Source organism: Paenibacillus puldeungensis, assembly GCF_042678945.1.
GTDB classification, from domain to species: Bacteria; Bacillota; Bacilli; order Paenibacillales; family Paenibacillaceae; genus Fontibacillus; species Fontibacillus puldeungensis.
In genome coordinates, this window is record NZ_JBHTLM010000030.1 from 1 (window position 1) to 52955 (window position 52955).

A 52955-nucleotide genomic window follows, 5' to 3' on the forward strand; every position below is an offset into this window, starting at 1 on the left:
GCAAGCACTCTATCAGCTCCGCTCGACTTGCATGTATTAGGCACGCCGCCAGCGTTCGTCCTGAGCCAGGATCAAACTCTCCAATAAAGTTTTGATGCTTTATTTTAGAGCGATTAGCTCATTTCGTACTGACGATTAATAATAATCGTTTGAATCATTGACGTGATCCATTTGTTCAGTTTTCAAAGAACTTGCTTGCTATTGTTCTACCAAAGTCGACTCAAGTCAACTTTTGTCGAACAGTTATTTATATTAGCAGAGCTTTTAAATCGTGTCAACTTCTTTTTTTGTAACTATCTCATCTTTCGACAAGATGTTGTCCGAAGCGACAAGTAATAATTTATCATGCCCGCAACCATTTTGCAATATGAATGTTTTCCCATTTTTGGAGTGGATAATAATACTATAAGCCCACCCGCCATGAGCAAAGCACCCGTGGAAGAGAAATACATAATCCAGCCCAGAAAGTCCCCCGGCCAACCCGTGCACCAAAAGAACGCCTAGCAGCGGACTGGTTCATCCACCATCCGATAAAGCAGCAGAGTACAGTCCAACCGCAAGCCCAACTTGAAATGAAACCGTCCCTAGTCTTTTGGCAAAAAAGGGTTACCCCAAAAAAGTTATATGGGGCAACCCTTTAATAGTATAACGATTATTGCTTAACTGACCGTGATAGTGCCTCGTGAGCCATCCGTATCTTTACCTGCAGCTTTATCCTTGACGGCTTGGTCCAAAGCCGCCTGCCCCTGCTGTTGAATAGCCTTTAACGCATCATCCAGCGACTTCTTCTTATCCAGCACTTGCCCTATTTCCTTATCGAGAATCGTTTCGAATTCGTTATGAAACTTATTAGGGATTTTGTTGTTACTTTTTAAGGTGCCATCTAAAATAGGCTTCAGCTTATAGTATGGTTCTAGACTTGTCCCTTCATACTCTTTGAGGTATCCCATACGCGAGAGTAATCCGTTGCTGCCGATTGACTTCGATTTGATCTTGGCGAACTCATCCCCATTGATAAACTTTAAGAATTCCCAAGCTGCGTCCGTGTTCGGTGAATTCGCCTTAATGGCAAAAATATCACCGGGACTCGCGTCGCGTGTGCTATCCGGTTGAGTTGGATCTACCGGCCCCGCCACAATCCCAACTTGGAACGGCTTATAATTTTTTACTGCGTTTTTTGCATCTTTCAGATTCTCCAATATATAGGGGTCCCCTCTCGTGATCGCCATTCGCCCCATCAGGAACATTTGAGTTTTGTAGTAGTCTTCCATGGAACCGCTGAATCCGTTGTCTTTTGGTGAATATACAGCCTTTGAATTCATCGCGTCGATCGCCGTTTGATAAGCTTTTTTCCAGGAATCCGTATCGACCGTCACTTTCAGGGTGTCTGGATTGACATCCGTTAACCCTTCCGTTCTCCCGATCGCTTGCCCTAAGGCAGATACACCTAAGGAATATTCTGTACCGTAGCCATACACCCGGCTTTTATCATCTCCATCAGTAGGAAAGCGACGAGCCAGATCCAGCAGTTCCTGCCAGCTCATTCCGTCATGAGGAACATCTACCCCGTACTTTTTAAATAGATCGACATTATAAATGATGGCCTCTTGGTAAAAGTATGGGGACATTCCATACAGTTTTCCTCCGCCTAACTCCTTCATCTGTTCAAGCATGCCCGGAAAAAAGGATTCCGTATTGAACTTGTCCCGCTCTATAAGAGTATCTAGCTCAGCAAGCTTTCCTTCAGAGGCATAACTTGCAAAATTATTGTTGGGCAGCAGGATTACATCCGGCTGTTCCTTCTCCACAAATTCATCAAACGCCTTCTTATAGTCCTTGCCACTATTGTCAATCGCTTGTGTAGAGACGACCTGAATATCAATATTCGGGTGTTTCATCGTAAACAAATCCCCGTACTGCTGGAAAAAGTAGCTCTCATCAAAATACATCACCTTTAAGGTAGACGGCTGTTCAGTTTCTTTGGCCGGACCACTGCTGCACCCTGTAAATAACATGGCGCTTATTACTAGTAATAAAGCAGCCTTATGTAGCATTTTGTTCCTCATATTGCCCTCCTGATTAAATGAATAATTTTAATTTCATGGATAGAACGAAACGGACCTCTGAAAAGTTACCTTCTGAAGGAAGTTCTGATAATTTCAAGTTATCGTAAATTTTTGCAACACAAAAGGCCAAGCCTCACGCATCATTATGCGGAGCTTGACCTTTTGCTTAGGATTTGTTCAACTTATGCTACTTTGTCCCAGTCGAGGCTTGATCACTGCTTTCCGACTCTTTACCTTTCTCGGCATCCCGTTCTTTAATCGCTTGATCCAATTCTGCTTGCCCCTCTTCTTGAATCGTCGTCAGCGCCTCATCAATCGATTTCTGCTTGTCCGCGACCAGTCCGATTTCCTTCTCAATTAGAGGATGTAATTTCATATAAAAATCGAATGGGATTGGGTCCCCGGTACTTGATAGGTTGCTTTCCAGATCAGGCTTCAGCTTATAAAATGCTTCCAGACTATGGCCGTCGTATTCTGTGGAGTATCCCATGCGCGTGAGCAGCCCATTGCTTAAGTTTCTCGATTTGATTTTGGCGAACTCGTCCCCATTGACAAATTTGATAAACTCCCAGGCGGCATCTGCATTCTCAGAATTGGCCCGAATACAGAAAATCTCATTGACCGCCATATTGCGAGATTTATCCGGTTGAGACGGATCAACAGGACCGGCCACGATCCCAACACCAAATGGCTTGTAATCTTTTATAGCATTCTTTGCTTCCTTAATATTTTGCAAAATGTTAGTATTGCCTCTTGTCACCGCCATTCGTCCCATAAGGAAGAGCTGGCTTTTGTAATATTCCTCCATGGTGCCACCGTCAAAACCTCCATCTTTAGGGTTATAGATGGCCTTCGATTCTACTGCATCCATCGCCTGCTTGAACACCTTTTTCCATGAGTCCGTATTAATAGTTACCTTTTTGGTGTCGGGATTGATGTATTTCAAACCTTCCGTTGAGGCAATTTGTTGCGCCAAATCGTTAATTCCCATAGCGTATTCGTTTCCGAACCCATAAATTCGGCTTTTATCATCCCCATCGGTTGGAAAACGGCGAGCCAAATCCAGTAGCTCCTGCCAGGTGATCCCGTCCTTCGGGATGTCTACGCCATATTTTTTGAACAAATCGGCATTATAGAAAATCGCATCTCCATAAAATGAAGGAGCCAAACCATAAAGCTTCCCGCCACCCTGTTCTTTAAGCTGATCCAGCAGTGCGGGATAAATAGTGTCCGTGTTATACTTGTCACGCTGAATCAAGGTATCCAGCTCCATCAGCTTGCCATCTGCCGCATACTTGGCATAATTGTCCGTATTAAGCATAATGACATCCGGCTTTTCTTTCTCCACCAATTTGTCAAAGGCTTTGCTGTGATCTTTTTCCGGATCGTACTGGTTCATTCCACTGGTCGAAACAACCTCAACATCAATATTCGGATGCTTCATTGCGAACAAATCTCCATACTGCTTGAAAAAGTAGCTCTCATCCGAATACATGACTTTGAGCGTAGATTGCTTCTCCTGCTCTTTAGTCGGGGCGCTGCTGCAGCCGGCAAGCAGCAAAGTGCTGATGGCGAGCAAAGCGGCCTTATGTAACCATTTGTTTCTCATTTTGTCCTCCCACTTATTTTCTTTACTATCTCCTCCTCCCAAATAACGTCTTGCAAAAAAAATAGTTACGGCTTATTTCGTGCTATCTGATTCTTTCTTGGATGCCTTTTCCTTAATGGCTTTATCCAAGGCAGCCTGTCCTTGCTCTTGAATCGTCTTCAACGCTTCGTCCAGCGATTTCTTCTTGTCCACAACGAGTCCAATCTCTTTTTCAAGGAGCGGTCGATACTGGTCATAAAATTCATTAGGAATTTTCTCGCTACCATACCACTCTGAGCCTTTCATATCAGGTTTCAACTTATAGAAGGCTTCGAGACTATGTCCGTCATATTCCGTGGAATAACCCATTCTCGAAAGCAATCCATTGCTCATCGATCTTGATTTCACCTTTGCGAACTCATCACCATTAATAAACTTGATAAACTCCCATGCTGCGTCCGTATTCGGCGAATTAGCGCGGATCGCGAAAAGCTCACCTACGCCCGTATTTCTGGTTATATCCGGTGCAGCAGGATCGACTGGTCCAGCCACAATCCCGAGTTCAAAAGGTTTATAATCCTTAATTGCTGTTTTCGCATCCTTGTAGTTCTGTAAATCATAAGAACTGCCCATTGTCATCGCCATACGCCCCATTATGAAGGGTTGGCTTTTGTAATACTCTTCCATGGGACCGCCGTTAAAATTATCTTTGGGATTATAAACGGCTTTGGAGTCGATCGCATCAATTGCCATTTGATAAGCCTTTTTCCAGGAATCCGTGTTAATCGTCACTTTCAAGGTGTCCGGATTGATTGCCTTCAGCCCTTCTGTAGAAGCGATCGATTGAGCCAGGTCGTTGATCTGCATGGAATACTGTTCTCCAAAACCGTAAATGCGCGTCTTCTCATCTCCATCGGTAGGAAAGCGACGAGCCGTGTCAAGTAATTCCTGCCAGGTCATTCCGTCATGCGGTATTTCTACTCCATATTTTTTGAATAAATCCACATTGTAAAAAATGGCACTCCCATAAAAAGTTGGAGCCAGGCCATACAATTTGCCCCCGCCCTGCTCCTTAAGCTGCTCCAGCAAAGCGGGATAAATATTCTCCGTATTGTACTTATCACGCTGAATCAACGTATCAAGCTCTGTTAGCTTTCCATTCGAAGCGTATTCCGTGTAGTTTTCTTGATTTAGCATAATAACATCCGGCTGTTCCTTTTCAACAAACTCGTCAAACGCCTTTTTATAATCCTTGACTTCTCCGTTGTACATTGAATTTGTACTGATCACTTGAATTTCGATATTCGGATTTTTCATGGTGAACAAATCCCCGTATTGCTGAAAAAAATAATTTTCATCATGAAACATCACTTTCAAACTAGACGGCTGTTCCGCCTTTTTTGACGGAGTACTGCTGCAACCCGCGAAGAGCAAAGTACACATGCTAACCAATATCGCTTTGCGTAACCATTTCTTACTCATCTTATCCTCCCCATTAAAATTGTTAATATTAGTTCTATTAATAAAACGGTTCTCGAAGATAAATAGTTTCATAATAGTTTATATTTGGGAGTGATAACTTTATTTCACATAGTAAAAGGCCAAGCCTCCTGCACACTTGCAGGGACTTGACCTTCTCTTGTTTCGCTAAATATTAGCTTAAATTGCCTGGGACCGATTTGGACAACCGGCTTGTTTTCACGCTTGCTGCCTTGGCTGCAGGACGGATTACTTTCATCTTGTTCACCTCCTTAACTATTGGAAATGGGGTCATTCATTACTTATAACTCTGCTTCTTCCCGTTGGGCTTGGAGCCAAATAGTTCGCAGCGTCTTTTTGATCTGACGTTTCTCGTAAGAGCATGGACGATTTCCCGTACGCATCCGATACAGCGGGCAATGATTGCCCTGACAGGAAGGCCGGAAGAAGCAGCTTTGGCATTTCTCATTCGTTTCCTCGCCAGAGGTTGTCCAAAGCGCCAGCTTATCCATGTCCAGATCAAGGGTACCATCCTCATGGATTCGGCCAAGGCGGTTGTTGTCCTGCTCGATGGCGACCGAGCATTTGTAGAGCATTCCATCGGAACCTACGATCAGAGAGTTTGGTTTGGCGGCATAACATACCGCACCGGTCGGGAGCAAAATGTCTGAGATAAATGAACTCACTGTAAGCCCCTCGCGAATCGCCTGCTCGTTGAACTCCCATATTTTCGTGTCCTTCGTTTGGTCGTCGCACACCGGCAGATTAAGGTCATTCTCTCCGCCCATGCAGCCAACCGGCCGGAAATATACTTTAAAGCGCGAATCATCCGCAAACAGATCACGAAGGACCGGAATAAACTCTGATACCGCCTCAAGGTTGCTGTTATCGAAGTTCACGCGTAAGTTTATTTCAAATGGACGATCCACTTGCTTCAAGGATAGTAAATTGTCCACGATCGTCTGATAGGTCTCTCCGCCACCATTTAATCCGCGCCGCTTGTTGTGAACCTCGCCTTCTCCGTCGAGCGTCACCATGAAGCGCTCCACATGCAGATCAAGCATTTGCTCAAACCGCTCTCTCGTCAGAAAATAGCCGTTGGTCGACATCTCCGCCGCGTATACGGCACCATTTTGCTCGCAGGCAGCCATAAAAGAACGTGACAGCCGCTCAATGATATGCGGAACGAGCAGCGGTTCTCCGCCATGCCAGCTTATGGTAAGCTGGCTGAGCGTTTTTGCCCGGCCGGTCATATAAGCTTCAAGGCCCCGAATCACTTCCTCGCGCATTGAAGAGCGTGGAAAAGATTCGTAGCAATAATTGCAGCGGAAATTGCACGCCTCCGTTACCAGCAGTACAAGGTGCATCGAATCCTGGGCATGCATCGATTGATGGAGGAACAAAGCCCGCCGCATTTCATCTGTTTCAGCGGGGACTAGAAAACCTTGCTCAGTCAGCCCTGCGAACAGTGGAGGAGCCGGTTCGGGGACAGGGCTGGATGGCTTCAGCCAATCTAATACCTGGTTCCGTTCTGCCGCAGAGATAGAAGCGATCGCCCCAGTATAGCTGTTATACAGCATCAGGCCGCCGTCATCCGTTTCACTCTGCGCATTGAAGCGCGAAGGCTTCCACTGTAACGCGTCATGACTCATTTTCATTTCATCCTTTTGTGTTTAGATTTGTGAGCATTGTGCGCAAAAAAAGCACACTGCCATATCATGGGGGAAAACGGGGCAGAGTTTCAATGACGCGCGTCACTTTTCGAGAATCCGTGGGGGAAAATAAAAATCCTTACAACCAACAAAAAACCCCCGCTGCAGCAACATCATGTTGCCGCGTCGGAGGCGGTAAAATTGTAGCTCAGTCGCAGAATCTGTGCACAAATCACTTCATTAGCTATCCTGCTTCATTCAGCGTTTTCATTTAGCAGACGGATGAATTCATCCTCGTCTTCAATCACTTGAATGCCGAGCTCTTGTGCTTTGGCAAGCTTGCTGCCGGCCTTCTCGCCAGCGATGACCAGGTCGGTCTTCTTGGACACGCTGCCGGTGACCTTGGCACCAAGTGCCTCCATACGTGCGGTCGCCTCGTCACGGCTAAGCTGCTGAAGCGTACCCGTCAGGACAACGGTTTTGCCGGTAAAGAAGGAGTTCACTGCGGCCGCCGATGATTTCTCTGGCGCTTTAGGGCTCACGCCTAACTCGAGCATTTTCTGTATCCCGGCTTGCTGGAACGGATCGGCGAAGAACGACACGATGCTTTCAGCTACGATGCCGCCGATGTCCGGTATTACCGTAAGCTCCTCCACGGTGGCAGACATGACGCTAGACAAATCCCGAAAATGATCAGCGAGGGCCTTAGTCGTCGATTTTCCGGTATTCGGAATGCCGAGCGCAAACAGGAAGGAGGCCAGATCGCGCCCTTTGCTCTCCTCGATCGCTTGTAGCAAATTGTTCGCCTTCTTCTCGCCAAACCGCTCCAGTTTGATAAGGTCATCAAACGTCAGTGTGTAAAGATCCGCCGGCTCATGCAGATGAAGTTCATCGAGCAGCTGCCCAGCCGTCTTTTCGCTGAACGTTTCGATGTCCATCGCATCCCGTGAGGCGAAGTGTGAGATCCGGGCAACGATTTGCGGCTTACACCCCAGCCGGTTGTTACAGAACAGATGCGCTCCGCGCTGCTCAAGCGGCGTGCCGCAGGCCGGGCATACCCCCGGATAAACGATTTCTGCGCCATCCTGGTCATCGGTTACTTTGCCGAGAATTTCCGGGATGACGTCATTAGAACGGCGGATAAACACACGGGTGCCGAGCGCAAACTTCAGGTTTTTCCGCTCGATGTCGCCGACATTGTTCAGTGTGCAGTTTTGCACCGTAACTCCTGCGAGCTCTACAGGTTCAACTTTGGCCAAAGGTGTAATTTTTCCGGTTCTGCCGACATTCCAGGAAACCGACTCCAGGATGGTCGTCGTCTCTTCCGCTTCGAATTTGAACGCAACCGCCCAACGCGGAAACTTGTCGGTGTAGCCAAGTACCTCACGCGTGCGCATATCAGTCAGCTTGATAACCGCTCCATCGATCAGAAAGTCAAGCGAGGAACGCTGTTCCTCGATATGCTTTAACTCACTCATCACGTGGTCGAAGCTATCATGATACGTTACATATGGACTTACCTTAAAGCGATTGTTCTTCAGGAAGTCCACCATTTCGCGATGATCGTGGAATTCCAGATTCTCCAAATACCCGACATTGTAGAAAAAGGCGCTTAGCTTACGCTCCGCTGTCGTCTTCGGATTGAGATTGCGAAGTGCTCCGGCTGCGGCGTTACGGGCATTTTTGAGCGGCTCCGCAGCGGTCTCATTATACTTGGCCAGTACGGACAGGTTCATGATGCCTTCGCCCTGCACTTCGAGGGTGCCTTCGCTAAATGGTATCGTGAGCGGCACGGATTTGATCGTCTTCACCTGCGCCAAAATGCCTTCACCGACAACGCCGTTGCCGCGAGTGGCCGCTTGAACGAGCTTGCCGTCCGTATACGTCAGGTTCAGGGTGAGGCCGTCAAATTTCAGCTCCAACACATACGTTGGAGACGGCAAAGGATTGGCCGGATTTTTGGCGTTGTAATCGGCAATCAGCTTGAGTGCACGGTTGTTCCAGCTTTGCAGCTGCTCCTCGTTCTGCGCTTTGTCGAGGCTCCAGAGTGAAGCTAGATGGCGGTGCGGCTTAAATCCTTGCAGCAATTCCCCGCCCACTCTAACCGTTGGCGAATCCGGTAGGGTAACCCCCGTCTGAGCCTCCAGTGCAGTCAGCTCATCGTACAGCAGATCGTATTCCTTGTCGCTAACGAGCGGCTGGTCCAAGGTATAGTAGTGGTAGTTGTACTGATTTAGCTGCTCGACGAGCTGCTCCATTTTTTGCATAGCATCCATGCAGGGACTTCCCCTCCTTAAATATGTATAGAAACGGAGGGCTGCTCCGTTTCTTTGGGACTTGTATTGGTGTGCGGCTCGGGGCGTCTGGTGCGATGCCCAAGGCCCTGGTGCATGGGCGCGGTACGCCTGATGCTTGGGTCGCCTGATGCAGGGGCGTTTGGTAGCTTGGGCACGGTGCATCTGATGCGTGCGCGGCTAGTGCGTGGGCGAAGCTCCGTGTACCGGTATCGGTTTGCTGGTTGCCCGCTGTGCCCTTAATCCGTGTATGGTGCTCCGTCTGGGCCCAATAAGGGTAAAAAAGGGCCATATTGATCCTAAAATAGTCATTTTCATTGAAATAGGGGTAAAAATAGGTCCTATTTCTTAAGAAATTCAAGTTTATGTGGTAAATCCGCGCAATCATTGCAAAATAGGACCATAAATTACCCCTATTCTCTCCCCGACGCCTTAAAATCCATAAATAGGTCCATAAAATGGACCTATTTCTTCTTATGATTAGTATTCCCCAAAAAGTTTGGGGATTCAATAGCCTGATTTGTTCATTTGTTAGCATCGGCCAAGTAACTAGCTGGCAGGGATATTTGACAATAGAGTTGATAGGCTGCTAAGAGCAGCTTAGTCGGTCACCTTCGTGATCGGCGCGAACCCGGCCAGAAGGCGCTTGACGCCGACTGGCGCTGGAAAAGCGATCTGGAGCTCCGTGTCGTTGCCGGAGCCCTTGATCGCCACGATGGTCCCAATGCCCCATTTGGCATGGGACACCTTGTCCCCGGCGCTGAAATCGCCGGGGTTCGCCGCAGGCTTGGCCGGCTCTGCCCCTGGCGCGCCGGTCGTCACGGTCACGCGGCCGCCGGATGGCGCCACGTGGCGTGCACCCGGGCCTTCGGCCGCCTGACGGTGGCCGAAGTTGCCCCCGCCGCCAGCGAAGCCGCGGCCGCTGTAGGCGCCGCCTGCGCCCGCGCCCCGGCGGTAGCGGTCGCGCGGGATGTTCGTATCTTCCTTGAGTTCCTCAGGAATCTCCTCAAGGAAGCGCGACGGTGGGTTCGCCGTCGTGCGCCCGAACAGCGTGCGCATTTGCGCGCACGAGAGGAACAGCTTCTCCTCGGCCCGCGTAATGCCTACGTAAGCAAGGCGCCGCTCCTCCTCCAGCTCCTCGTTGTCGAGAAAGGCGCGGCTGTGCGGGAACACCCCCTCCTCCATACCGACGATGAATACGACGGGGAACTCCAGGCCCTTGGCGCTGTGCATCGTCATCAGGACAACCGCATCGTCGTTCGGTTTATCCGCGTCGCCGTTATCGTTCATCGAGTCAATATCGGCGATCAGCGCCAGATCTGTAAGGAAGGAGACCAGCGTTTTATCCTCATTGTTTTTCTCAAATTCCATCGTCACCGACAGGAACTCGTCGATATTTTCCAGTCGGGAACGGGATTCCAGCGTATTCTCATTTTGCAGTTCAAGCCGATATTGCGACATTTCCAATATTTTTTCGGTTAACTCCGTGACCGACAGATACTCCACCATTTGATGCAGCCCGGCGATCATATCGTAGAACTCCACCAGCGCATTGCGTGTGCGACCGGCAAGCCCGAGATCGTCCACGTATTGCAGCACCCGGTAAATCGACGTACCGCGCTCAGCCGCTGCATCCGCGAGCTTCGCTACGGTCGTATCGCCGATGCCCCGCTTCGGCACGTTGATGACACGCGTCAAGCTGATATCGTCGTCCGGATTGGACAGCAGCCGCAGGTAAGCGAGCATGTCCTTGATCTCTTTTCGATCATAGAACTTAATGCCGCCAACAATCTGATACGGAATGTCCGACTTGATGAGAATTTCCTCGATCACCCGGGACTGGGCGTTCGTCCGGTACAAAATCGCGTGATCCCGGTAGGTACGCCCTTTTTTCACACTGCTATTAATTTCTGAGGTCACAAAATAACCCTCGTCATGCTCGGAATCGGCACGGTACACCTTGATCTTATCTCCGTCGCCCTTGTCCGTCCAAAGTCGCTTCGGCTTGCGCCCCGTGTTTTGACCGATAACGGCGTTGGCCGCATCCAGAATGGTCGAGGTGGAGCGGTAGTTTTGCTCCAGGAGAATCGTCTTCGCCTCAGGGTAATCCTTTTCAAAGTTCAGAATATTGCTGATATCCGCCCCGCGCCAGCGATAAATCGACTGGTCGCTATCGCCGACGACGCAGATGCGGTGATGCTTGTCCGCCAGCATCCGGCACAGCATATATTGGGCCCGGTTGGTATCCTGATATTCGTCGACGTGAATGTATTGGAATTTTTTCTGATAAAAATCCAGCACTTCCGAATTGTCTTTAAACAGCTCGATCGTCTTCATGATGAGGTCGTCAAAATCGAGCGAGTTATTGCTCCGCAGCCGTCTTTGGTACATCGGGTACACTTTGGCTACAATACCTTCAAAATAGTCCCCGACCTTCTGCTCATACTGCTGGGGCGTAACAAGCTCGTTCTTCGCCGTACTGATCATCGATTGAACCGCCTTCGGCTCGAATTTTTTCGTATCGATGTTCAGCTCCTTCATAATGTTGCGGATCACGGACAACTGGTCGGTCGAATCCAGAATCGAGAAGTTGGAGTTAAACCCGATCCGCTCGATATCCCGCCGCAAAATCCGCACGCACATCGAGTGGAACGTAGACACCCAAATGTCTCTTCCCTCCGCCCCGCCTACAAGCCGGGATACCCGGTCCTGCATTTCGCGAGCGGCTTTATTGGTAAATGTGATCGCAAGAATGGCCCAAGGCGGCGCTTTACGCGTCGCAATGAGGTAAGCGATCCGGTGCGTCAGCACCCGCGTCTTGCCACTACCTGCACCGGCCATGATGAGCAGCGGACCATCGGTCGTTTCCACGGCCTTCCTTTGCTGCGGATTGAGGCGGCTGACCGCCTCTTGTATGTTAACAGGTTGCATCATAAAAAATGCTCCTTCCTTTTACTTCAACTTCTTCAGAAAAACGAACATGAGTGTCCTTAGCCTTACCTTTTCTCCTTCACCGCTTCTACAGTGCTTAGGGCATGCTCCAGGTTACTGTAAATCACATTGCCTACGACAACCGTGTCACACACCGCTGCCGCCCGGCGTGCAGATTCGGCATCCTTAATGCCGCCTCCATAAAACAAGCGGGACGTCTCGAGCGTTCTTCGCACCTGCGCCACCAGTTCCATGTCCCCGAGCCTTCCGCTGTATTCGAGATAAACAATCGGCAGCTGCAGCAGCCTGTCCGCAAACTGGGCATAAGCTGCCGCCGCGGAGGCATCAAGCTCCGTCTGGGCCTTCGTTACCTTGGCCACAGTCGCATCCGGGTTCAGCACAAGGTAGCCTTCCGGAACCAGCATATCCCAGGGGATGAGGTAACCGTATCGTTCAATCGCCCGGGCATGCTGACCGATGAGCCAGTCCGGATGGCCGGCGTTCAGAACGGTCGGGATCAAAAACAGATCGAACCCCGGCACAACCGCCTCCAGGTCCGAAACCTCCAGCACGCATGGAACTTCAAACTGGCGTATGCGCGAGAGCAGGTCTACTGTATTGTCGTACGTCACCCCGCTCGACCCGCCGACCATAATGGCGTCCGTCCCCGAAAGGCAAACAGATTCAAGTGCGGCATCATCCAGGTGGCGATCCGGATCCAGCTTAAAAACATGCCGCCACGATTGTATCATCTGCTTCACGTTGTTTCCTCCAGCGAAATTATACCAGCCTTTTATACGTTGCTAGATCACCATAAAAATCGTTTGCCAAAAACGCCGAAAAGGCCTGCGAAAAAAGGGGCTCTTCACCCCGCCCCTCATCATCCGTCAGCCTTGGTTTTTGGACAATCCTCTGCATCATTTCAATAGTCCATTACTAGTCTATGTTACCACGCATATAGTGTCAATGTTCGTATTTTAGGCGAACACAAAAAAGCACCTTTAATAGCCAGATGATGCTCGTTAGTAAACCTAGTAAATGGATAGGTGTGGTACTAGTGGAATGTATATATAGAAGCGCGTGTAGGCAGTGTGCAGGTAAATACGTATAGGTGGTTCTATAGATATGGAGTGTAAGGTATAGGTGCCGAGTATATGTGTCTTGTGGCTGCTAGCTGTTACGCAAAAGTGAATATAGGTACTGCTGATGTGCTGTTCAACGGAAGAAGCTAACAAGTGATAAATGCAAAATGTACATCTAAATCTACGCATTTTCCTACTTTATCAGTTTTGTTATACAACCTACAGTTAAAGAGGCCAATTTGGCCTCTTATCACTATAATCGTCCAGAAGTTCTTTATAGAACTTTCTTTTTTACTTTAGATCAATACGCGTTTCTATTTACAAATCCGTTTACGACCGTTTTGAGTATGATCTTGATATCCAGCAAAATCGACCAGTTTTCGATATAAAATATATCGTGTTTAATCCGTTCCTCGATCGACGTATCGCCGCGGAGGCCGTGCGTTTGCGCCCAACCGGTAATCCCCGGACGCACATGGTGCTTGACCATGTATTTGGGAACTTCCTCCTTGAATTGCTCCACATAGTACGGTCGCTCCGGCCGCGGGCCGACAACGCTCATATCCCCGGCAAGCACATTGAAAAATTGCGGCAGCTCGTCGAGACTCGTTTTGCGGATAAAGGCACCGAACTTCGTACGCCGAGGATCATTTTCAGTAGTCCATCCCGTATCCTCTACTCCCTCAGGTAACACCTTCATAGAGCGAAACTTGTACATTTGAAAATGACGCCGGTTCAAACCGACCCGCTCCTGCTTAAAGATAATCGGCCCCCGGGAAGTTAACGCCACTCCCAGAGCAACAAAGAGCATGATCGGCATAGTTATAATAATCGCTGCCAAGGAAAAGACAATGTCAAAAAGCCGTTTAGCAAGCCGATTCCCAGCTAAATCTAGCGGAATGTCGCGAACGTTAATCATAGGCATACCCGCAAAGTTATCAAAATACGGCCGAGCCGGTAAAAAGTCAAAATAGTCCGGGATGATGAGCGTTCGTACCCCTGCTTTTTCACAAATTGCGATAATTCGGGCATATCTAGCATGGGCATCTAGCGGAAGTGCCAAAACGACTTCGTCGATCAGTTTCGTTTGCAGTATATCCTCAAGTTGGTTAACTGCACCAAGAACCGGCTTATAACGAGCGGCTTCCATCTCACTCCAAACCTGATGGTCATCAAGAAAACCGACGATTTCGTACCCCAGTTCCGGGTATTGTTTCAAATTGTCATGGAAACGCCGGCCCAATGTACCTCCTCCAATGATAAGGACAAACTGCTTATTGTAGCCTTTTTTGCGCAGGTGCTTAAGCGATTGTTTCAGAAAGTAACGGTAAAGCATGATGAGCATGAGATTGAACGCCATGAAGAGGGCCAAATAATCACGGGAAATATCGATCTGCTTGACGAAAAACATCATACTGAGCAGAACAACCAAGCTCGTAAAATGCACCTGGATGATTTTCAACACTTCGTCTGCAAACCGCTTTTTGCGTTTGGGTGAATACAAGGAGATCAGAATACCGATAAATACGGCAACTGCCCCATAAACCAGACTCCAGAAGGCGTAAATTTCTACCGGCAATGGCGATTCAAAATCAATCCACCCGCTCTCAAACTTCAACCACCAGGCTAAAAGAAACGCCATCTGAACAATAATAAAATCTGTTGCTATATATAGTTGCGATAAAAACCGCTGGTTCTTCCGAATCATCGTTTTACCTCCATGTTGGCTCCAGCTTGCTCGGGTCGAGGCGTAACAGGGCGTCCGGCTCCGGACGGGAGCAGTCTATTTTTCAACAGAGATAATGTAAATTTTAGTCCAATTCCGCAAAATACGGCTGTATTCGTCAACCAGGAATAATTCTTCTTGAAGTGCTTCCTATGAAATACCCACATCGCGCGATGAAACTCATAGATAATCTTGAACGGCTTGCGCCTGCTGCTTGCACCCTTATAGTGAACAATGTATGTTTCAGGGTAATATTGGATGCCCCATCCGGCCTGTTTAATCCGGTAACACCAATCGATGTCCTCCCCATACATAAAGAAGGTTTCGTCCAAGCCGCCGATTTGAGCGATCGTCTCCTGACGTACCAGCATAAAAGCACCCACCAGACAATCTACCGGATAAGTATCATTGGGATCTAAGTATCCAAGCTGATACTGATTAAACCGAGGGTTATCTGGAAACAGCTTGGAGAACCCAAAGGCATAGTAAAAAGACGCAGAAGGCGTCGGAAAGCCCCTTTTGCATGCTTTATCCAAAGACCCGTCCGGCAGGATCACCTTGCACCCTGTGGCTCCCAGGTCCAGATGCTCATCCATATAGCTGATCATCGTCTGGAAAGTATCCGGCTGAACGATCGTATCTGAATTAAGTAAAAGCACGTACCGCCCCTTGGCAATAGCCATAGCTTGGTTGTTAGCTTTTGCAAACCCTGTATTGGTTGAGTTTTTCACCAGTGTTACCTGAGGGTAGTCCCTTGCGATCACCTCTACGGAGTCGTCCGAAGATGCATTGTCAACCACAATCACCTCATACGTATACACCGTCCTGGAATCATACACCGACTGTAAACAGTCCAGCGTTAAACGGCAAGTATTGTAGCTGACAATCAAGATGCTCAAATCCATAATAACGCGCTCCGCCCCTTACAAATATAGTAATCTATCGACATTATAGCACAGGTATGACTGCCAATAGTCGTGTAAGTATTTTTCAGTTGATTTTTCGTGATTATATCGCCTTGTTTAGGCAAAATGTCACTTCTGGAATAGCAATATTTTCCTAGTTCTGATAGACTAGGACTTTGTAACGCCATTATCCATTTTGGAGGGAGTAAAAGTAATGAAATTGAAGTTGGGAATTTTGTTTTTTTCTGCAGTTCTTTTGTTATCAGCATGTGGAGAAGCCCAAATTGAAAAGGTGGAGCCAGCGGCAGCAAAAAATTCAGCAGCTACTACGAATAAGGCTGCAAATAACTCGGAGAAACCTGCTAAGGAAAATACTAAGGCACCTGAAGTATTTAAAATTGGGGACTCTGTGACATTTAACGATCTTGTGGTCACAGTTAATTCTATTAAAGATAGTAAAGGTGACGATTTTATTAAGCCTGAAGAGGGCAAGATTTATAAAATAGTAGATATTACTGTTGAAAATAAGGGGAAGGAAGAGGCGGTAGTCTCATCTGTCATGAACACTAGCATGGCAGATGGCGATGGTTATACATACGATATCACTATTACATCAGTCGTAAAAAATCAACTGGATGGATCTGTAGGCGCTGGACGTAAATTAAGAGGCCAAGTGGCCTTTGAAGTACCGAAAACCGCTAAAGGTCTTGAGTTTATTTTCTCCGATCCATTCACAAAGGGACAGGCTATCTGGAAATTGAACTAGGAATTGCAAAAAAAATATTAACCCCGGAGCACTCCGGGGTTAATTTTATAAAAGTCCCAAATCAAGCAAAAAAGCTCACTTCAAGCTCGTTTAGTACGAGTTAAAGCAAGCTTATTTGTAAATGATTAACTCCTCCAGGAAACCTGCCGGAAGAACTCACATTTCCCTCTTGGAACAGTCTATTATTGTTTCAGAGCGATTTTCTCCCTAATCTCCCGCCGTTTCTCTCTTAATTTCGGCCATTGTCTCCTAAAGTCTCTCCACGCCCCAAGCACTCTTGGTTCCCTTAGCAACATATAACCGTGGCTTGCCACCTCATACGCCATAAGCTTAGGCAAAGCCTTTAGCCAGCAATTTCCTGACAAGTTTTTATAAATCATCTTATAGCGATTAATATATGAATACTTGCGTACAAAAATAGGCTGCGAGCTTCTGTTTCCTTTTTTCCAGCCGCGTTCGTGCGTTGCTATGGCATCCGCACAATAATAGGCTTTCCAACCAAGTAGTCCCGCCCGCCATGCGACATCTACATCTTCTTTATAGGCAAAAAAATCTTCGTCAAAAAATTCCCCTTTGATCGAAACGTCCTCGATCATTGCCCGCCGATACATAGCTGCGGCACCAGAAACGCCAAAGACTTCGCCCGAGTCTCTCCATTGCCGGGCCGGTTCACCGGCTCCGCGATCGAAGGCGCGCCAGATGGCATTCATCGCCAGCCCTGTACTGTCCACAGTTTCCGGGGAAGATTTCAATAGCAGCAGACCCGTTGCGCAGCCTATCTCCGGCTCATGTTCCATTTGCCCGATCAATCGCTCCACATAATCGACTCCAAGCTCTACATCTGGGTTTAGGACAAGTACATAATCACTCTGCGTCATACGTATCGCCTGATTGTGAGCCGGGGCAAATCCGGTGTTCACCCGGTTTTGAACGAACTCTAATTGAGAGTTGTCCATGCGCTTCATATATTCCTGCAGATGATTTGCTGTCCCGTCCGTTGAGGCATTATCAATAACGACGATTTTTTCTATTACATAAGTCTGCCGCAACACCGCATCCAAACATGCTTCAATGTCTTCTTCGCTGTTGTAGGTAACGATGTGTACGGTAACGGTTGGTGTCGATGGCATCGGCTTGCTTCCTTTACAAAAATATAGTCTCCAGCATCATTGCGTTGTGCGTGTTCATTATATCAAACCGAGCCCAAATACGTACACTTCACGGTTGACGAAACAAAGCTTTCTCATTAAGGTAAGTCTATTACACACAAGTCATCATGGGGGAATTGTTTTGAAAAAAGCTAGATTGGAAGAAGTCGAAATCCTGCGGGGGATTGCATTTTTGGCGGTTGTTCTCCAGCATGTTATTGCCGGGGTTTTTGGACAGCCGGATGTAGGCGACTCATCGATTATTATCGGTACTACGTTACTTGGGATCAGCCGCTTTGCGGTGCCGCTATTCGTTTTTATCACCGGTGTGGTGTTGTTTTATAATTATGACGGCAAACTAAACTATTTAAACTTTATGCGAAAAAGATTCAAGCAAATCATTCTTCCTTATCTGGGCTGGACCATTTTTTATCATGTCTGGGTCTGCTTTCTAAGCGGCGTCTCAGCCACAACAACCTGGAATGAACTGCTTAACATGGTAAAACTCACTCTGACGGGAAAAGCATCCTATCATCTGTGGTTCATGGTGATGATCATTCCGTTTTACTTTTTGTATCCCGTGTTTCGATCTCTGCTATCCCGAAAAAGAAAAGCATCGACCAACCTGATCGTCGTCGCGGTAATCTTTGCGCTGAACCTCATCCTGATCTACGCCTTGCGCCAAGGTGTAATTTCCTCGGACAACCCGCGGCTCGGGTTTATTTTCGACTATTTGGACCGAAATTTCCTGTTTTGGATATTTTATTTTATGCTGGGTGGCTTGGTGGGGTTGTATTACGATCAGTGGAGGAAGTTTGTCGATAAAACCAAGTATATCTGCATGGCATTACTCGCAGTTTGCCTGTACATCATTTATGAGAATATCGTCCGCGCCGTTGCGATTTACCCCGACGCCCCTTATCTTTGGAGTGCGAACGTCACCGTACCGCTGAAGCCTTTGATGATGGCAACGATCACCCTGCTGATTGTGGTGGTGTTCGCCGGCACTATGAAGCTGGTTAGCAAACCGTCTAGACTCTCGAATCTCATCGGGTTGTTTGGCAAATATTCCTTTGGCACTTATCTCATGCACGCTTTCATCCTGCGTTTTACCAAATACTTTTCCGTCGAAGTATTAAGCATGCTAGATGTGTACTCGCAAACAATCATTTCCTTCATATTGTGCTCAGCTATAAGTTTATTCCTTACCATTCGGCTTAGCAGAATCAAGATTTCTGTGGGGGATATGATGGTGGGGCGAGTTTAGAAAAATATTATATTTTAAAAAGCAAAAAGCGTGTATGTTTCGTTCGCCTGATGACGGTCGAAACATAACACGCTTTATTTCTTTTGATACTCCTGCAAAAATGCCTTAAGCCCTTCTCGCCAAGGACGCAAATCCCGAAGTCCATTCGTGCGGATCGACAGGTGATCCATTACCGAATTCCGGGGTCGCGGAGCTGGCCGAGGAAATTCCTTGGTCGTGCAGGGTTCAACGTTAACCGGTAAAGCTTGCACCCAAACCTTTTCAGCTTCTTCAAAGATGGCCCGAGCAAACTCAAACCACGTGCATGCCCCGGCATTTGAAGCGTGGTAGATGCCGTATTTCTCCGTCTGTACGAGCTCCAGCAGAAATGCAGCTAAATCAACAGTATAGGTTGGTGATCCTTTCTGGTCATTCACCACACGAATCACCTGTTTTTCCCGGCCTAACTTCAGCATCGTTTTCACAAAATTATTGCCGTGCAAACCGTACACCCATGATGTTCGAACAATAAAAAAAGCAGAGGATAGGCTCTGAACCAGGCTCTCACCAGCACGCTTACTTTTTCCATAAACGCTTTGCGGGTTGGTGTTATCATACTCCTGGTAAGGAACATCGGAATTACCATCAAACACATAGTCCGTACTAATGTAGCAAAACTTAGCTTTGACCTGCTCCGCGGCCACCACTAAATTTCTCGTACCAACAGCATTAACTCCGTAAGCCTTGTCCACATCACTCTCCGCTTGATCGACTGCCGTGTATGCCGCACAGTGGACAACCGCATCAGGTTTGTATTCCAGTACCCGGTTGAGGCACATCGCATTATCAGTTATATCCAAGCTCTTATGATCACATGGCATCACCCCGTGACCAGCCGCCCCGAAAAGACGGACTACGTCCTGCCCCAACTGTCCCCCGGCACCTGTAACGAGAACTCTCATGACGGGTCTCCCAGGCGGTCGCCATACTGCTTGCTGTAGTACTCCTGGTACGCACCCGATTGAATCCGGGTCCACCAGTCCTTATTGTCCAGATACCAACGGATCGTTTCCTCAATCCCCGTCTCAAAAGAATGCTTCGGCTTCCAGCCTAACTCCGTCATGGTCTTTGTCGGATCAATGCCATACCTGCGATCATGTCCGGGACGATCCTCCACATGCTTGATCAGCGACTCCGGCTTGCCAAGCTCCGCCAAAATCGTGCGCACGATATGCAGATTAGTCCGCTCGTTGTTTCCACCGATATTATATACTTCGCCGTTTCGTCCCTGGTGAATGACAAGGTCAATCGCACTGCAGTGATCTTCAACGTACAACCAGTCACGGATATTCAGCCCATCGCCATATACAGGAAGGGGTTCATCCGTCAAAGCCTTTGAAATCATCAAAGGAATCAGCTTTTCCGGAAACTGATACGGACCATAGTTGTTCGAACACCGCGTAATATTTACCGGCAAACCAAATGTTTCGTGGTACGCTCGCACAAGTAGATCCCCGCCGGCCTTGCTGGCGGAATAAGGGCTATTTGGCGCAAGGGGCGTCGTTTCGCTAAACAGCCCGGTCTCCCCAAGCGTCCCATAGACTTCATCCGTGGATACTTGAACGTATTTGTTCACCCCGTGTTTTTTGGCAGCATCCAGCAGCACCTGAGTTCCCAGCACATTCGTCTTCACAAAAATATTCGGCTCCAGAATACTCCGGTCCACATGCGATTCCGCCGCAAAGTTCACGACTACATCAACGCCTTGGCCCATCAGTTCATCCATCGCTTTGTCATCCGTAATATCCGCCTTCACGAAAATATGGTTCGGATTACCTTCCACCGACTTCAGGTTCTCAAGGTTCCCCGCATAAGTCAACGCATCCACATTCACGATTTGGTAATTCGGATGCTGCCCTAGAATAAATAATATAAAATTGCTGCCGATAAACCCGGCCCCGCCGGTGACGAGCAGTTTCATGAAAAAAATCCTCCTAGTCGAAATTCATTTCCGCTTCCGCGAATGTCGGATGCCGTCTGTCCTTATCCGAAAGCAATGGTTCACTTACCGGCCAGTCGATCTGTAAAGCCGGATCATTCCATAATATGCCGCGGTCATTTTCCGGAGAATAATATTCGTCCACTTTATAAAGAACTTGGGTATTCGGCACGAGTGTACAAAATCCGTGGGCAAATCCCTTAGGAACCAACAACTGACGCTTATTATATTCACTAAGAATAACGCCGACCCACTGTCCAAAAGTAGGTGAACTACGCCGGATGTCTAAAATCACATCATAAATAGCCCCAGTTAGGACCCGAATAAGCTTCGTTTGAGCCTTGGGATTGAGTTGATAATGAAGCCCCCGCAATACCCCCGGTTCAGCGGATAAGGATTGATTATCCTGAATAAAATCATACTTCACACCTAGCTGCTGCATAACTGTTTCATTATAACTCTCCATAAAAAAACCCCGGTGATCCCCATGCACCACCGGTTCAAGCAAAGCCGCACCTTCCAACTTAAGTGAGGTTAATTTCATGTATAATATCCTCCCTAACTACAGCTTAAGCTTACCAAATTCTTCACCAAACACAATGTCTTTGGCTAACTCATTAGCACGGGCCAGCGATGAATGCGTCCCTGCATCCGTCCACCAGCCCTGTAAGACGTCAAAAGTAAGTTCCCCACGTTCAATATATGCATTATTGACATCCGTGATCTCCAGTTCGCCTCGAGCAGAAGGTTTGAGCGTTTTAATAATCTCAAAAACATGATGATCAAACATATAAATCCCGGTTACGGCATAATCCGATTTCGGCTGCTGCGGCTTCTCCTCAATAGAAACAATGCGGTCACCTTGCAGTTCCGGAACTCCAAAACGAGTCGGATCGGGCACCTTCTGGATCAGAATTTTCGCACCAGATTGCTGCCGCTTAAAATTCGCAACATATGGAGTAATATCGTCTGCAAACACATTGTCACCGAGAATAACAACCATCTGATCATCACCTACAAACTGTTCAGCCAAGCCAAGCGCCTGGGCAATACCGCCAGCTTCATCCTGGACCTTGTAAGTGAAGGACACACCCATTTCACGGCCACTGCCTAAGAGATTAACAACATCCCCCATATATTCCTTGCCTGTGACGACAAGAATATCTGTTAGATTTGCTTGCTTTAGTTTGAAGACAGAGTGGAAAATCATCGGGTACCTGCCTACGGGGAGTAGGTGTTTGTTAGTTACTTTTGTTAAGGGAAAAAGGCGGGACCCTGTCCCGCCTGCTAGAATGATGGCTTTCATGAAATGTTACCCCTTCAGTTGAACTGGTATAATCTATATTATTAATAAGTTAGATACAATTAAACTGTCAAAAATCCAGCCATACCCGTAAAACAATGCCCTCTTGTTATTTTATCGTGGAATTCATTGATGCTTGATATACTGAATCCAGGATTTCTGTACTACCCTTATCACAAGTGTTACTCTTCATGTTCTCATCAGTAAGGGGACTAAAGTTAAGTCGCTTCTCCTCGATAACCAAAGGCCGATTTGTTACTCTTGTATTGATATTAAGGATGTATTCACCTAGCAATCCAATAAAAAATAATTGTAGTGACCCAATCACAAATACCCCAATTATTAATGGCGCAATACCAGTAGAAAAATTATTCCAATTAACTAGCTTGTAAATGAAATAGACTAAACCAACAATAAGACTTAGTACAGCGAACGTAAACCCAACCATAGTTGCCAACCTCATACCGATTTTTGTGTACGAGGTAAAACTCAACATAGCTGCATCATACAACTTATAGAAATTATTGCTGGTTTTCCCCGCCCTACGTTTGGCTTGTTCATATGGAATGTCTTTACGGCTTGGTCCTAATTCAGCCACAATACCACGCAAAAATGGGGACGGATCGTTTAAGTTTCTTAGTACATCAATAAAACTTTTGTCATAAAGACCGAATCCAGTAAAATGCTCAATTTGTTCTACATCGGATAGCTTTTTAATCAATTTGTAATAGCAAGAGCGCAAAAAATACATCATCGAGTTTTCTTTGCTGCTGGTTTTAATGCCACAAACAATCTTGTACCCTTTTTCCCATTCATGTACAAACTCGGGGATCATATCAACTGGATCTTGAAAATCGGCACACATCAAAATAGTGCAGTCTCCCTCAGTTTGGCAAAGGCCGTAATAGGGAGAATTAAATTGCCCGAAATTTTTAGCATTAAATATCGCCTTTATATTAGCATTTTGATTGCACAAGCGGCTGATATTTTCTCGGGTACCGTCTACAGAACAATTATCAATAAAGACAATTTCATAATTATAATTGGGCAACTGTTCTTCAAACACTCTAATAATTTCATTACTTAATGGTATTACGTTCTCTTCTTCATTAAACGTAGGTATTAATATGGAAATAATCATTTCAGCATGTTCTCCTTATACCAGTTGATTGTTTCCACAATTCCTTCGTCAAATGAAATCTCAGGTTGGAAGCCAGTATCCTTGACTAAGTTGGAAATATCGGCACATAAACTCATGACTTGTTGTGGGGCATACTCTTTCTCTCCAATCCCCAACTCTAGACTTGGATCGATGGCATCTCTTATTTTATACACAAATTGTGAGAGAGAATGCGCTTGTCCGCTTCCAATATTATATACAGCCTGATCATGTCCCTTTTGACCCACCAAATAAAAAGCTTTAGCTGCATCTCTACAATTTAAATAATCCCATACTTGCTCACACTTTGTTAACATCGGCTTTCGTTTATCCAATAAACTATCAATTGTATACATAATCATTGTCGATGGCATGTCATTAATTCCGTAGGTACTGAAAATTCTTGTCCATATGAAATCCATTCCTAATTGTTTACATAGAATAGCAGATAGCCTTCCGGCAGCATATTTTGCGATTCCATATGCACTGTCCGGAAATACCCGCATATCTTGTGAAATACGCCCTGTCACTCTGCCATACTCGGCTTGTGAGCCAGCACCTATAAATTTCTTGCAACCAAGCCGTGCTGCAAGATTTACTGCATCAAGTGTATATTGTATGTTACTGTTTTGATCCTCGACTAAGTTCCTACTCTTATTGTCTGTAGAAAACCAAGCAAAATGATAGAAAGCATCCAAGCCTTCATCTAAACCTAAAGTCAATGCTTTCAAATTATGCAGATTGCTTTGAACAACAGTAATTAAAGGATTATCAGGGATAAGTCCTCCCTTTCTAGAATCCTCCCTGATGACTGCCACAACTTTTGTCTGTTTTTTTAAGCACTCATTTATTAGAGCAAGTCCAAGCATGCTTGTAGCACCTGTTATCAATATTTTTTTCAAGGTGGTCCCTCACTTTACTTCTATTGCTTTATTAAAAGAATCTCCTCTAAACGTCGATCGAAGGATAAAGCATTTGAGTGAAAAGTATTATTTTGGTAGGATAAAAAGCACTTTAAAATAGTAACAAAGATCATCAATGCCTTTAATCTGTCTGCATCAATATTAGTGACCGAGAGTAAACTTTGATTATAGTAAACTCGCTGATCAAAAAATGTTAACCAATAACATAAGTCATAATCCTTTACTCCAATAATACAATCTTCCCAGTCAATAATAATAGGCTTATTGCCTAAGCGCATGATATTTTTATTACTTAGGTCTCCATGACTAAGAACTAACTCATCACTTCTTTTCATTATTTCGTTGACATAATCCAAGTGACGTGAGCATTCTTGATAAATTTTGTTTTCTATCAATCCCTTATCATATAATAAGAGCAATGCATTTACTGCTGTATCGTATAATTCTGTTATTGAATATACCCCATCAAGTGTAGGGTGCTTGCCTATGGAACTTAGTTTATGGGAGTAGTCTTCAATTATGGATTGTACTTCTTCTAGTGTTAGCGGTTCCTCGAACGATTCAAGGAAATCCATAATTAGAAAAGTTTGCTTACCTCCACCAATAATAATATCCTCTTGAGCTATATCCAGATAATCGCCATACAATGCTTTTAATATATTTATTTCTTTTAATAAATTGTTTCGGTATTCATTTCCCTTCATGTGTGTTTTTATAAATCTATTTTTTCCGTCAATTACAGCGCGCGAGAATACACCAAGAGTTCCTCCTGGTCGAATTTCATTAATAGCAACAAGATCATGTTTTCCAGAAAGTGAAAATTTCAATTCTTCAAAATACAAATTATAACAATCCTGAACTAAAAGTCCAGGATTGTTATAATGATGAATTTTACTTAGCATAATATTCTCTCAGATACTCAATATTTTGATAATCAAAATGTCGAGCAAGTGCAGTTGTACCTGCAACAATTTTATTCTTTTCCTCAACTGTCAACTCACCGATGATTTCTTTATTATAGTCTTCTGTACTTTTCAACACGGTTCCCCATGGTGCGATCATGTCCTTAATCTCTTGTGAGTTCCAACTTGGATATAATAGACTTTCATTAAAATCTACACCGATAAACTCAGAGACAGCTCTCATAAACTTCTCTTTGTCAGCAACCAAATCTTCATATCTGAAAATTTTTACATTTTGAGGATACATTTTGGCGTACATCTCAGCAGTAGAATGATAGATATTCCAAGTGATTAGATAACGATTGAGCGGTAACGGGAATGGACGTCTTTTCGTATCACGATAAGCAGAGAAGGGATTGCGAACAATATGCATAATCTTAATATTTGGAAAATCCCGAACCATACGGTCAGCATCGATACCAATGGCAGGAGAATATCCCACATAAGTCATATCTTCCTTAGGCTCGGTATAATAATTTTCCCATGCGTAGAATGTGGATCTAAAGAAAGCCTCTATCACTGTTTTGCGGGAGGTGCCATTGTCCTTCAAGAATTTAACAAAATAATCGATTCGTTTCTGTTCATCCAAAACCAGGTCGGCTTCTTTAAATTTCGAACCATTTCTCTTTCTTAAAAAAGTCTTCATTTCTTCATCGATCATTTGCTCATATAACTCTTCAGGTGACAAACCCTCCGGAAATTCAGGGTATCTATACTGCACTCTCTCCACCGATGCCAAGAAATCGTTAAAATTTCTGTTACCCAACTGTGATTCAAAAGGATAAACCAGCAAGTTTGGATGTCCATCCAAATGCCTATGTGTCACATTTCCCCCATGCTCAAATCCAGCAGATATCATCACAAAATTAAAATTATTCATTTTATAAACCCTCCATGTTATTATTTACAATCCACTTAAAACTTTAACTTGTTTAGTATCCTTTTTGAAATGCTTTCACCATCTAAGCCGTAATACTCTCTAAGATAACTCTGCGATCCCACCATACTAGTATACTCGTCATTTAAACCCATACGAACGACAACAGCTCTGGTTCGCTGCTCTGCGATCACCTCAGAAACAGCCCCTCCAAATCCCCCGATAATATTATGTTCCTCCAAGGTAAAGATGTAATCCATCTTGTCGGCAAGCTCAAGAATGGTAGCTTTATCAAGAGGCTTGACACTTGGAAAAGAATAAACAGCACAATCGATACCAGCCATCGCCAATATCTCGGCCGCAACGATTGCTTGATCTGCAATTGCGCCTGCCACTAATATGGCTGTGTCCTTTCCGGATCTCAATAAATTTGCCTCATAATAAGAAACTAACGCTCCATCTTTATATAATTGCTTTTCCCCTCCCTTGCCTAGCCGAATATAACATGGGCCATCCTGACTTGCAGCTGCCCTTGTCACCGCCTCTGTCTCTAGCGGATCCGCTGGCGTATATATAGTCATTTCAGGTAGAGCTCTCATGAAGGCAATATCTTCAGTAGCATGATGGCTCATACCCAATGCACCATAGGAGAATCCGCCACCAACAGCTACGATTTTTACATTAGCCCTGTGGTAAGCAACATCATTCCTGATCTGTTCGTAACACCTTGCTGTTGCAAAGTTTGCAATTGAGTAGGTGAATATCAGCTTTCCTTCCAATGCCATTCCAGCTGCCACTGAAGTCATGTTTTGTTCACTAATTCCTGCATTAATAAACCTATCCGGGAAATTTTGCTGGAACTGAGTTAGAACTCCAAAGCCTAAATCTCCAGTAAGCAAAAACAAATTTGAGTTATCTCTGGCTAACTCCGATACTGTTTGAACAAATCTATTCCTCATCTCGGCTAGCCTCCAATTCCATAATAGCGTTATCGTAATTATCACCCTGGGGATCTCGGTAATGCCACAGGACTTGATTTTCCATAAACGAAATACCTTTCCCCTTAACGGTATGCGCTATTATGCATTTAGGCTTTTCACCCTTGTTTTGTGATAGAGCGTTACGTAACTGTTCATGATCATGACCATCCACTTCAATTACGTCCCATCCGAACGCTCTCCACTTTGTCCCCAAGTCAATTAGCTCAATGGTATTTTCACATAGATCCAGACTCTGCAATTTGTTGTGATCGATAATGACAAAAAAGTTTGATAGTCGATAGTGATTTGCAAACAAGGCTGCTTCCCACACGGAGCCTTCATCACACTCACCATCTCCAATAATCACATAAACCTTATGCTCTTTATGATCACGTTTTGCTGCAATAGCCATACCTGCACCAACAGAAATACCATGTCCCAGCGACCCAGTTGATAATTCTACTCCTGGAACCCCTTTATGTGCCACATGTCCGGAAAGCTTGCTTCCGTTAGAATAATGAGTGGATAGTTCCTTTACATCAAAAAAGCCTTTCTCGGCTAAAGCTGCATATATAGCCGCACCTGCATGCCCTTTACTGAGTATGAATCGATCACGAAGATCATTCTTTGGGTCATGCGGGAAGATAGACATAACATCATTGTAGAGAACGGCAACAATATCCGCAATAGATAACACTGCACCAATATGAGAACCTCTTGAAAGATGTGTCATTTCGATACCATGCCTTCTGATTCTCCACGCGAGCTGCTTACTATTCATAGCTAGACTCCTTCCGTGATGATCTAAAAGCCCAGTACTTATTTAATAAAAAATTCAAAGGCACTGTAATAAACAATATTAAAATCGGTGCTATTGTGGTGGGCATATGAATGTACTGAACTAAAATAAATAATAGAACTGTGCTTAACAAAAATGTTACTCCGTAAGATGAGAATACTTTTATAAATGTCTTGGTTATTCCAGCTTCGTTTTTCTCAAACACATATTTCTTGTTCCAATAAAACGCATTTATCACTCCTGCTATAAAGCCAATAACATGAGCAAGCAAGTAATGTACACCCGCAAAGACCAATAAGAAATAAATTATATAACTGATAAGAGTATTAAAAACGCCAACAATTCCAAACTTCAGAAACTGTATTACCCATTTATAAACTGAAGAATTCATTGATCTGCTTATCCATAATTTCTGATAGTTCTCCATTTACCAAATAGGTTTTATACCATTCTATTGTTTTTTCAACCGCAATATCTACGCTCCACTTTGGCTCCCAGTAAAATTTGGATTTAAGCTTGGAGCAATCAAGTTTGAGGAAATTAGCTTCGTGAGGACCCTCTACAGGCCTACTAACCCATGATACCCCGTCTCCCCACTTTTCACAGAACAGTTCTACTAATTTCCCGGTTGATATACAGTCTCTATCGTCTGGCCCTACATTATAGCAACCTGAAAATTCAATATTTTCGTATTGCTTCTCTACGATTAGTAAGTAGACAAATAACGGCTCAAGAACGTGCTGATAGGGTCGAATCGAATGTGGATTTCGCACCGTGATTGGTGTTTGACTCTCAATTGAACGAACACAATCTGGAATTATCCGATCAGTTGCAAAGTCTCCTCCACCAATTACATTTCCAGCTCTCGCTGTTGAAACTGCAACATTCTTCTCATTAAAAAATGAGTTCTTATAGCTTTCTGTTACTAATTCTGAACAAGATTTACTATTTGAATAAGGGTCGAATCCATCCAGTGGATCATTTTCTCGGTAACCCCATTCCCACTCCTTATTTTTGTATACCTTATCCGTTGTAACATTCAAAAATGACCGGACACCACCAAATAGTCGAATACATTCCAGAATGTTAGCCGTTCCAATTACATTTGTTTCATAAGTATACACTGGATTTTTATATCCTTCTCTTACAATGGGCTGGGCAGCTAAATGGAAGACAATTTCTGGTCTTGACTCCTCAAAGACCTCCTGTAGTCGTTTTAAGTCACGAATGTCCCCAAAATTACTTTTGACCTTATCTTGAATACCACTAATGGCAAATAGATTAGGATCTGTCGCTGGTTCAAGCGAGTAACCCGTTACCTCCGCATCTAGATTAACGAGGATTTTGCTAAGCCAGGAGCCCTTAAAACCTGTATGCCCGGTAACCAAAACTCTTTTATTTCTGAAGAAGCTCGTATTCATTACCATGTCCTCCAAGGCGCTTGATTGCTTAACCAGAGTTCCTCAAGCTTCTTTTTATCTCTTTGAGTATCCATACATTGCCAAAAACCTTCATGTTTGTATGCCATTATTTGTCCGCTCTTCGACAAGTTCTCTAAAGGTTCTTGTTCAAACACGGTTGTGTCATCTTTAATGTAATCGAAGACTTCAGGATTCAATACCATAAATCCTGCATTGATCATACTTCCATCAGCATCCGATTTTTCTCTAAATGCCTGTATGGTGTTATCTTCGCCAATATCAAGGACCCCAAACCTCTGACCAACATTGATCGTCGTTAACGTGGCCAATTTGCCATGAGATCTATGGAAATCTTCAAGTGCTGCAATGTTTACGTTAGAAACGCCATCTCCATAGGTTAACATAAACGGTTCATTACCAACATACTTCTGAATTCGCTTAATACGGCCTCCTGTCATCGTATGAAGTCCTGTATCAACTAAAGTAATTCGCCACGGTTCAGTAGTATTATCGTGAATTTCCATACTGTTTTTCGCTAAATCTAGTGTAATATCAGAAGTGTGTAAAAAATAGCTCGAAAAAAATTCTTTTATAGAATAAGCTTTATAGCCCAGGCAGATTATAAAATCATTATATCCATAAGTCGAGTAACCCTTCATGATATGCCACAGTATTGGACGATCACCGATCTCAATCATTGGTTTGGGCTTCAAGTGACTCTCTTCTGAGATTCTTGTTCCAAACCCCCCTGCCAAAATAACGACTTTCATATTAGCTCCTCTTTTCTTAACTATTATAAATAGTATCAATATTCGGCACATGAATCGGAGTGTTGTATTTATAAATTAAATAATTCCCAGAAATCAACTTTTCCGAGGGAGTACCGAATTTTTTTATTATTGTTTCTTCATTTAGAGGGTTCGTCGCTTTGTCAATTAGGATAAAGTCAAAAGAATCCTCAAACCATTCTCTTTTTGAAATATATTTGAAAGGGTAAATATTCCCACCCGCTTCATATATGGATCTAACCTTCACTTTATCATTACTATAAACTGTTACGATATTTCCAGACCAATAATCAGCTAATCCTTTGTGCAAGTTATTTTGAACTAAAAAACTTGCAACCTGCCTTTGAGGGGTGTCTATAATTTTCAAGTTAAAATTCGTCATCCCAGCAAAATAAGTTGCGCTGTAAATAATGCAAAGGTACATTATGAACATCTTTGAAAAAATAATTGACTTTTCCTTAACACCTCTGCTTAAAAGAAACTTGCGTAAAGAATCTAAAGGCATCCATCGAGCCAACAAAATGGAACCATAAAACACCACAAGCGACATATATCGAGAACTCCCCTTGTACTCACCGAAAGGAGTAAGAATCAATATAAGCACTATAAAGACAATAGAAATAAAGAGGGTTAAATTAATAATATCCAGATCTTTATATTTTTTAGCAACCTTAAGCATCGCATATCCAACAGCGAATACACCAATCAAATGAAGGAGGGCTACAAATGTATCTACTTTAAAAAAGTATTGATCAAGAAAATTGGCACCGAACAACTCTAATAGACTAATAATCGTTCTCCCTACATTTCCAATTAAAGCATCTGGGGCCACAAACTTATTGCCTATACGAAGACTTCCATCCACGATAACACCCATACTTTCAATTAAAAACAATAAAATTCTCGACATTAAGTAGGATACGCTAGTCAAAATTACAACCTTCCGAAAATATTTGTCTTTCCATTTGAAAATGCACGCCAGTAGAAGCGGGATTCCTGCAACATAGAACGAAAAATCATCTCCAACAAAGGTAATTATCATTAATACAGTTGCCCACCATAATTTCCTGTTTTGAACAAGAATAAATACAATTATCATATATGCTAGCCCACCTAAATGAGCTGTAACATTCAATGTGTTATGTATCTGTATAACAGAAGGAATACCACATAAAGAGAACACAAGAAAAGCACGTACAAATGAAAAACCAGTATCATTCTTTCCTGCAACATACATAGATATTGTCACTATAACAGCGTATAATAAGCCAAACCCTAAATACGTTCCCAGAGCCATATCATGTACAAATAGACTTATTATCGCATTCCAAGGTACCTCTGTTGTGTAAAGAAAACCCGTATTGAATGCCCAATCTCTTAACAAAATATTTCCCTTTGCAAAATCTAACCCTGATATATATCCCGAAACAGCATCTGAATGAAGAGGAATATTTATTGCTATAAGTGTATATAGTGTCCACATTGTGCAAAAGAAAAGACTAAAACATATCACCTTACCAAGACGAGTTTTTATCATTCTTTCTAAACAGGATTTAACCCTATTAAATTTTCTTAAAAAAAGAATTGCTGCGAGTCCCACTAATGAAATTGCTAGTAATAATATCTTCTTATTCAGATCAATTACTTTCAATATATGAAAACCAAATTTAGGAGAGTTTCCTGTCCTATACTCAATATAATCGGAAGATATACTAACTTTTGGATTCCTCGAAAACCAAAATGCATTTTTCTCATCAATTAGATCAAAAGATACCTTCAGATGGTTCTTGTTTACACTAATATTGCCTAAATTCACATTCATTTCGGCATAGTACAAATTATTATCAATATTCTTTAAAGGCACTCTCTCGCCCTCAAACAGAAGCATGTTGTTTTCATCGTCAATGACATGGTACGAAAGATAAACTTGGTCATTATATAAACTTTCATTTATGAATAAAGCTTGTACAGTGGTCGTGAATGAAGGTAGGGATTGTTCTTCTTTGTTTATTACAGCAATTCTCACATCAGGTGAAGCATCAACTGATGCAAAACTCATGCTATTGTCAAACACTCCAAGTATGATAAGCAGAACTAATATAATGAAAGATAACTTTCGCAAATCTATTCACCCTTCGTAATGAACTGTATTTTAATAAAACACAATACTCTATAAAAAAATATTCAAATTGTTACAGTACTGAATAAGACTAAGAGTAAAGATTTAATGTTATAAGCCAAGGGACAAGTCTTTATCAGGTTCGCAGGGGTATAAAATTCAACCTTTTCCTTTATAACATTTTCCTTTCTATTCTCGAAAGTGGAATTAGCTAACTTCTTTTAAAATAAAATGCAATAAATTCTTTTTTTGTGAAATCATTCACTATTTATAAATTAAAAATATCCCAATGTTTATTTTCCTTGCCTGATAAGAATGTCAGTGAGTCTGCCTGTTTCAGGGGAAAGACATTGGGAAATTAACATTAACCTACGGGGAGGAGAAAGCTTAGTTGGTTACTTTGGTCCCTCCTAGCAAGAATAAGGCTTCCATGAATCTCGCCTAACTACTATATCCATTAGACTGTTTTATTTTTATAACGCCCAAAAACCCCAATAAACTAATTATAGAGAACGATTTAAAGTATTACCATTATACATAATAGTATCAATTTTTGGGGCTCCAATGAAACCAGCAAGCTATTTTCATTTACAAAGCCAGATTTTATTTGTATTAGACAAATATTCGTGAGGTCGACCTTAAAGTTTAAGTCACTCTCACCTTGTTCATGTAAAAAGAAATCTATCTCACCTCCCCAAAAACCCCCTAAAGTTGATGAGAAAGGTTTTTCGTTATAGTCTCTTTTTGAGGCTAATTTTAACATCAAATTATTTAAATAAACTTCCTTATTAGAATTTAATGTAGCGCTAAAACAAATTGTTTCAACTAGTGAATTTCATGGAAAACATGATTGTATTCTTGAGCAACTTTTCTCCAATCTCGATGACTGAATTTTTCATACAATTGTTTTTGAGATTGGTACAATGTCTCATAATTGTCAATAGCCCATACGATTTTCTTGGCTATTGAGTAGGGATTATATGGATCAAATAGCATACTATCTTTTAGTTCTGTATTATCGATTTCATGCCTAACGACAGGTATATCACTCATTATAGAAGGTGTTCCAACGGAATAAGCTTCAGAGAAGGTAAAGGGAAAACCACCTTCAAACAAAGTAGGGTTAACAGCACACTTAGCCATATTATTAAATGCTGCTAAAACCTCAGAAGGCAAACCATGCATTACAAAAATATCATTATACAAATGATATGACTCTATATACTTTTTCATATAATTTACATCTATAATATTGCCTGTTAAAATTAGCTTTATATTCCTATGAAATTCATAGTTGCATATTTTTATAGCTTTTATTAAATTGAATATATTTTTATGTGGTCTATACTGAGAGGAATAAATTATAAACTCAAAAGAGCTAAGATCCGAATTGAAAAAGTGTTTTTGATGCTTATTTTGAATGTATTTACTTACTATATATTTTGCATTTTGTTGCAAAGAGTAATGTTTTTCCAATATGCTAGAATCCTTTAAATAACTACTCATATCCACATTAGCATGTTTTATTACAGTAATTTTCTTTGGCTCTATTCCACATTTATCAACAAGATGTTCTTGTTTTACAAATTCACTATAACAAATAAGTTTATCTGCCGCATTAATGCTTTGTCTAATACGTTTATGGATCTCACCTACACCTATAAACTGTGTAGGAAAGTCATAAAAAACAATATCAGGAGCAGCCAAAATCTTTTTGCATTTTAAATCTTTTATTTGTGGCCAACCCATTGAAGGAATAAAGCAAGCATCAATATCATTACGATAATTTATCAGTCTTACTAATTTATTTAACTCATTATCGATTACAATTTGATAAATAATTCCTTTAGTTTTATTAGCAACAGTCAAAAACTTGTTTTTAATCACATTAAAAATATTCAATTTGAATATATGCATTAGTTTACGAACAAATGTAAATAATCCCACAAATAAAGCCATAAAGATAAGAAGCGGAGATAAAATTAAGAAAATTAATGAGTAGCTAATCAATTTAAAACATAAAAACAACAAAGATGATGTGCTAAATAAATCTACGATAAAATGTTTCAATAAGTTTACCGTACTACTTTTGATTTTTTTTAATACTTGATAAATGCGATTAGGTTTGTTTTTCTTTTCTTTTCTCTTTTCAATAAATTTTGTTTTTAGCTTTACACCAAAGGGAATACTATTTGTCGTACAAATTTCGAATCCATCAATTTTTATCATATTGTCTTCAAGTAATTCTTTTAAAGGTTCCCTTAACCACTCTGGACAAAAAAGTATCATTTTTGTATTTTGTTTTGAATTTTCCTTTAGAATAAAGGCGAGAAGTCTGCTAATTCCTTCTGTTGTTAAATTTACTCCTGGTTGAAAACCCAAGAAAAATCCAATCTTCATAAAAAATTCTCCAATACCTTAGAAATTTTACTCACTACATCAATTTCGTCATCTTTTTTGTAATTATGTTTAATTTCTAATTCACTATCATTCTTAGCTAATTCCTCTACAAGTTGATTTTGGGAGTTGAAAAAGTTCTGATAGTAAAACTCATAATTAATTTGCCGCTCAAACTCCTGGTAAAACGGAAAATCATTCACAACAATTTTTTTAGAAAAATACGCCGCTCTAGAAAGCTTGTAATATATATTTTTAATATTATAAGTAAATACTACTTTGTTCGCAAACGCATATAATGCATTATATTCATTTTCATTAATATTCACATGTAATGAAACTTTAGTTTTTATAAATTCATCTTTTTGAAGATAATCATTGATTTGGTCAAGGAATATGCTATCTTCTTCATAATTATTGCAAATTACTTTGATTTTTAGATTACTTCTATATAATCTATAAAAATCTGATATATTTTTCAGAATGTTTCTAACTATATCTTTCTGATTTAAATCTATTTCTAATAATGTATATTCTGACTTAATAGGTAAATCAGTTACAAGTTTAGGTTCTTTAAATACAAAAGGCACCACATAAACATTAGCTTCACTAACTCCATAAAAATTAACAATGTCTTTTTTGCTTTGATTCGATAAGGTTAAAATAAACGCTGCGTTCCTAATATTGTATAATCTAGGGGTTGAGATAAGTTGGTAGTATTTGTCACCAATATTTTCAATATATATACCGTAAGGTTTTAAAGGTGGTATTACATTATCTAATTGGTCATCCAGGAATAACCAATAATCAGCTTCCACAAAGTTTTTAGCGTGATCAACAGGCAGTAAATAGTCTATTTTTAATTCCGGTTCTTTTTCAAACATAAGCTCAAGAGTATCTTGAATATTTAAATACGGGGTATCTTCGAAACTATACTCTCTAACCGAAATACTATTACTGATCAAATCACTAAAATCGTTTTCTATGCTATAACGACTTGATAATACGTTTAAAAAAACACTGTTCTTGCCATTGATACTTTTCACTGCTTTGTTCAGTGTAAGCATAAAATTATTATAATCACTTAAATGAAACCTAGCCGTTTTTTCAGGTAGAAAAACAGCTATTTTTTTATCTGTGTTTTGGGTTATTGGAGTATTCTCAAGGATGGGAATGAAGTTTCTTCTCCAAGTCTCGAAAACATACTCATAGGAAAATTTATATAGAATTTCTTTCTGATCTTGCTGAATCTTCTCTATTAAGTCGGCGTCTCCTTCTAATATTTTTTTTATCTTTTTCTTTGCTTCTTTAACATCCTTACAGCATCCTGATTGCCGATTTCCTCCCAAAATATTAAGAAGTCCACCTTCCAAATAAACCACTGGCATTCCAGCAATCATTGCTTCAATTGGATTATAGGGCAAATATCTAGGATCAGAAGAGTGATAATACATAACTCTACATTCTTTATAAAGTCCAAATATTTCTTCTCTTTCTATATATCCAACTACTCTTTCATCATCAATAGGAACTGGTTGATTTCCAGCAATTACATAGTCAAATCCCTTAAAATCCTGGGTAAAATTATTATAAATCTCTTTCGACTCAAGATTGCAATTGATTTCTTTACAAAAGAAAAGCAACTTAGATTGATACCCCGTCCATTGATTTTTAATTTCATAAGATTCTATTGGGATACCAAATGGCATATAAACTGCCTTATCTTTGAAAATATTTTCTTCAATTCCCGAAAGATTTGAATAACATTCAGAAAACCACAATCTTTTCTTTATTTGCTGTAGTTTATTCAAATCATTATTGCTAAAATTATATTTAATTAATTTTGAATAGCTAGCAGTACTTGAAAGACCTACCCCAAAAGTTCTGAAGAAAATATTCCCCTCAAAATTTCTTAGCAATGTTTTAAACGTACAAAATGAATTGTCTGGATATGTTAAAGCGGTGCTAAAATATTTATTGATGATTTTTTTTATTTTTAGCGGCATATTAGAATCAGAATAAAAATTATAACTATTTAATAATCTCAATTCATCTTCTGGAATAGTCAAAGTTTTATCATATTCATAAGTAACTGATCCATTTGCCTGTAAAATTTCCTTCAGCACAACTTTTGGGGTAAATATCTCAAATCCCAAGTCTCTAATTAAAGGGAGTTCAAGTTCACTTATGATGCCATTGTTAAATAGCCATAAAATTCTTTTTTCTTTCATTATATTTCCTCACAGTCGAAATAAGTTGAATATAGGTTACCCCATCGAATTTTTATAATACTCAATAACCTCCTGTGCTTTCCCATCCATTACGATGTTCCCACCTTTAACCAAAATTACGCGATTACAAACTTCCTCAATTGTTTTTAGATCATGGGAAACCAGAATCAGTATTTTGGCCTTTCCCATCAATCCCATCATTCTCGCCTTAGCTTTTACAGCAAACGATGCGTCTCCCGCACCAATTACTTCATCAAGGAGCAGTATCTCCCCGTCAATGGATGTTGAAATCGCAAATGCAAGACGGATAAGCATCCCGGATGAATAAGAACGAATGGGGTAATCGATAAATTCGCCTAATTCTGCAAAATCTATGATCTTTTGCTCTTGCTCTTTTATTCTCTTTGGGGTTTCTCCAAGAAGCAGACCACGGTACATAATATTTTCTCTGCCGGTGGATTCCAAGTCAAAACCAAGTGCTAAATCGAATAATGAGCGTATCTCCCCCTTCACCTCAAGTAGTCCAGATTTAATGGGGTAGATCCCTGCAATCGTTTTAAGCAATGTACTTTTACCTGCACCGTTATGGCCAATTACACCAACCTTTTCGCCTTCTCGAATATACAAATTGAAGTCTTTTAAAGCGTGCACATCTTCCAATTTTTCTTTTTTCTTTTGAAGCTTTAATAAAGAAAACACTTCTTGCTTCAAGGTGGTTGCATTATAAATATGCGATGGGTAGTATAAATTCACGTTTTCCATTCGAACATAGTATTTATCCATTGTTTTCTTCCTTATATATTTTATATATAGAAAATAACTTTATTGCTATTTTTCTTGTATACTCTCCCGGCCCACAGTGAAAAAACAAGTATGGTTCCCAAAGTGTACAAATAATCTGTTACTGTAGGCATAACACCATACAAGAAAGGATCTCTTATTAGGTTAAGTATATGAGTGATTGGATTTAAATTAAAAAAATTTACTAGTGCAGGATTAGAGGTAAACATCTCCTTTTTTAAAAACACAGGAGATACATACCATACAGCCTGAATAACTAATGCCATCACTTGGGGGTAGTCACGATATTTTGCATTGGTAAAACCTGCAATAGTTGTAATAGCCCATGAAAGACAGAAATATAATAAAGTAGTTAATGGAAGGGTGATTATCCCAAAAAAAACATTCACAGGACTAACAATCAACATCCAGATTCCGAGAGAAAACATCGCAATAATAAATGTTATTGTAAATACAAGAGCCGACTTTAAGGTATAGATAATTATAGGGTGGTTAAACTGGCGAATGTATTGTTCGCTAGTCATAATCGAATATCCACCACCGATAAAGGAGCTACTAATAAGCTCCCATACAATTAATCCGGAGAGAATATAAGGTGCGTAGTCTTCAATTGGCGTGTTGAATACTGTACCAAAAACCGTAGACATCAGAGCTGTAAGCAACAATGGATTCATAAACGTCCATAGAATGCCCAGTTTAGAGCGTCTAAACTTATTTTTTAATTCGGCGCGAACGAGATGAGACCAAAAGAATCTGGTCTGATAGATCTTCTGTATTAACACTTTCAAAATGACTCCTCCAAACCCTTCGTTTACAGGTTATTCCTACAGTGAAATACAAGTCTGCTACAAATATACTCTATTTCCTCATCAGTCAACGTAGCATTCGTAGGTATATTAAAACCACGGGATGATACTCTGTCCGCAACCGGATAGTTGGCATCTTCCTCAAAATAAGGTGGCATCTGATGCATTGGATAAAATAATGGCCGTGTTTCAATTCCATCTGCGTCTAATAATGACATGATCTCATCTCGACTAGCCTTTATTTTATCACTCAGTAATATTGAGATCATCCAATACGTATGTTTTGCCCAAGGCATTTCAGGTTGTAGTGTAAATAAATCGTTGTACTGCGCAAGCGAATCTATATATTGAGCAGCTACTCTTCTTCTTTGTCCTAAATGCCACTCTATATTTTCAAGTTGCCCCAATCCTAAAGCCGCCTGTATATTGGTCATTCTATAATTATACCCGACTTCATTGAACCAATATCTTTTATGTGGATCCATGGCTTGTCCTCTGAGAAGCTTCATTCTTTCAGCAAGCTCACTGTTATTAGTTGTGACCATTCCACCTTCACCCGTAGAAATCACTTTATTGCCAAAAAAGCTAAAAGTCGCTACATCACCAATAGAACCTATGACTTGTCCTTTATACTCTGCTCCATGCGCCTCGGCAGCATCCTCAATAACGAAAAGGTTGTGTTTTTTTGCAATCTCCATAATTGGCCCCATATCAGCTGGATGACCATAGAGATGAACAACAATAATACCTTTAGTCTTCGACGTAATTTTCTCCTCGATCTTTTTGGGGTCCATATTCCATGAATCCTTCTCACAATCGACCAAGACGGGAGTCGCACCACAATATTTCACTGCATTTGCTGTAGCTATATAAGTGAAAGTAGGGATTATAATTTCATCACCTTGGCCAATTCCATAAGCTAATAATGGCAAGTGTAGAGCTACCGTACCATTCGCACATGTGAGAGCATGCTTTGTACCGCAGAACTCAGCAAATTGCTTTTCAAATTCAGTGACATATTTCCCATTAGCAGAAATCCACCCAGTATCAATACAATCAAGAACATATTTTCTCTCATTGCCATTTAGCACAGGACTTGCAAGTGTGATTCTTTGAACAGCTTTCATTACTTCATCCCCTATTAGCAATTTTATTAGCAGGTACACCTACAACTGTGACATTAGGAGGGACATTTGAGAGGACAACTGATCCTGCTCCTATAATCGACCACTCTCCAACTTCAATACCCGGTATTACTTTGCTACCAGCACCAAGAAACGCACCTTCTCCTACAGTGACATTACCCGTAAGTGATGCACCTGGTGCAATATGAGCATGAGAATAAATGATACAGTCGTGGTCCACGCCTGATAATGTATTTATAATGACATTGTCTTCGATAGTCGCACATGAGTTTACTACTGCCCCAGGCAAAATAACAACACCGCGCCCTATTTTTGCATGATGAGATACGTAAGCAAACGGACTGATAGCACTTGCAGGTTTAAAACCACTAGTAACTAAATTGTGAAACAACTTTTTTCTTAGTCTATTGTCTCCAATTGCAACGCAAAACTTTGTTATTCCTTTCTCAAGAAGGGCTGGAAGAATCGCGTCATTCCCCAGATAAGGTATGCCACATAAAGAAAGGTGCTGATCATCGTTGTCTGTAAAACCTACAATATCATAGGTTTCCATACTTTGAAGAATATCTATCACAACCTTGGCATGGCCTCCTCCTCCGATAATTATAATCTTCTCCAATGTTTACCCTTCCTTACCTGCATGATGTCCTCTCCAATACTCAAGTAAATCAACCATCGTTTGTTCAAGATCTCGAACAGGCTTCCACCCTATCTTCTCTCTAATTTTTGAGCTATCGCCAACTTTAACTAAAGTTTCATTTGCTCTAAATTTTTCTTCGTCAACTTTAATCTCAAGTGATTTTGCTTTTGACTTCCTGGAGAGTATATCCAACAGTTCAGAAACAGAGACTGCATACTGGGAAGAAACGTTGTATACTTCTCCACTCACTCCATTTTTCATTAATAAATAATAAGCTTCAACCACATCTCTTACATCTAAAAAATCTCTTTTTACGTTAATATTGCCTACGTGTATAGCATCAATAGCTCCAATTTCTATTTCAGCTATCTGCCTAGCAAAACTTGAACATACAAATTCTGGGGATTGACCTGGTCCAGTATGATTAAAAGGTCTTACCCTGACAATGTTCATTTTATAAGTTCTAGCGTATTGATCACTTAACAAATCTGCGCAAGCCTTAGCTCCAGCATAAGGATTGTTAGGCTGCATAAGATCCGTTTCCTTGAATGGGGCGCCTACTCCCTCACCATAAACTGCTGCAGAGCCTACATAAAGAACTTTAGACGATAAATCTAAACTTCTTAAAGCCTCATACAAAGAAAGCGTTCCATTTACAATAGTGTTGTAAGTTTGCTTTGGTTCTTTATAAGTTAATGGTACAAATGCAGATCCTGCCAAATGAAATATTTCACTAGGTTTTTCAGTTTTCAACACTTGCCGCAATGTTATTTCATCTGTTATTTCACACGGAATAAACCTGATTTTGTTACTCATATGTTTTTTGGTTCGTGCCAACCCAACTACTTCATAACCAACATCAAGTAGTTTTTGACTTAAGTAGCTACCCGCAAATCCAGTAACTCCAGTTACAAGAGCTTTCAATTGATCACATCCTACGGATATAATTAGTAACTAACCCGTTTTGCTTTCTCCATATCTGAATCCACCATGAGATGTACCAATTGTTTGAATGTTGTTTTCTGAGGGTTCCAACCTAAATTATTAATAGCCTTAGCTGGATCACCAAGAAGAAGATCTACTTCAGCTGCTCTAAAAAACTTGGGATCAGTAACCACATAATTTGTATAGTCCAAACCCACATGACTAAAAGCTATTTCACAAAATTCTCTGACTGAATGGGTTTCACCCGTTGCAATAACATAATCATCTGGCCGATCCTGCTGCAACATCAGCCACATGCATTCAACATAATCCTTTGCATAGCCCCAGTCCCGTAAAGCATCTAGGTTTCCTAATCTAAGTTCATGCTGAAGACCACACTTTATTTTGACAACCGCATCGGTTATTTTACGTGTAACAAATTCAATTCCTCTTCTAGGTGACTCATGATTAAACAGTATGCCTGAGCAAGCAAACATATTATAACTTTCGCGGTAATTCACAGTCATCCAATGCCCATAAACTTTGGCAACACCATAGGGACTTCTTGGATAGAAGGGAGTTGTCTCTTTTTGAGGTGTTTCAACTACCTTTCCAAACATTTCACTACTTGAGGCTTGGTAGTATCGAGCAGTTGGTTTGACTATTCTTAAAGCTTCAAGCATATTAGTAACGCTTAATGCTGTGACTTGCCCAGTCAATATCGGTTGATCCCAAGAGGTTCCTACAAAAGATTGAGCCGCTAAATTATAAACCTCATCAGGATTTGCCACTTTTACTGCATGAATAAGGGAGCTGAGATCTGTCAGGTCTCCGTCAATAAATTCAACTTCATTTACAATATGCTGAATATTCTCCATGATAGGTACACTAGTTCTTCTTCGCAAACCAAATACCTTATACCCTTTTTCTAGCAACAAATCTGCTAAATATGATCCATCCTGTCCAGTAATTCCGGTAATTAAAGCCCTCTTAGTCATGTTCAAACTCCTTCGATAATGTTATTTTTGCATTTATTACAAGTATTGTTCTAATTTTTGAACTTTCAACTCTTTTATCAGAGATTTTACTTCCTGAGCCTTATCTTTTTTACAAATTAGAGTAACATCGTCAGTTTCTACAATAATAAGATCTTCGACGCCTAACGTAGCAATTAACTTCCCGTTACTTTCTATAATGCAACGTTTAGTATCTATACTAAGAATATTTCCATTTATAGCATTTCCATGTTCATCAAGATCATTAATACGCTCTAATGCAGTCCAACTTCCAGCATCGTCCCAACCTAAGACACATGGAATAACATATATGTCCTTAACTTTCTCCATAATACCATAGTCAATAGATTGATCCGGCATCTTAGGAAATTCAGATTTAATTACCTCATTTTTAAAAGCATTTTCAAAAGACAATTTCATAGTTTCAAGTAAGTCATGCATCTGAGGCATAAGTTCCCGGATATAGTTACGGATCACCGACACCCTCCATACAAAAATACCACTGTTCCAATAGAAATTTCCAGCTTCAACATAAGATTTTGCTGTTATTTCATCGGGCTTTTCCACAAATTTATTTACTTTATAAGCAGCGTGATTTCCTACTTCAATCTGTTGATTAGTGCTTTCAATATATCCGTACCCCGTCTCTGGATAAGTAGGAGTAATACCAAGTGTCACCAGACTATCACCACGATAACTTATTTCAACAGCGGCCTTTAAAATGCTAATAAACTCATCCTTATTTTTAATTATGTGATCAGAAGGTAAAACGATCATTGAACTATCAGGATACCTTTCTTCAATAATAATAGAAGCTAGCCCTACACATGGAGCCGTGTTTCGCCCAACGGGTTCAATAATAATATTATCATTTGATAAATCAGGGATTTGAGCCTTAATTAGCTCTGCATATGATTCATTTGTGATAATGAATATTTGTTCTATCGGGATAAATTTCTGTAGTCGATCCACAGTTTGTTGGATCATAGACTTATTTCCCGATATATTTAGAAACTGCTTCGGCAAATTTGTCCGGCTCTTGGGCCAAAATCTCTCCCCTTTTCCTCCGGCAAGAATTAAGCAAGTAGTTACCATATTAACCTCCATACTTAAACTTATTAATGTAATCAAGTCTTTTTCTTATTAACTTACCTATTCTTTCTGGAGAATGATATTGCTTAATAAATTGTTCTCCTCTACTAGAAAGTTGATTATAATACTCACGGTCATTCACTAATTTCGCCATGTATTCACTCGCATGCCGAATATCTGGATCTGCCCATACCTGATAGGATTTATAGGGTCCATAATCGCTCGACAGATGGATTAAACCATAATCAACCAAACAGGAGTTGTTTGCATTCATAAAGTCAGTGTTTGAAGACCAGTTTGTTCCTATAACTGGTTTTCCTAAATACATAGCCTCCGCTAATACTAAACCGAACCCCTCACTCCGGTGTAGTGAGACAAAGCAGTCAGTAACATTGATTAAAGCATTCACATCATTCCGTGTGATAGTTTTGTCAATAATATATATGTTTTTGTAGCTATATGTGATTTCCCTTATTTCCTTTATTTCATCACTATCACCAGAGGGATTATTTACTTTAATGACTAAACCGACGCTCGTGTCATCTGGTCCAAAGGCACTTTTAAAAGCTTCTATTGCAGCCTTAGGATTTTTCCTTTCCTGAAAACTCTTAATATCATACATAGATAAGAATAAAAAACTATGTTTCGGCAATTGAAAGTATTCACGTGTGCGTCGCACATCAATATTAACTTCAATAGAATGGGGAATTTTAACAACTGGAATTGGGCTCTTCATCGATATTGAGTCTCTCACAAAATTCGAGGGCACCCAAACCTCATCTAAGAAGTCAAAATTATCTACCCACTCCTCAGGAAAGTCAGACAATTCCCAGTGCCAGAATCCTATATTATAGTTGTCCTTAAATAGAGCAGGTCCGAAGTATGTAAAAACATCTTTCATTTCTTCTGCGTTGATATGAAAAATGTTAATACTATATTGGGGCTTTTTTATTTCTTTATGAACCCAGGATAAGTCCTCCATTCTAGCACTACTTGTTCCTCTAAAATTTAATATTCCAAAAGGAATATTTGCTGCTTGGACACTTCTTGCAGCAGCTCGACAGGATTCACCTACCCCCATTTCTGCCCTAGAGTATCCTATTAAGTTTATTCCATCTTTAAATGGCTTCTGAACCTTTGAAACATTGCTTGCTACAGTAGTATTATTTATTAATCGTTCTCTGATTTTTTTTCTAACCGATTGAGAAATAAAATGTGAAGCTATCGGCTTACAGAGAATAGCAAACTTATATATGAGCCTATTAAAAAATCTATTAATCTAAACCACCGCCATCAATCTACATGAATTATTTATAAATGGAAATCTGGCTCCAACCCTGTCGTTATGCTAAAATAATACCCGTATCTACATGCAAAGGAGATAAATACGTGTCGAATCCAGTATACGGGAAAAAAGCCGCAACGTCGAGAAATGGGGAAAAGTTACCTGCGGCATTTATGTTGTTGATCATCGGGCTGATTTTATTTTTGGTTTGGGCTCCGTTCCAGGCTGGGCTGTTTAACGGTCTTGTGATAGATTTTGAGAAACCGATCTATTGGGCCGTTCTGGTAGGCAGCGTACTGCTGCTGGTGTGGGTTGCCGCTTATTTCAAGAACATCAAGCTGGAAAACCAACGCGACTGGACCGCAATTTTTGTTCTATTAATACCCATAACTTACATTATTACACTGATTTCTGCAGCAAGCCAGTACTTTGCTTCCAATATGGTGCTTATTCAATGCCTTTACGCATTCATGTTCATCATGGGGCTTTATCTACTGCAAAATAAAAAGGCCAACCGAGTGGTCGAAACTACGATTATTGCGGTGGGTTACATCATCGTCCTCTTCGGTTTGTTCAACTGGCTTGGACAAGGCCGGACGGTCTCGGCGCTGGTTGGATGGTTCTCGGGTACAGTGGTAAAGGGGCAATACACCCAAGCGATCTGGATCGATGCCAACGGTCCGCGGCTCGCATCCGTATTCCAATATCCGAATACATACGCCGCTTTTCTGATGGCGTTCTTCTTCGTAGCTGTATTCGCGATTACCCGGTCGAAAAAATGGTATGAGCAAGCCATTCACGCTTTTATGCTCGTTCCTATGGTATTGTCGCTCTTGCTTACATTGTCACGGGGCGGTTTGGTCTTCTTACCGGTCGTTTTCATTGTGCTTCTGCTGTTTCTTAAACCTGCCAAACAAATTCTGTGGATTGTTTACTGCCTCTTGGCAGGCGTCGGGACACTTGCCATTGCTAAGCCGGTTACTGATCTGGGACAGCAATTTCACCTTGGCAAAATAGGCGACCCAGCCAAAGGATGGCTCTATATCCTGGCTGTATCACTTTTATTATCTCTTCTCGCTTGGCTGATCCAGCGCTTTGTTGCTCCTCGGTTGGAAAAAGCTACAAGCAAATGGACAGCAAAAAAACTGGCCAATCTGTGGCTTCCCGTCGTTTCCGTTGCTGCCGTCGGTGTGTTGGTGGCGCTTTTCCTCGGGACGAATCTCAAACATGTCCTGCCCGGCAATATCGGGGAGCGGTTAGAGAACATCAACATGCAGCAGCACAGCTTTCTGGAACGGATGACATTTTATAAAGATGCGGTAAAAGTTATTAAGGATTACCCGGTCATCGGAGCAGGGGGCGGCGCTTGGGCATCCATCTATGAGAAATACCAAAACAACCCTTATACTAGCCGTCAAGCTCACAGTTTTGTGATGCAGTACTTGGTGGAGGTCGGACTTTTAGGTTTTATCATCTTCATGGCATTTCTTCTGTTTATTTTCTATAAATACGTTCGTGGATATATGAAAGCTGGAGAGCAAGATCGGGAATCCTATTTTGTTTATTTTATTATTGTATTTTCGATTCTGATTCACAGCTTGATGGACTTTAATATGAGCTATGTTTTTATTGGTATGATCGTGTTCCTGGGGCTCGCTGGTATGGCTGCTGCCATGGATAATCGACCTGTAACTAAATTCACCTTAAAATCCGGTACGATCCGTGGCTTGTATACCTCATTGATGGTACTCGCATCCCTGGTACTAATCTTTATGTCCATTCGATTTATTCAGGCTAGCCAAGATATTCTAAAAGGTCGGACATTAATGGCAACAAGCAGTAACTTCCAGGAGATCAAGGCTCCGCTTGATAAAGCTCTCAAGATTCGGAGTGGCCACCCTGATGGCGTATTGAATATGAGTGTACTTTTAAAAGCCGGGTTTGACCAAACGAAAGAGGATGGATTTTATAACGAGGAATACAACCTTTTAACGAATGCCTTAAAAAAAGAACCTTTCAACAAAAATATGTATAACCAGCTCATTAAGCTCTATGAAGCCAAGGGAGAATTCGACAAAGCCTACGCAGTGCTCCGGGACAACGCGGACCGTTTTGCCTGGGATATGAGCTGGTACGAGAAGCTGATTGTGCAATCCTATGAGCTTGGTTACCAAAAACTAGGGCAACAGGATGTCGCTCAAAAAGAGAAATATTTCAAAACAGGTCTTGACGCGTATCAGCATGTCGTAGATGGTGTTGCTCATTTGAAGACACTCCCGAAGGGACAATTGCAAGGGAATCCATTTGAGTTGACCCAGCTGATGATTTTAAATGCCGGGAAAATGCAGTATATGCTGAATGAACCGGCTAAGGCGTCTGAGATTTTGAAGCTGGGGATTAAAGACGATTTGACGGATGCTACGAACAAGGAGATCGCACGCTGGTATTTGGGGGCACTACAAAAGGCCGGAGGAAGCGATCAAGCGGTGTATGACAAGTTAATCAAAGTGGATCCTAGTGAGAAGGATAGCATCAGCCAATTGGCCGGATTGTCCTTCTAATAGAGTCGGACAAGAATAAAAAAGCGGCCTCTCTAATGAGAGTCCGCTTTTTTGCCGCTATTTTGGACGATTTCAGTCATGTATTTAACTAGCTCATCACGGAGCTCAAGATTTTCAAGCGCATAATGAATCGTGGTTTTGATGAAGCCTATTTTTTCACCAACATCGTGTCTTATCCCCTCAAAATTGTATGCGAGTACCTTTTCAGTTTCACCCAAGCGAGAAATGGCATCAGTTAGTTGAATTTCCCCATTCACGCCTACTTGCTGCTCTTCAAGAATATTGAAAATCGCCGGAGTAAGAATATATCTTCCCATGATCGCAAGGTTGGAGGGTGCCTTATCCGCCGGTGGTTTCTCCACGAGTTTATTAGCTAAATACACACGCTCTTGAAGTACGGTAGGATCTACGATCCCGTAACGAGATATGTCGTTCCAATCAACAGGTTGAACACCTACTACAGAGGCTTTATGCTCCTCAAATACATCAATCATTTGCTTGAGGCACGGAACATCCGATTCCACAATATCGTCGCCCAGCAATACGGCGAACGGTTCGTCGCCAATAAACTTGCGGGCACACCAGATAGCGTGTCCGAGCCCCTTAGGTTCCTTCTGGCGAATATAGTGAATATCGGCCATTTCAGAAGATTTGCGCACCTCATGAAGCTGTGCCCATTTCCCCTTTTCGACTAAATAGTGATCTAACTCAAATGAATAATCGAAATGATCCTCAATCGCCCGCTTCCCTTTACCTGTGACAATAATGATATCCTCTATCCCGGAAGCAACTGCCTCCTCCACAATATATTGAATCGTTGGTTTATCGACAATCGGCAGCATTTCTTTTGGCATTGCCTTAGTAGCAGGCAAGAAGCGAGTACCTAGACCGGCAGCGGGAATAATTGCCTTGCGTATTTTCATGATTTCAATTTCCCCTTATGTTCCACATAAAGTTTAGATGACGTCATTATATCATAACCAGGCCACGATAAAAGGTAAAAGGACCCGGAGAATTTCTCCAGATCCTGAAATTTGTCTGATGGCCCGACCTTCACTATTTTATTAATTCAATGAGCACGGAGTGACCGGACCACACATGGAGATTATAACGCCCTGGAGATAGTCCTTCCGTCAAAATGGTTATCATTTTCCCTACTTCAGCAGCGCTAACTTCGATCTTTTTCCCCCAACCTTCGGTCACTTTCTTATCAAAACTGTCCTTTGATCCCTGTATATACTCAGGCATGAGATACACGGTAGCTTCGTCCTCTACCGAAAATTGGATGCTCTCGCCAATCTTGACGGTCGCATAAGATTTTCCACCGTGAGAAATCATAGCAATTCCAATAAATGAATTAATAGCCCCTGTTACAAACTCCGTATTACTTTGTCCATCCCCCGTAATAACCGCGCCTTTCTTTAGACGAAATCTGAAGTTTTTCCCTAACTTAGACTGAATTGGGCGGATCATTACCTTATTGCCTACGATTTGAACTGTCCCTAAAGATGAATTAAACGGAACGAAACTATCGCTGCCATTTAGAGCCAGTTCTACGATCTCTTCGGCCGATCTTCCGGGTGTTAACTGCACTAATCGATTATAGTTAATAGAAAAATATTCAGGGTCTGTCCCGTGATGTGTCAACACTGGTGAAGGATCGAGATGTTCTGTCTCATTCAGAACGATCACTTCTTCAGCATTATGGTTACCTACCGAATTATAAACGACGACATAAAATTCATAATTACTCGGATATCTGACATTGTTCAGATTATCCGTGTCAAAATAACTTCTCACGCCTGCCTTCACGGGCATTTGCAGCGCCTCACCGCTATCTACCGCAAGCTGAAGCGTCGCTGGATTAAAATATGCGATTCTGTCCGATACGAGATAAGCCGTTCCATCTTGTGAGCTGGTAAAGTAGACCGCTTCCCCTACAGATACCGCCTTTTTCTCTAAATTAACTTGAATCCAGTGAGAACCATTTGAGGGATTTCCAGTATCTCCGCCGCTGTTCCCCCCGCCGGAGCTGCTGCTTCCACCGGAGGACCCGCTTGTTGAGCCTGTAGAAGCCGGGGTTGACGTTGCTGCAGGAGTTGCTGCTGCCGCTTCACCCGCATTGACCTCCTTGCCGCCAATGGACAATTTGGCATCTCTTGACACTTGATCTCCAACTTTTATCTTGGTCGGAGCTTGATCAAAGGAGCTGCCTGATGTGTTAATGATGGCATTTTTAATTTCACCGAGCCCGGTCACCTTCGCAGCTGCGTTAAGTACCAAGGACAGGATGGACGCTTCTTTCCCCGTCTCCATTGTCGTGCCGCCCGCTTCCGGCGAAACATTGAGCTCACCGATGGACCCTTCAGGGATGTCCAGGGCCACACTGTAGGCTTCAACGTTGACCGTATTAAAATACCCGGCCAACCGTACCTTGGAGTCCGCAGGAAGTTCATTCGTCAGTGAAACCTTGCTGACCTGTACACCTTTTGCCGCTTCCAGATTAGCGCCGGTCTGAACGACGACTTCTTGGATGGCGGTTTTCCCCTTCGCCACAATTCTGACTGTACCGTCATTTTTATTTACAATGATATTGACAAGCACAGAGTTGTCGACGTGAATACTGTTCTCTCCACCGCCATAAACATAGGTGCTGCCATGTACCGTAACGTTGGAAAGATTTACATCGCCCTCGCCTACGCCTTTACCGATAATGAGATTCCCGGTAATTTCCGTATTTTGCAGCGTAATGTCCGGTGCATTAATGATGACGCTGCCATCAATCTTCTGTGGGGACGACGCAGATTTGGTGTTGCTGTCAACTGATCCAGCAGCTATGCTTGATGAATCAGCTTGGCCCGCACCTTTAGCCGCATCTGTAGCTTCCGGACCATATACGCCAGCTTCGCCGTACCAGGCGCCATATGCTTCCGTAGCCCGATCCAGCAGCGTAACCGCCTCAGCCCGCGTCAGCGGAAGTGATGGACGGAATGTCTGATCCTTGTACCCTCGCAGCAAGCCCTTGTCCACAGCCGCATAAACGCTGGAAGTACTCCATTTTGCTAAAGAGGACGCGTCTTTAAAGGACTTGGTGACCGTATTTTCTGTGTTTTGCAGCTTTAGCAGCTTGTCCAAAGTTACAGCAGCCTGTTCCCTAGTCAGGGGCGCATTCGGGTTAAAATTACCATCCTGATCCCCTTTTATATAACCGGCAGCTGCTGCCGATTGCACATCCTTCGCAAACCAATCCTGTGCTTGCACATCACGGAATGATCTATCTGTCTTGTCATTCAGTTGGAAAATCCGGTTTACCAGTGCTACCCACTCACTGCGGGTCAAACTGCGATTTGGATCAAATTTACCCAAGACGTCTCCTTGAACGATGCCCCGGTGCTGCCACTTTTCAATAACAGCTTTAGCCCAATGTCCGGAAAGATCCGTAAAAGCAGAAGCGGTCTGTAAGGTCGCCTTACCCGTTGGTACTGCACCTTTGTCCTCCAAGGTTGTTGAACCATTTGCCGCCGATACCCCGCCTGTAAAAAGCGTACTTCCCAAAATTACTGTGGATAGAAATAAACTTAACCATTTCTTCTTCATACCTGCTCCCCTTCCGCTGCTCTCTCAGGTGCTGGACATAAGTCATAGTTCCTGAAGCTTAATTTGTCGAATAGGACAAATTATGTTAATACTATACCCCCATAACTAACTCCCATGGAAGTTAGTTATTTCCAATTTTCTAGTGAGGAGCAAAATAATTAACTTTTGTTTACTTAATTCGACTAAAAAAACAACTTTAAGTGCTATAGACCTATATAAACTAGCCTTTTCCATGCGATCTTAAAATTGTTCAACTCGACTGAAAACTCAGTCTAACATAAAAAACCGCCTCTCACGGAATCTGTCCATGAGAGGCGGACGTTTATGTTTAAGTTATGAATATTGAGGTTGATTATTGTACCCACCATTTCCGTAACGTGAAGCGCTTGGGTTCTTCCTCGTCACGGAGCCGACTACCCGGTTCAGGGGTGTGCAGGAAACGTTCGGTGCCGTATTCGATTTTGCGGTATTCCATATCTCCGTCAATTTCCAGCCGTCCTTGCACCTGAGTGATCATCGATTGCATTTCGAGGAATCCTTCAAACATCACATTCACCCTCCTAAAAAATGAGCTATTTGGTTAGTCTAGAAAGGACTTTTGAGTCACTGCTCACTTCCTTTGTTTACGCTTTCATTATAACACATTAGAATTTTTTTCATAACTGATAACCAGTCTTTATCAGCTCATTTTCAGTCGAGTTCACAAAGTATCCAAAATATGTATTTTACTGAAGAACGAGTGTCCACCGTGGGTGGAATGATTAAGAAACGAGACTTAAGCCATTCGTGGTGACGGCTGCTGGCGAGCACTAGAGTCGTATTTTCTACTATCTCCTGCAGCTATTTAGTGCGTCTTTTCTGTTGGAAAGTCTTTTTGTAAACCTTAGGGTGTTGGATTAATTTTCAGGGGGGATTTAACTGGAAAACCTCCCGTTATTTTTGGTGATAAAGGTAGAATGGACTGAATTAGCAGGAAAACCTCTTGTTAATTTAGCTAATATTGCCTGTATTAAGGAAATACATCATATTAACAGGATGATTTCCATCTAATTACTTTCTAACCGGTGATCCGCGGCCAATTAGCGTGAGGATTTCCCTCTAATTTCTCTTCAACCGCGATCCGTTCAATTAGCGGGGGGTGGCCTTTCAAAAGGCCCCCCCTATTCTTAACCAAAAAAATGTCTTTCTAGGCAGCCTGAAAACCTGCAGTTAATAGCTTCTTCATTAGGGTGTAGCAACGAAGGTGCAGCGCAGATGCCTGCCACGGCGGTGGTTGAGAAGATGGTGGGTAAAAAAAGGAGGCCGCTGCGGTCAACCGCAGCGTGCCTCATAGTGGTTTCAAGAGCGTTTTGCACATTGGGACGCCAGCAAGACGCCACAGTACAAAATATTATTTGATCAGCTGTCCGCGTGTAACGCCGAGCTGGTTGGTCGCTTTTAGCGTTTTCCATACTTGGGTGCCGCTGATTTCACCACGAAGGGCGCGCGAGTAAAGGTCGATGACCTCGTGCACCTGGTCCGGCGTTTCTTCCAGGAACTCGACCCGGTAGCTTGGCACGCCCAGCTCCAGGAAGTGGCTCAGGTACTCCGCCCCGGACTGTTCAATGGCATTGTACACCGTGTTGCGGCAGCCTTCGTCGACGCGGACAGGATGGGACATGCCGATTCGGTCCCGCAGGGAAGCACGTTGCTCTTCACATGGACGGCCGCAGTTGGTGTAGTCCGTCCCTTCGCTGAGGAAGGTGCAGTACACGCAGTGCTCCGTATGGAACATCGGCAAATGCTGATGGATGACAATCTCCATTTCAGCAGTAGGGCTGACACTGAGCAGATCAACCATCTGCTGAATGTTAAGATCATACGATGGTGTAATCACATCGCAGCCCGCTTCCAGGAACAGCTCCGCTGTCTTGTGGTTGGCGATGTTCAGCGAGAAATCGCCGATCAGCCGCGGATGGGCGGCTGACGGGTTTTCCTGCCGGTGGCGCAGGTAATAATAAAGCGCCCCGGTGTTGCGCACCAGCACCGCGTCGGGCTGAAGACGCAGGATGTTGTTGTGGTAGCCGTTCTCGCCCGGCATATGGATGCGCGGCGTTGCCAGCGCGATTTGCTTCCCGGCGGCCCGAACGGCTTCAATCGCTGCCGGGAACTGCTTGATAAACTCGAAGTCGGCGTAGATCATCCCTACGCCGGCTTCGAGCGCAGCCTGCACCTGGGGCAGGCTGCGGCACAGCGCGGTGAGCTTCG

General features: G+C 42.4%; 41 protein-coding genes and 1 rRNA gene. 3 read left to right on the plus strand and 39 right to left on the minus strand.

The genetic code is table 11. From position 1 onward, the window contains the following. From ACFQ3W_RS24205 to ACFQ3W_RS24250, 10 genes are all read right to left on the minus strand, one after another. Window positions 1-87, minus strand: a 16S ribosomal RNA gene (locus ACFQ3W_RS24205); the annotation flags it as partial. Between the two features lie 572 nt (window positions 88-659). Beyond that, window positions 660-2066: an ABC transporter substrate-binding protein gene (locus tag ACFQ3W_RS24210; protein WP_379321803.1), complete on the minus strand. Its 1407-nt coding sequence runs from the start codon at window positions 2064-2066 to the stop codon at window positions 660-662. 187 nt (window positions 2067-2253) lie between these two features. Next, window positions 2254-3675: an ABC transporter substrate-binding protein gene (locus ACFQ3W_RS24215; protein WP_379321804.1), complete on the minus strand. Its 1422-nt coding sequence runs from the start codon at window positions 3673-3675 to the stop codon at window positions 2254-2256. Window positions 3676-3747: 72 nt separating this feature from the next. Beyond that, the gene (locus tag ACFQ3W_RS24220; protein ID WP_379321805.1) at window positions 3748-5136 is read right to left on the minus strand and encodes an ABC transporter substrate-binding protein; all 1389 of its coding nucleotides are present in this window, start codon (window positions 5134-5136) and stop codon (window positions 3748-3750) included. 299 nt (window positions 5137-5435) lie between these two features. Further along, entirely contained in the window at window positions 5436-6785 is a 1350-nt protein-coding gene (locus ACFQ3W_RS24225) for a radical SAM protein (RefSeq protein ID WP_379321806.1), read from the minus strand. Between the two features lie 254 nt (window positions 6786-7039). After that, window positions 7040-9061, minus strand: a complete 2022-nt coding sequence (gene ligA / locus ACFQ3W_RS24230) for an NAD-dependent DNA ligase LigA (RefSeq protein ID WP_379321807.1) — start codon at window positions 9059-9061, stop codon at window positions 7040-7042. A gap of 618 nt (window positions 9062-9679) precedes the next feature. Continuing rightward, window positions 9680-12010 (minus strand): DNA helicase PcrA, encoded by a 2331-nt coding sequence (gene pcrA, locus ACFQ3W_RS24235; RefSeq protein WP_379321840.1) that lies wholly within the window; start codon window positions 12008-12010, stop codon window positions 9680-9682. 65 nt (window positions 12011-12075) lie between these two features. After that, complete coding sequence (locus ACFQ3W_RS24240; protein ID WP_379321841.1) at window positions 12076-12762, minus strand: heptaprenylglyceryl phosphate synthase; 687 nt, start codon at window positions 12760-12762, stop codon at window positions 12076-12078. A 631-nt stretch (window positions 12763-13393) separates the two neighbouring features. Next, window positions 13394-14800 (minus strand): undecaprenyl-phosphate glucose phosphotransferase, encoded by a 1407-nt coding sequence (locus ACFQ3W_RS24245; RefSeq protein ID WP_379321808.1) that lies wholly within the window; start codon window positions 14798-14800, stop codon window positions 13394-13396. After that, on the minus strand, window positions 14797-15723 hold the full coding sequence (locus tag ACFQ3W_RS24250; RefSeq protein ID WP_379321809.1) for a glycosyltransferase family 2 protein: 927 nt from the start codon (window positions 15721-15723) through the stop codon (window positions 14797-14799). Before ACFQ3W_RS24250 ends, ACFQ3W_RS24245 begins: the two co-directional genes overlap by 4 nt. 214 nt (window positions 15724-15937) lie before the next feature. On the opposite strand from ACFQ3W_RS24250, the gene ACFQ3W_RS24255 reads away from it, so the two are divergent. Further along, complete coding sequence (locus ACFQ3W_RS24255) at window positions 15938-16489, plus strand: DUF4352 domain-containing protein (protein ID WP_379321810.1); 552 nt, start codon at window positions 15938-15940, stop codon at window positions 16487-16489. A 182-nt stretch (window positions 16490-16671) separates the two neighbouring features. Here the strand turns inward: ACFQ3W_RS24255 and ACFQ3W_RS24260 are convergent, their stop codons facing one another. Further along, a complete protein-coding gene (locus ACFQ3W_RS24260) occupies window positions 16672-17619 on the minus strand; it encodes a glycosyltransferase family 2 protein (RefSeq protein WP_379321811.1) in 948 nt (315 codons plus the stop codon). A 160-nt stretch (window positions 17620-17779) separates the two neighbouring features. On the opposite strand from ACFQ3W_RS24260, the gene ACFQ3W_RS24265 reads away from it, so the two are divergent. Further along, window positions 17780-18904: an acyltransferase gene (locus ACFQ3W_RS24265; RefSeq protein ID WP_379321812.1), complete on the plus strand. Its 1125-nt coding sequence runs from the start codon at window positions 17780-17782 to the stop codon at window positions 18902-18904. Between the two features lie 74 nt (window positions 18905-18978). On the opposite strand, the gene rfbD is transcribed toward ACFQ3W_RS24265, so the two are convergent. From rfbD to ACFQ3W_RS24385, 24 genes are all read right to left on the minus strand, one after another. Then, complete coding sequence (gene rfbD, locus ACFQ3W_RS24270; protein ID WP_379321813.1) at window positions 18979-19845, minus strand: dTDP-4-dehydrorhamnose reductase; 867 nt, start codon at window positions 19843-19845, stop codon at window positions 18979-18981. Continuing rightward, window positions 19842-20864 (minus strand): dTDP-glucose 4,6-dehydratase, encoded by a 1023-nt coding sequence (rfbB, locus tag ACFQ3W_RS24275; protein WP_379321814.1) that lies wholly within the window; start codon window positions 20862-20864, stop codon window positions 19842-19844. The genes rfbD and rfbB overlap by 4 nt, the downstream gene beginning before the upstream one ends. 13 nt (window positions 20865-20877) lie before the next feature. Next, complete coding sequence (rfbC, locus tag ACFQ3W_RS24280) at window positions 20878-21426, minus strand: dTDP-4-dehydrorhamnose 3,5-epimerase (RefSeq protein ID WP_379321815.1); 549 nt, start codon at window positions 21424-21426, stop codon at window positions 20878-20880. Between the two features lie 18 nt (window positions 21427-21444). Beyond that, a complete protein-coding gene (locus tag ACFQ3W_RS24285; protein WP_379321816.1) occupies window positions 21445-22188 on the minus strand; it encodes a sugar phosphate nucleotidyltransferase in 744 nt (247 codons plus the stop codon). Window positions 22189-22294: 106 nt separating this feature from the next. Continuing rightward, a complete protein-coding gene (locus tag ACFQ3W_RS24290) occupies window positions 22295-23326 on the minus strand; it encodes a glycosyltransferase family 2 protein (RefSeq protein ID WP_379321817.1) in 1032 nt (343 codons plus the stop codon). After that, window positions 23323-24246: an NAD-dependent epimerase/dehydratase family protein gene (locus ACFQ3W_RS24295; RefSeq protein WP_379321818.1), complete on the minus strand. Its 924-nt coding sequence runs from the start codon at window positions 24244-24246 to the stop codon at window positions 23323-23325. The genes ACFQ3W_RS24290 and ACFQ3W_RS24295 overlap by 4 nt, the downstream gene beginning before the upstream one ends. A gap of 20 nt (window positions 24247-24266) precedes the next feature. Next, complete coding sequence (locus ACFQ3W_RS24300; protein ID WP_379321819.1) at window positions 24267-25169, minus strand: phosphotransferase; 903 nt, start codon at window positions 25167-25169, stop codon at window positions 24267-24269. Further along, entirely contained in the window at window positions 25159-26109 is a 951-nt protein-coding gene (locus ACFQ3W_RS24305) for a sulfotransferase family protein (RefSeq protein WP_379321820.1), read from the minus strand. Before ACFQ3W_RS24305 ends, ACFQ3W_RS24300 begins: the two co-directional genes overlap by 11 nt. 35 nt (window positions 26110-26144) lie before the next feature. Beyond that, a complete protein-coding gene (locus ACFQ3W_RS24310; protein WP_379321821.1) occupies window positions 26145-27065 on the minus strand; it encodes a transketolase family protein in 921 nt (306 codons plus the stop codon). Continuing rightward, a complete protein-coding gene (locus ACFQ3W_RS24315; protein WP_379321822.1) occupies window positions 27055-27867 on the minus strand; it encodes a transketolase in 813 nt (270 codons plus the stop codon). Before ACFQ3W_RS24315 ends, ACFQ3W_RS24310 begins: the two co-directional genes overlap by 11 nt. Then, window positions 27860-28276 carry a GtrA family protein gene (locus ACFQ3W_RS24320; protein ID WP_379321823.1) on the minus strand — a complete coding sequence of 139 codons (417 nt, stop codon included), beginning with the start codon at window positions 28274-28276 and terminating at the stop codon, window positions 27860-27862. Before ACFQ3W_RS24320 ends, ACFQ3W_RS24315 begins: the two co-directional genes overlap by 8 nt. After that, a complete protein-coding gene (rfbG, locus tag ACFQ3W_RS24325) occupies window positions 28257-29306 on the minus strand; it encodes a CDP-glucose 4,6-dehydratase (RefSeq protein WP_379321824.1) in 1050 nt (349 codons plus the stop codon). Before rfbG ends, ACFQ3W_RS24320 begins: the two co-directional genes overlap by 20 nt. Continuing rightward, on the minus strand, window positions 29306-30076 hold the full coding sequence (gene rfbF / locus ACFQ3W_RS24330; protein WP_379321825.1) for a glucose-1-phosphate cytidylyltransferase: 771 nt from the start codon (window positions 30074-30076) through the stop codon (window positions 29306-29308). The genes rfbG and rfbF overlap by 1 nt, the downstream gene beginning before the upstream one ends. A 16-nt stretch (window positions 30077-30092) precedes the next feature. Then, entirely contained in the window at window positions 30093-32153 is a 2061-nt protein-coding gene (locus tag ACFQ3W_RS24335) for a hypothetical protein (RefSeq protein WP_379321826.1), read from the minus strand. A gap of 885 nt (window positions 32154-33038) precedes the next feature. After that, window positions 33039-34613: a glycosyltransferase gene (locus ACFQ3W_RS24340; RefSeq protein ID WP_379321827.1), complete on the minus strand. Its 1575-nt coding sequence runs from the start codon at window positions 34611-34613 to the stop codon at window positions 33039-33041. Next, window positions 34610-36841 (minus strand): hypothetical protein, encoded by a 2232-nt coding sequence (locus ACFQ3W_RS24345; RefSeq protein ID WP_379321828.1) that lies wholly within the window; start codon window positions 36839-36841, stop codon window positions 34610-34612. Before ACFQ3W_RS24345 ends, ACFQ3W_RS24340 begins: the two co-directional genes overlap by 4 nt. A 36-nt stretch (window positions 36842-36877) precedes the next feature. Continuing rightward, window positions 36878-37603 carry an ABC transporter ATP-binding protein gene (locus ACFQ3W_RS24350; protein WP_379321829.1) on the minus strand — a complete coding sequence of 242 codons (726 nt, stop codon included), beginning with the start codon at window positions 37601-37603 and terminating at the stop codon, window positions 36878-36880. A 41-nt stretch (window positions 37604-37644) separates the two neighbouring features. Beyond that, on the minus strand, window positions 37645-38424 hold the full coding sequence (locus ACFQ3W_RS24355; RefSeq protein WP_379321842.1) for an ABC transporter permease: 780 nt from the start codon (window positions 38422-38424) through the stop codon (window positions 37645-37647). 29 nt (window positions 38425-38453) lie between these two features. Further along, window positions 38454-39575, minus strand: coding sequence for a DegT/DnrJ/EryC1/StrS family aminotransferase (locus ACFQ3W_RS24360; RefSeq protein ID WP_379321830.1), 1122 nt, complete (start codon window positions 39573-39575; stop codon window positions 38454-38456). 4 nt (window positions 39576-39579) lie between these two features. Continuing rightward, entirely contained in the window at window positions 39580-40212 is a 633-nt protein-coding gene (locus ACFQ3W_RS24365; RefSeq protein ID WP_379321831.1) for an acetyltransferase, read from the minus strand. Between the two features lie 3 nt (window positions 40213-40215). Further along, window positions 40216-41157, minus strand: coding sequence for a GDP-mannose 4,6-dehydratase (locus ACFQ3W_RS24370; protein ID WP_379321832.1), 942 nt, complete (start codon window positions 41155-41157; stop codon window positions 40216-40218). A gap of 23 nt (window positions 41158-41180) precedes the next feature. Then, a complete protein-coding gene (gene gmd, locus ACFQ3W_RS24375; RefSeq protein WP_379321833.1) occupies window positions 41181-42155 on the minus strand; it encodes a GDP-mannose 4,6-dehydratase in 975 nt (324 codons plus the stop codon). 36 nt (window positions 42156-42191) lie between these two features. After that, window positions 42192-43268 (minus strand): mannose-1-phosphate guanylyltransferase, encoded by a 1077-nt coding sequence (locus tag ACFQ3W_RS24380; protein ID WP_379321843.1) that lies wholly within the window; start codon window positions 43266-43268, stop codon window positions 42192-42194. Window position 43269: 1 nt separating this feature from the next. Then, a complete protein-coding gene (locus tag ACFQ3W_RS24385; protein ID WP_379321834.1) occupies window positions 43270-44346 on the minus strand; it encodes a glycosyltransferase family 4 protein in 1077 nt (358 codons plus the stop codon). Between the two features lie 308 nt (window positions 44347-44654). On the opposite strand from ACFQ3W_RS24385, the gene ACFQ3W_RS24390 reads away from it, so the two are divergent. Further along, entirely contained in the window at window positions 44655-47111 is a 2457-nt protein-coding gene (locus ACFQ3W_RS24390) for an O-antigen ligase family protein (RefSeq protein ID WP_379321835.1), read from the plus strand. Window positions 47112-47143: 32 nt separating this feature from the next. Here the strand turns inward: ACFQ3W_RS24390 and galU are convergent, their stop codons facing one another. The 4 genes from galU to ACFQ3W_RS24410 all read right to left on the minus strand — a co-directional run. Continuing rightward, on the minus strand, window positions 47144-48034 hold the full coding sequence (galU, locus tag ACFQ3W_RS24395; RefSeq protein ID WP_379321836.1) for a UTP--glucose-1-phosphate uridylyltransferase GalU: 891 nt from the start codon (window positions 48032-48034) through the stop codon (window positions 47144-47146). 133 nt (window positions 48035-48167) lie between these two features. Further along, a complete protein-coding gene (locus ACFQ3W_RS24400; protein WP_379321837.1) occupies window positions 48168-50708 on the minus strand; it encodes an S-layer homology domain-containing protein in 2541 nt (846 codons plus the stop codon). A gap of 352 nt (window positions 50709-51060) precedes the next feature. Continuing rightward, window positions 51061-51255: a hypothetical protein gene (locus ACFQ3W_RS24405; protein ID WP_379321838.1), complete on the minus strand. Its 195-nt coding sequence runs from the start codon at window positions 51253-51255 to the stop codon at window positions 51061-51063. 843 nt (window positions 51256-52098) lie between these two features. Further along, window positions 52099-52955 (minus strand): U32 family peptidase (locus ACFQ3W_RS24410; RefSeq protein WP_379321839.1); only part of this gene is annotated, 857 nt, incomplete at its 5' end.

Coding starts and splice junctions, on each gene's coding strand:
- ligA (WP_379321807.1), bottom strand. CDS start 9,061: ATGGATGCTATGCAAAAAATGGAGCAGCTCGTCGAGCAGCTAAATCAG.
- gmd (WP_379321833.1), bottom strand. CDS start 42,155: ATGACTAAGAGGGCTTTAATTACCGGAATTACTGGACAGGATGGATCA.
- ACFQ3W_RS24320 (WP_379321823.1), bottom strand. CDS start 28,276: ATGAATTCTTCAGTTTATAAATGGGTAATACAGTTTCTGAAGTTTGGA.
- ACFQ3W_RS24245 (WP_379321808.1), bottom strand. CDS start 14,800: ATGATTCGGAAGAACCAGCGGTTTTTATCGCAACTATATATAGCAACA.
- ACFQ3W_RS24350 (WP_379321829.1), bottom strand. CDS start 37,603: ATGGAAAACGTGAATTTATACTACCCATCGCATATTTATAATGCAACC.
- ACFQ3W_RS24290 (WP_379321817.1), bottom strand. CDS start 23,326: ATGATTATTTCCATATTAATACCTACGTTTAATGAAGAAGAGAACGTA.
- ACFQ3W_RS24400 (WP_379321837.1), bottom strand. CDS start 50,708: ATGAAGAAGAAATGGTTAAGTTTATTTCTATCCACAGTAATTTTGGGA.
- ACFQ3W_RS24240 (WP_379321841.1), bottom strand. CDS start 12,762: ATGATACAATCGTGGCGGCATGTTTTTAAGCTGGATCCGGATCGCCAC.
- rfbB (WP_379321814.1), bottom strand. CDS start 20,864: ATGAAACTGCTCGTCACCGGCGGGGCCGGGTTTATCGGCAGCAATTTT.
- ACFQ3W_RS24310 (WP_379321821.1), bottom strand. CDS start 27,065: ATGAGGAATAGATTTGTTCAAACAGTATCGGAGTTAGCCAGAGATAAC.
- ACFQ3W_RS24385 (WP_379321834.1), bottom strand. CDS start 44,346: ATGGGGGTAGGTGAATCCTGTCGAGCTGCTGCAAGAAGTGTCCAAGCA.
- ACFQ3W_RS24225 (WP_379321806.1), bottom strand. CDS start 6,785: ATGAGTCATGACGCGTTACAGTGGAAGCCTTCGCGCTTCAATGCGCAG.
- rfbG (WP_379321824.1), bottom strand. CDS start 29,306: ATGAATACGAGCTTCTTCAGAAATAAAAGAGTTTTGGTTACCGGGCAT.
- ACFQ3W_RS24305 (WP_379321820.1), bottom strand. CDS start 26,109: ATGAATAATTTTAATTTTGTGATGATATCTGCTGGATTTGAGCATGGG.
- ACFQ3W_RS24315 (WP_379321822.1), bottom strand. CDS start 27,867: ATGAATAGTAAGCAGCTCGCGTGGAGAATCAGAAGGCATGGTATCGAA.
- ACFQ3W_RS24255 (WP_379321810.1), top strand. CDS start 15,938: ATGAAATTGAAGTTGGGAATTTTGTTTTTTTCTGCAGTTCTTTTGTTA.
- ACFQ3W_RS24335 (WP_379321826.1), bottom strand. CDS start 32,153: ATGAGTTTTGCATCAGTTGATGCTTCACCTGATGTGAGAATTGCTGTA.
- ACFQ3W_RS24380 (WP_379321843.1), bottom strand. CDS start 43,268: ATGGTAACTACTTGCTTAATTCTTGCCGGAGGAAAAGGGGAGAGATTT.
- ACFQ3W_RS24210 (WP_379321803.1), bottom strand. CDS start 2,066: ATGAGGAACAAAATGCTACATAAGGCTGCTTTATTACTAGTAATAAGC.
- ACFQ3W_RS24285 (WP_379321816.1), bottom strand. CDS start 22,188: ATGAAAGCCATCATTCTAGCAGGCGGGACAGGGTCCCGCCTTTTTCCC.
- ACFQ3W_RS24405 (WP_379321838.1), bottom strand. CDS start 51,255: ATGTTTGAAGGATTCCTCGAAATGCAATCGATGATCACTCAGGTGCAA.
- rfbF (WP_379321825.1), bottom strand. CDS start 30,076: ATGAAAGTCGTTATTTTGGCAGGGGGGTTTGGAACAAGAATCTCAGAA.
- galU (WP_379321836.1), bottom strand. CDS start 48,034: ATGAAAATACGCAAGGCAATTATTCCCGCTGCCGGTCTAGGTACTCGC.
- rfbC (WP_379321815.1), bottom strand. CDS start 21,426: ATGAAATTAACCTCACTTAAGTTGGAAGGTGCGGCTTTGCTTGAACCG.
- ACFQ3W_RS24215 (WP_379321804.1), bottom strand. CDS start 3,675: ATGAGAAACAAATGGTTACATAAGGCCGCTTTGCTCGCCATCAGCACT.
- rfbD (WP_379321813.1), bottom strand. CDS start 19,845: ATGAGAGTTCTCGTTACAGGTGCCGGGGGACAGTTGGGGCAGGACGTA.
- ACFQ3W_RS24345 (WP_379321828.1), bottom strand. CDS start 36,841: ATGAAAGAAAAAAGAATTTTATGGCTATTTAACAATGGCATCATAAGT.
- ACFQ3W_RS24300 (WP_379321819.1), bottom strand. CDS start 25,169: ATGCTAAGTAAAATTCATCATTATAACAATCCTGGACTTTTAGTTCAG.
- ACFQ3W_RS24340 (WP_379321827.1), bottom strand. CDS start 34,613: ATGAAGATTGGATTTTTCTTGGGTTTTCAACCAGGAGTAAATTTAACA.
- ACFQ3W_RS24260 (WP_379321811.1), bottom strand. CDS start 17,619: ATGCCATCGACACCAACCGTTACCGTACACATCGTTACCTACAACAGC.
- ACFQ3W_RS24360 (WP_379321830.1), bottom strand. CDS start 39,575: ATGAAAGCTGTTCAAAGAATCACACTTGCAAGTCCTGTGCTAAATGGC.
- pcrA (WP_379321840.1), bottom strand. CDS start 12,010: ATGCAACCTGTTAACATACAAGAGGCGGTCAGCCGCCTCAATCCGCAG.
- ACFQ3W_RS24250 (WP_379321809.1), bottom strand. CDS start 15,723: ATGGATTTGAGCATCTTGATTGTCAGCTACAATACTTGCCGTTTAACG.
- ACFQ3W_RS24220 (WP_379321805.1), bottom strand. CDS start 5,136: ATGAGTAAGAAATGGTTACGCAAAGCGATATTGGTTAGCATGTGTACT.